The sequence below is a fragment of the Streptomyces sp. MB09-01 genome, assembly GCF_033794505.1.
In the GTDB taxonomy this organism is placed as follows: Bacteria; Actinomycetota; Actinomycetes; order Streptomycetales; family Streptomycetaceae; genus Streptomyces.
The window spans coordinates 1-54,753 of record NZ_JARAYQ010000004.1 but is presented as its reverse complement, the minus strand read 5'-3'; the positions used below and the strand labels follow the sequence as shown (position 1 = coordinate 54,753).

The 54,753-nt window shown below is 72.2% G+C and carries 55 protein-coding genes and 4 pseudogenes (1 of these 59 only partly in view); 31 read left to right on the top strand and 28 right to left on the bottom strand.

Features of this window, described 5'->3' with window-relative positions; genetic code table 11:
• The 3 genes from PV721_RS01830 to PV721_RS01820 all read left to right on the top strand — a co-directional run.
• Positions 1-940: the 3' portion of an ABC transporter ATP-binding protein gene (locus PV721_RS01830; RefSeq protein WP_319720969.1), read on the top strand. It extends 65 nt beyond the left edge of the window; 940 of the gene's 1,005 nt are visible here — the last part of the coding sequence; its start codon lies off the left edge, out of view; it ends in the stop codon at positions 938-940.
• Positions 937-1,806 (top strand): ABC transporter ATP-binding protein, encoded by an 870-nt coding sequence (locus PV721_RS01825; RefSeq protein ID WP_319720968.1) that lies wholly within the window; start codon positions 937-939, stop codon positions 1,804-1,806. The genes PV721_RS01830 and PV721_RS01825 overlap by 4 nt, the downstream gene beginning before the upstream one ends.
• A gap of 159 nt (positions 1,807-1,965) precedes the next feature.
• Entirely contained in the window at positions 1,966-2,805 is an 840-nt protein-coding gene (locus PV721_RS01820) for a class I SAM-dependent methyltransferase (protein ID WP_319720967.1), read from the top strand.
• 22 nt (positions 2,806-2,827) lie between these two features.
• Here PV721_RS01820 and PV721_RS01815 read toward each other — a convergent pair whose 3' ends face one another.
• The 3 genes from PV721_RS01815 to PV721_RS01805 all read right to left on the bottom strand — a co-directional run bounded on the left by PV721_RS01815 (position 2,828) and on the right by PV721_RS01805 (position 4,832).
• On the bottom strand, positions 2,828-2,989 hold the full coding sequence (locus PV721_RS01815; RefSeq protein WP_319720966.1) for a hypothetical protein: 162 nt from the start codon (positions 2,987-2,989) through the stop codon (positions 2,828-2,830).
• 15 nt (positions 2,990-3,004) lie between these two features.
• On the bottom strand, positions 3,005-4,003 hold the full coding sequence (locus tag PV721_RS01810) for an NAD-dependent epimerase/dehydratase family protein (protein ID WP_319720965.1): 999 nt from the start codon (positions 4,001-4,003) through the stop codon (positions 3,005-3,007).
• A gap of 193 nt (positions 4,004-4,196) precedes the next feature.
• Positions 4,197-4,832: a TetR/AcrR family transcriptional regulator gene (locus tag PV721_RS01805; RefSeq protein WP_416371005.1), complete on the bottom strand. Its 636-nt coding sequence runs from the start codon at positions 4,830-4,832 to the stop codon at positions 4,197-4,199.
• Positions 4,833-4,958: 126 nt separating this feature from the next.
• Here PV721_RS01805 and PV721_RS01800 point away from each other — a divergent pair, with 126 nt between their 5' ends.
• The gene (locus PV721_RS01800; protein ID WP_319720963.1) at positions 4,959-5,360 is read left to right on the top strand and encodes a VOC family protein; all 402 of its coding nucleotides are present in this window, start codon (positions 4,959-4,961) and stop codon (positions 5,358-5,360) included.
• A 4-nt stretch (positions 5,361-5,364) separates the two neighbouring features.
• Here the strand turns inward: PV721_RS01800 and PV721_RS01795 are convergent, their stop codons facing one another.
• Entirely contained in the window at positions 5,365-5,871 is a 507-nt protein-coding gene (locus PV721_RS01795; protein ID WP_319720962.1) for a GNAT family N-acetyltransferase, read from the bottom strand.
• 226 nt (positions 5,872-6,097) lie between these two features.
• Here PV721_RS01795 and PV721_RS01790 point away from each other — a divergent pair, with 226 nt between their 5' ends.
• Positions 6,098-7,510, top strand: coding sequence for a L,D-transpeptidase (locus PV721_RS01790; protein WP_319720961.1), 1,413 nt, complete (start codon positions 6,098-6,100; stop codon positions 7,508-7,510).
• Between the two features lie 38 nt (positions 7,511-7,548).
• A complete protein-coding gene (locus tag PV721_RS01785; RefSeq protein ID WP_319720960.1) occupies positions 7,549-8,247 on the top strand; it encodes an HAD-IA family hydrolase in 699 nt (232 codons plus the stop codon).
• Positions 8,248-8,311: 64 nt separating this feature from the next.
• On the opposite strand, the gene PV721_RS01780 is transcribed toward PV721_RS01785, so the two are convergent.
• A complete protein-coding gene (locus PV721_RS01780) occupies positions 8,312-8,857 on the bottom strand; it encodes a hypothetical protein (RefSeq protein WP_319720959.1) in 546 nt (181 codons plus the stop codon).
• A gap of 202 nt (positions 8,858-9,059) precedes the next feature.
• Complete coding sequence (locus tag PV721_RS01775; RefSeq protein ID WP_319720958.1) at positions 9,060-9,413, bottom strand: PRC-barrel domain-containing protein; 354 nt, start codon at positions 9,411-9,413, stop codon at positions 9,060-9,062.
• A 177-nt stretch (positions 9,414-9,590) separates the two neighbouring features.
• Between PV721_RS01775 and PV721_RS01770 the strand changes: the two genes are divergently transcribed.
• The 4 genes from PV721_RS01770 to PV721_RS01755 all read left to right on the top strand — a co-directional run bounded on the left by PV721_RS01770 (position 9,591) and on the right by PV721_RS01755 (position 12,285).
• Complete coding sequence (locus PV721_RS01770; protein ID WP_319720957.1) at positions 9,591-9,830, top strand: hypothetical protein; 240 nt, start codon at positions 9,591-9,593, stop codon at positions 9,828-9,830.
• A gap of 313 nt (positions 9,831-10,143) precedes the next feature.
• The gene (locus PV721_RS01765; RefSeq protein ID WP_319720956.1) at positions 10,144-10,560 is read left to right on the top strand and encodes a DUF5133 domain-containing protein; all 417 of its coding nucleotides are present in this window, start codon (positions 10,144-10,146) and stop codon (positions 10,558-10,560) included.
• 79 nt (positions 10,561-10,639) lie between these two features.
• Entirely contained in the window at positions 10,640-11,632 is a 993-nt protein-coding gene (locus PV721_RS01760) for a Ku protein (RefSeq protein WP_319720955.1), read from the top strand.
• 92 nt (positions 11,633-11,724) lie between these two features.
• A complete protein-coding gene (locus tag PV721_RS01755; RefSeq protein ID WP_319720954.1) occupies positions 11,725-12,285 on the top strand; it encodes a hemerythrin domain-containing protein in 561 nt (186 codons plus the stop codon).
• A 100-nt stretch (positions 12,286-12,385) separates the two neighbouring features.
• Here PV721_RS01755 and PV721_RS01750 read toward each other — a convergent pair whose 3' ends face one another.
• Both PV721_RS01750 and PV721_RS01745 read right to left on the bottom strand, forming a co-directional pair.
• Positions 12,386-13,009: a nucleotidyltransferase family protein gene (locus tag PV721_RS01750; RefSeq protein ID WP_319720953.1), complete on the bottom strand. Its 624-nt coding sequence runs from the start codon at positions 13,007-13,009 to the stop codon at positions 12,386-12,388.
• 76 nt (positions 13,010-13,085) lie between these two features.
• Positions 13,086-13,589 carry an ATP-binding protein gene (locus tag PV721_RS01745; protein ID WP_319720952.1) on the bottom strand — a complete coding sequence of 168 codons (504 nt, stop codon included), beginning with the start codon at positions 13,587-13,589 and terminating at the stop codon, positions 13,086-13,088.
• A gap of 191 nt (positions 13,590-13,780) precedes the next feature.
• Between PV721_RS01745 and PV721_RS01740 the strand changes: the two genes are divergently transcribed.
• The 4 genes from PV721_RS01740 (at position 13,781) to PV721_RS01725 (ending at position 16,916) form a co-directional block, all read left to right on the top strand.
• The gene (locus PV721_RS01740) at positions 13,781-14,740 is read left to right on the top strand and encodes a SigB/SigF/SigG family RNA polymerase sigma factor (RefSeq protein ID WP_319720951.1); all 960 of its coding nucleotides are present in this window, start codon (positions 13,781-13,783) and stop codon (positions 14,738-14,740) included.
• Positions 14,741-14,807: 67 nt separating this feature from the next.
• Positions 14,808-15,056: a BON domain-containing protein gene (locus PV721_RS01735; RefSeq protein WP_319720950.1), complete on the top strand. Its 249-nt coding sequence runs from the start codon at positions 14,808-14,810 to the stop codon at positions 15,054-15,056.
• The gene (locus tag PV721_RS01730; RefSeq protein WP_319720949.1) at positions 15,053-15,772 is read left to right on the top strand and encodes a metallophosphoesterase family protein; all 720 of its coding nucleotides are present in this window, start codon (positions 15,053-15,055) and stop codon (positions 15,770-15,772) included. Before PV721_RS01735 ends, PV721_RS01730 begins: the two co-directional genes overlap by 4 nt.
• Positions 15,773-15,887: 115 nt before the next feature.
• On the top strand, positions 15,888-16,916 hold the full coding sequence (locus PV721_RS01725; RefSeq protein ID WP_319720948.1) for an NAD-dependent epimerase/dehydratase family protein: 1,029 nt from the start codon (positions 15,888-15,890) through the stop codon (positions 16,914-16,916).
• A gap of 25 nt (positions 16,917-16,941) precedes the next feature.
• Here the strand turns inward: PV721_RS01725 and PV721_RS01720 are convergent, their stop codons facing one another.
• Complete coding sequence (locus PV721_RS01720; protein ID WP_319720947.1) at positions 16,942-18,147, bottom strand: FUSC family protein; 1,206 nt, start codon at positions 18,145-18,147, stop codon at positions 16,942-16,944.
• Between the two features lie 305 nt (positions 18,148-18,452).
• Positions 18,453-19,547, bottom strand: a complete 1,095-nt coding sequence (locus PV721_RS01715) for a glutamate--cysteine ligase (protein ID WP_319720946.1) — start codon at positions 19,545-19,547, stop codon at positions 18,453-18,455.
• 203 nt (positions 19,548-19,750) lie between these two features.
• Between PV721_RS01715 and PV721_RS01710 the strand changes: the two genes are divergently transcribed.
• From PV721_RS01710 to PV721_RS01695, 4 genes are all read left to right on the top strand, one after another.
• Positions 19,751-20,479 carry an SOS response-associated peptidase gene (locus PV721_RS01710; protein WP_319720945.1) on the top strand — a complete coding sequence of 243 codons (729 nt, stop codon included), beginning with the start codon at positions 19,751-19,753 and terminating at the stop codon, positions 20,477-20,479.
• A 137-nt stretch (positions 20,480-20,616) separates the two neighbouring features.
• Complete coding sequence (locus PV721_RS01705) at positions 20,617-21,045, top strand: hypothetical protein (protein ID WP_319720944.1); 429 nt, start codon at positions 20,617-20,619, stop codon at positions 21,043-21,045.
• A complete protein-coding gene (locus PV721_RS01700) occupies positions 21,042-21,278 on the top strand; it encodes a helix-turn-helix transcriptional regulator (protein ID WP_416371004.1) in 237 nt (78 codons plus the stop codon). The genes PV721_RS01705 and PV721_RS01700 overlap by 4 nt, the downstream gene beginning before the upstream one ends.
• Positions 21,275-22,249, top strand: coding sequence for an NAD(P)-dependent alcohol dehydrogenase (locus tag PV721_RS01695; RefSeq protein ID WP_319720943.1), 975 nt, complete (start codon positions 21,275-21,277; stop codon positions 22,247-22,249). Before PV721_RS01700 ends, PV721_RS01695 begins: the two co-directional genes overlap by 4 nt.
• Here PV721_RS01695 and PV721_RS01690 read toward each other — a convergent pair.
• Entirely contained in the window at positions 22,244-23,131 is an 888-nt protein-coding gene (locus tag PV721_RS01690; protein ID WP_416371003.1) for an endonuclease/exonuclease/phosphatase family protein, read from the bottom strand. The two genes, PV721_RS01695 and PV721_RS01690, sit on opposite strands and share 6 nt — an antisense overlap.
• 360 nt (positions 23,132-23,491) lie before the next feature.
• Here PV721_RS01690 and PV721_RS01685 point away from each other — a divergent pair, with 360 nt between their 5' ends.
• Positions 23,492-24,379: a hypothetical protein gene (locus tag PV721_RS01685; RefSeq protein ID WP_319720941.1), complete on the top strand. Its 888-nt coding sequence runs from the start codon at positions 23,492-23,494 to the stop codon at positions 24,377-24,379.
• Positions 24,380-24,412: 33 nt separating this feature from the next.
• On the opposite strand, the gene PV721_RS01680 is transcribed toward PV721_RS01685, so the two are convergent.
• The 7 genes and pseudogenes from PV721_RS01680 to PV721_RS01650 form a co-directional block, all read right to left on the bottom strand.
• Entirely contained in the window at positions 24,413-25,051 is a 639-nt protein-coding gene (locus PV721_RS01680; protein ID WP_319720940.1) for a hypothetical protein, read from the bottom strand.
• 146 nt (positions 25,052-25,197) lie between these two features.
• Positions 25,198-27,258, bottom strand: a complete 2,061-nt coding sequence (locus tag PV721_RS01675) for an RICIN domain-containing protein (RefSeq protein ID WP_319720939.1) — start codon at positions 27,256-27,258, stop codon at positions 25,198-25,200.
• Positions 27,259-27,624: 366 nt separating this feature from the next.
• The gene (locus PV721_RS01670) at positions 27,625-29,064 is read right to left on the bottom strand and encodes a DUF6493 family protein (protein ID WP_319720938.1); all 1,440 of its coding nucleotides are present in this window, start codon (positions 29,062-29,064) and stop codon (positions 27,625-27,627) included.
• On the bottom strand, positions 29,061-29,573 hold the full coding sequence (locus tag PV721_RS01665) for a barstar family protein (protein WP_319720937.1): 513 nt from the start codon (positions 29,571-29,573) through the stop codon (positions 29,061-29,063). The genes PV721_RS01670 and PV721_RS01665 overlap by 4 nt, the downstream gene beginning before the upstream one ends.
• Positions 29,574-29,618: 45 nt before the next feature.
• A complete protein-coding gene (locus tag PV721_RS01660) occupies positions 29,619-30,137 on the bottom strand; it encodes a proline dehydrogenase (RefSeq protein WP_319720936.1) in 519 nt (172 codons plus the stop codon).
• A 78-nt stretch (positions 30,138-30,215) separates the two neighbouring features.
• Positions 30,216-30,755 carry an isochorismatase family protein gene (locus PV721_RS01655; RefSeq protein ID WP_319720991.1) on the bottom strand — a complete coding sequence of 180 codons (540 nt, stop codon included), beginning with the start codon at positions 30,753-30,755 and terminating at the stop codon, positions 30,216-30,218.
• Between the two features lie 97 nt (positions 30,756-30,852).
• Positions 30,853-31,143: pseudogene (locus tag PV721_RS01650) on the bottom strand (RNA polymerase subunit sigma-70); the annotation flags it as partial.
• Positions 31,144-31,962: 819 nt separating this feature from the next.
• On the opposite strand from PV721_RS01650, the pseudogene PV721_RS43840 reads away from it, so the two are divergent.
• The 3 genes and pseudogenes from PV721_RS43840 (at position 31,963) to PV721_RS01630 (ending at position 34,405) form a co-directional block, all read left to right on the top strand.
• A pseudogene (locus tag PV721_RS43840) lies at positions 31,963-33,064 on the top strand (DUF6192 family protein).
• A gap of 5 nt (positions 33,065-33,069) precedes the next feature.
• On the top strand, positions 33,070-33,489 hold the full coding sequence (locus PV721_RS01635; protein WP_319720935.1) for a RacP protein: 420 nt from the start codon (positions 33,070-33,072) through the stop codon (positions 33,487-33,489).
• A 68-nt stretch (positions 33,490-33,557) separates the two neighbouring features.
• Positions 33,558-34,405 (top strand): annotated as a pseudogene (locus tag PV721_RS01630) (IS5 family transposase).
• Between the two features lie 38 nt (positions 34,406-34,443).
• Here PV721_RS01630 and PV721_RS01625 read toward each other — a convergent pair.
• Positions 34,444-34,836 (bottom strand): nuclear transport factor 2 family protein, encoded by a 393-nt coding sequence (locus PV721_RS01625; protein WP_319720934.1) that lies wholly within the window; start codon positions 34,834-34,836, stop codon positions 34,444-34,446.
• 167 nt (positions 34,837-35,003) lie between these two features.
• Positions 35,004-35,162, bottom strand: a complete 159-nt coding sequence (locus PV721_RS01620) for a hypothetical protein (RefSeq protein WP_319720933.1) — start codon at positions 35,160-35,162, stop codon at positions 35,004-35,006.
• 355 nt (positions 35,163-35,517) lie between these two features.
• Here PV721_RS01620 and PV721_RS01615 point away from each other — a divergent pair, with 355 nt between their 5' ends.
• Positions 35,518-36,819 carry an alpha/beta hydrolase domain-containing protein gene (locus PV721_RS01615; protein ID WP_319720932.1) on the top strand — a complete coding sequence of 434 codons (1,302 nt, stop codon included), beginning with the start codon at positions 35,518-35,520 and terminating at the stop codon, positions 36,817-36,819.
• Between the two features lie 257 nt (positions 36,820-37,076).
• Here the strand turns inward: PV721_RS01615 and PV721_RS01610 are convergent, their stop codons facing one another.
• Positions 37,077-37,415, bottom strand: coding sequence for a subtilase-type protease inhibitor (locus tag PV721_RS01610; RefSeq protein ID WP_319720931.1), 339 nt, complete (start codon positions 37,413-37,415; stop codon positions 37,077-37,079).
• 511 nt (positions 37,416-37,926) lie between these two features.
• Between PV721_RS01610 and PV721_RS01605 the strand changes: the two genes are divergently transcribed.
• The 3 genes from PV721_RS01605 (at position 37,927) to PV721_RS01595 (ending at position 40,975) form a co-directional block, all read left to right on the top strand.
• Entirely contained in the window at positions 37,927-38,712 is a 786-nt protein-coding gene (locus PV721_RS01605) for an ATP-grasp domain-containing protein (protein ID WP_319720930.1), read from the top strand.
• A gap of 114 nt (positions 38,713-38,826) precedes the next feature.
• On the top strand, positions 38,827-39,741 hold the full coding sequence (locus PV721_RS01600; RefSeq protein WP_319720929.1) for an IS982 family transposase: 915 nt from the start codon (positions 38,827-38,829) through the stop codon (positions 39,739-39,741).
• 709 nt (positions 39,742-40,450) lie between these two features.
• Positions 40,451-40,975 carry a hypothetical protein gene (locus PV721_RS01595; RefSeq protein ID WP_319720928.1) on the top strand — a complete coding sequence of 175 codons (525 nt, stop codon included), beginning with the start codon at positions 40,451-40,453 and terminating at the stop codon, positions 40,973-40,975.
• Positions 40,976-41,414: 439 nt separating this feature from the next.
• Here PV721_RS01595 and PV721_RS01590 read toward each other — a convergent pair whose 3' ends face one another.
• A complete protein-coding gene (locus tag PV721_RS01590) occupies positions 41,415-42,185 on the bottom strand; it encodes a thioredoxin domain-containing protein (protein ID WP_319720927.1) in 771 nt (256 codons plus the stop codon).
• A 229-nt stretch (positions 42,186-42,414) separates the two neighbouring features.
• Here PV721_RS01590 and PV721_RS01585 point away from each other — a divergent pair, with 229 nt between their 5' ends.
• The gene (locus PV721_RS01585) at positions 42,415-43,791 is read left to right on the top strand and encodes a cation:proton antiporter (RefSeq protein WP_319720926.1); all 1,377 of its coding nucleotides are present in this window, start codon (positions 42,415-42,417) and stop codon (positions 43,789-43,791) included.
• Here the strand turns inward: PV721_RS01585 and PV721_RS01580 are convergent.
• The 3 genes from PV721_RS01580 to fusA form a co-directional block, all read right to left on the bottom strand.
• A complete protein-coding gene (locus PV721_RS01580; protein WP_319720925.1) occupies positions 43,730-44,566 on the bottom strand; it encodes a polysaccharide deacetylase family protein in 837 nt (278 codons plus the stop codon). The genes PV721_RS01585 and PV721_RS01580 overlap by 62 nt on opposite strands.
• Before the next feature lie 131 nt (positions 44,567-44,697).
• Positions 44,698-45,243, bottom strand: a complete 546-nt coding sequence (locus tag PV721_RS01575; protein WP_319720924.1) for an FABP family protein — start codon at positions 45,241-45,243, stop codon at positions 44,698-44,700.
• Between the two features lie 146 nt (positions 45,244-45,389).
• Positions 45,390-47,462: an elongation factor G gene (fusA, locus tag PV721_RS01570; RefSeq protein WP_319720923.1), complete on the bottom strand. Its 2,073-nt coding sequence runs from the start codon at positions 47,460-47,462 to the stop codon at positions 45,390-45,392.
• Between the two features lie 441 nt (positions 47,463-47,903).
• On the opposite strand from fusA, the pseudogene PV721_RS01565 reads away from it, so the two are divergent.
• A pseudogene (locus PV721_RS01565) lies at positions 47,904-48,293 on the top strand (MFS transporter); the annotation flags it as partial.
• A gap of 118 nt (positions 48,294-48,411) precedes the next feature.
• Positions 48,412-49,572 (top strand): hypothetical protein, encoded by a 1,161-nt coding sequence (locus PV721_RS01560; protein ID WP_319720922.1) that lies wholly within the window; start codon positions 48,412-48,414, stop codon positions 49,570-49,572.
• On the opposite strand, the gene PV721_RS01555 is transcribed toward PV721_RS01560, so the two are convergent.
• On the bottom strand, positions 49,563-50,918 hold the full coding sequence (locus tag PV721_RS01555) for a sensor histidine kinase (RefSeq protein WP_416371002.1): 1,356 nt from the start codon (positions 50,916-50,918) through the stop codon (positions 49,563-49,565). The genes PV721_RS01560 and PV721_RS01555 overlap by 10 nt on opposite strands.
• Before the next feature lie 94 nt (positions 50,919-51,012).
• Positions 51,013-51,690: a response regulator transcription factor gene (locus PV721_RS01550; protein ID WP_319720920.1), complete on the bottom strand. Its 678-nt coding sequence runs from the start codon at positions 51,688-51,690 to the stop codon at positions 51,013-51,015.
• Between the two features lie 135 nt (positions 51,691-51,825).
• Here PV721_RS01550 and PV721_RS01545 point away from each other — a divergent pair, with 135 nt between their 5' ends.
• Entirely contained in the window at positions 51,826-52,443 is a 618-nt protein-coding gene (locus tag PV721_RS01545; RefSeq protein WP_319720919.1) for a hypothetical protein, read from the top strand.
• Between the two features lie 293 nt (positions 52,444-52,736).
• On the opposite strand, the gene PV721_RS01540 is transcribed toward PV721_RS01545, so the two are convergent.
• A complete protein-coding gene (locus PV721_RS01540; RefSeq protein WP_319720918.1) occupies positions 52,737-53,321 on the bottom strand; it encodes a MarR family winged helix-turn-helix transcriptional regulator in 585 nt (194 codons plus the stop codon).
• Positions 53,322-53,488: 167 nt separating this feature from the next.
• On the opposite strand from PV721_RS01540, the gene PV721_RS01535 reads away from it, so the two are divergent.
• Positions 53,489-54,619: an NADH:flavin oxidoreductase gene (locus PV721_RS01535; protein ID WP_319720917.1), complete on the top strand. Its 1,131-nt coding sequence runs from the start codon at positions 53,489-53,491 to the stop codon at positions 54,617-54,619.
• Positions 54,620-54,753 lie beyond the last annotated feature (134 nt).

Here is a 54,753-nt window from a genome sequence, read left to right as displayed (position 1 = left end):
CGGCGTCGCCCTCCGGGTCTGCGCCGGGGAAGTCGTCGCACTGGTCGGCGAATCCGGCTCGGGGAAGTCCGTCACCGCCCGCGCCGCCCTCGGCCTGTTCCCGGCGGGAGCCGAAGTCGGCGGCCGGGTGCGCGTCGACGGGACCGACCTGGTCGGCGCCGACGCCGCGAGCCTGCGCGACGTACGGACCGACAAGGCGGCGATGATCTACCAGGATCCGCGGGCCGCCATCAACCCGGTCCGCCGGGTCGGAGACTTCCTCACCGAGCCGCTGCGCCTGGTCCACGGCTGGTCCAAGGCCCGGGCCGACGCCCGGGCGGCCGAACTCCTCGGCGCGGTGGGCCTGCCCGACCCCGTCCGGCACCTCGACCAGTACCCGCACGAGCTCTCCGGCGGCATGCTCCAGCGCGTCGTGATCGCCGCCGCCCTCACGGCGGAACCGGGGCTGCTGCTGTGCGACGAGCCGACCACCGCACTCGACGTCAGCACCCAGGCCGAGATCCTCGCCATCCTGGGACGGCTCCAGCGCGAACGCGGCCTCGGCCTCCTCCTGATCACGCACGACATCGAGCTCGCCGCCGCGGTCAGCGACCGGATCTACGTGATGTACGCGGGCCGGATCGTCGAGACCGCGCCCGTGGGGGAACTCTTCACCTCGCCCCGCCACCCCTACACCGCCGGCCTGCTCGGTTCCTCACCGCCCCTCGACGGCCCGCCCCACCGCCTCACCCCCATCCCCGGCGCACCGATGGGCCTGCTGGAGTCCGCTCCCGGCTGCGCCTTCGCGCCCCGGTGCCGCTTCGCCGAGCCCGGCCGCTGCGACCAGTCCCCGCCCCTGCTGCAACGGCACGGCCCGGCCGAGGTCGCGTGCCACCGCACGGCCGAACTGACCGGGGCCCCGCCGGCGCCTTCCCCCGCATCCTGCACGGAGGACAGTTGACCACCGACCCCACCGCCCCCCTCCTCCAGGTGAGCGGCCTGCGCAAGACCTACCGGACCGGCGCCTGCGTGGTCGTCGCGGTCGACGACCTGTCGTTCACCCTCAGGGCGGGCGGGGCCCTCGGCATCGTCGGCGAGTCCGGTTCCGGCAAGACCACCACGGCCCGGATGCTGATCGGCCTCGAACGCCCCGACGCGGGCAGGATCCTCGTCCAGGGCGAGCCGCTGGCCGCGGCCGTACGGGGGAGAGCGGCGCGGCTGGCCCGTGCCAAGGCCGTCCAGATCGTCTTCCAGGACCCGTACCTCTCCCTGGACGCCCGGATCAGCATCGGCGCGACGATCGACGGTGTGCTCCGGCTGCACGGGACCAGCGACCGCGCTGCACGGGCCGACCGGGTCCGGGAGCTGCTGGCCCAGGTCGGCCTCGGCGACCGGGAGGCGGCCGCCCTGCCCCGCCGCCTTTCGGGCGGGCAGCGCCAACGGGCCGCGATCGCCCGGGCGCTGGCGGTCGAACCCGCCGTCCTGGTGCTCGACGAGGCGGTGTCGGCCCTGGACGTCTCCGTACAGGCGCAGGTGCTCAACCTGCTGGCGGACATCCGGCGCGACACCGGCATCGGGCTGGTCTTCGTCAGCCACGACCTGGCCGTCGTCCGCTACGTGTGCGACGAGGCCCTCGTCATGTACCGGGGCCGGACCATGGAGCACCGCCCGGTGTCCGAGCTCCTCACCTCGCCCCGGGACCCCTACACCCGGCTGTTGCTGGCGTCGGTGCCCAGGCCGGGCTGGGACCCCGACTCGATCAGCCGGCGCCGGCGCGGGCTCGACCCGTGCACGGGCGCGGGCCACCGGCCGCCGGCGGCGACGTAGGGCTCCGCGCCGGGCGTCAGTCCGAAGCGCCGTAGCGGGCCCGAACCGTTCGGTGGAGGCGGACGGGGAATCCGTACGGGGGATTTCCGGTGCCGGTCGCCGCGGCGGGCCGGGTTGTGCCCCACCATCGGCGGATCGACCCCGGCCCGGGAGGACCCCATGAGCACCCCGTACGCGTCCGCCGCTCCGTACTACGCCCGCTACCGGCCCCCGTACCCGGCGGAGTTCTACGAGCTGCTCGCGGACCGGTTCGCGCTCGACGGCTCGCAGACCGTACTGGACCTCGGCGCCGGGCCGGGCCCGATCACCCTGGCCCTCGCTCCGCTGGCCGATCAGGTCTACGCCGTCGACCCGGAGCCGGCCATGCTCGCCGAGGGGTCCCGGCTCGCCGAGGAGCGGGGCCTGGCGAACACCTCCTGGCTGGCGGGCGACGCCGCCGGCATCGGCCGGCTCTGTCTGCCCCGCATCGACCTGTGCGTCATCGGCCGGGCCTTCCACCTGATGGACCGGTCCCGGGTGGCGGCCGAGCTGGACGGCGTACTCGCGCCCCGGGGCGGGATCGTCCTCGTCGACTCCGTGGCCCGGCCGGGCGTCCCGCGCCCGCCCTGGGCGGCGGTCGCCGAGGAGGTGTGCGCACGCTTCCTCGGACCCGGCCGCGGCAGGGCGGCCGACTGGGACGACGTGGACCGGTCGGGCGAGGCGGAGGGCACGGTGCGTCCGCGGGGAGCCGAGGGTGCGGAGGGCTCGGAGGACCACCTCGCCAAGTCCCCGTTCTCCCGCGTCGAGACCATCACCTGGGACCAGCGCCTGCGCCACACCGCGGACGAGGTGACCGGCCTCCTCCTCTCCTGCCCCGCCTGCGCCCCGGCCCGCTTCGGCGACCGCAGGGCCGCCTTCGAGTCCGAACTGCGGCAGGCCCTGCTGGACCACGACCCCGTCGGCACCTACGCCCGGACCGTCCGCGTCCGGGCCGTCATCGCGACGAGGCCCCGGCCGTGACCGCAGCTGCTGCCACACCTGTTCAGAGGGCCGGCAGGGGGTCGGCGGTGCCGGGGCAGTGGCCGTGGGACTCGTCGGTCGAGCTCCTGGCCGCCGGCAGGAGCAGCAGCCAGACGTAGCCGATGAGCGGGAGGACGGCCATGAGGACCATCCAGCCCGAGCGGCCGCCGCCGGGCACCGTCACCCGCCGCCGGCCGCCTCAGCCGTCGAGTGCGGGGAGCGCGGCGAGCAGTTCGCGCTCGCGGGCCGTGCTCAGGCCGGCCCGGCGGGAGCGGTCCAGTCCCTCGGCGCGTTCCCACTGCAAGAGGGCCTCCAGCATCTCCACGCGCGGGCGGTGGCGCAGTCCGGCCGCGCCCGCCGCGGCCCCGCTGCGTGCGGAGAAGCCCGCCCACTGGGGATCCGTCATCCACATGGCCATCGACTCGGGACCCATGAACTGCCCGACCCCCTGGTCGAGGAGCCACTGCGGGTCCGCCGTCGCCACCGGTCCGGTGTGGCCGGCCACGCGGCGCGACAGGTCGACCCACTCGTCGAAGGGGACGACGGGTCCGACGGCGTCGAAGGTCCCGGTGGCGCCCCGCTGCGCGAGGTCCAGCAGCCAGCCCGCGAGGTCGCGCACGTCGATCGCCTGGGTCGGCGGTCCGGGGGAGCGGGGGACGAGCATGGGCTGGTCGACCTCGCGGGCGGAGCGGGCCACCCAGTAGCCCGAACGCCCGCTGTGGTCGCCGGGCCCGCCGATCAGACCGGCCCGGGCGACGACGAGCCGGTCTCCGACCGCCGCGCGCGAGGCCGCTTCGCACGCGACCTTGGCCTCGCCGTATGCGTCCCGCTCGGCGTACTGGCCCTCGGTCGGCGCCAGCAGCGCGGCCGACTCGTCGGCGCCGACGGTGGCCTGGTCGGCGTAGGCGCTGACGGAGGAGACGTACGTCCAGTGCCGGGCCCGCCCCGCCAGGGCGCCGAGCGCGCCGCGGACGAAGGCCGGCTGCCAGGACACTTCGATCACGGCGTCCCAGTCGCGGCCGAGGAGTTCGGCGTAGGCGGAGTCCTGCTTCCGGTCCGCCGCCACCAGCCGTGCGCCGGGGACGACGGCCCCGCTCTCGCCGCGCGCCAGGCACGTCACCCCGTGCCCGCGCCCCAGAGCCTGCCGCGTGATCTCACGGCCCAGCCACGCCGTCCCGCCCAGTATCAGAAGATCCATTCCCCCACTTCAGCACTTCCTGCGTGCTCGTGGCCCGGGGTTCGCGCTCGGCGAAGGTGGGAGCGCCGCCCGGGCACCCGGTCGCGGCGGTCGCCCCCGTCGTCGCGGGCGCTCCGACCCCCGAGGGGCAGGAGCGGCTGCGGGAGATCGCCGGCTCCGGCTGCCGGCGCCGGTACGGGAGGCAGATCGGGGACTACGCCCTCGCCCCCGCGGGTGCGGGGCCGTCTCCGAGGGCGGCGGCGAGGAGATCGAAGAGGTGCGCCGCCTCCGGGGCCAGGGCGGCGGAGATCCGGTCGTTCGAGCGCCCCGCAAGGGTGAGCTCCTGGATGCGCCGGAACAGCAGGCGGTGCGCCGAGGCGAGGAGGGCGGCCGCTGCCCGGGGGGCGATGTCCGGGGCCGTGCCGGGGGTGAGGGCGGCCAGGGCCGCCGCGAGCGCCTCTTCGCGCTGCTCGTGGAGTTCGCGCAGCCGGGCGGTGAGCGTGGGGCTCTCCGCGATCATGCGGGCGAACTCGGGACCGGCGAAGCCCGCGACGGGGTCGTGGCCTTCGAGAGCCGCGTGGAACTCCCGCCGCAGGGCCGCCACGACGGGCTCGCCCTCGGCGCGCGCCGTGACGGCGCGGGCCAGGCTCTGCGTGAACTCCTCGTGGTGGTCGAGGGCCATGTCCTCCTTGCGCGCGAAGTAGTTGGTGACCGTCTTCTTGGCGACGCGGGCCGCCGTGGCGATCTCGGCGATGGTCGTCGGCTCGAAGCCCTGCTCGATGAAGAGCCGGGTGGCGTGATCGGAGATCAGCTGTCGCGTCTCCTGCTTCTTGGACTCCCGGAGTCCCATCTCGGTACTCATGTAAAAATCTTACACCCGTCGTAAAAATATCCTTGACCGAACGAACGGGCTCTGCTTAAAGTTACGTCCGTAGTAAAAATCGCTCGGATATAAGATTGCTCTCGAGGAGCCGCCGTGAACGTCACCACCTCCACCCTCTCGCTGACCGTCGCCGACGTGGACGCCTCCCGCGACTTCCTCTGCACCCACCTCGGCTACCAAGTGGCCGTCGCCGCCGACGGCTTCGCCTCCCTGACCCGCGGCGACGCCGCCGTGGACATCGTCCTGCTCCGCCTGGGCAGCGAGATCCTCCCGGCCGACCAGCGCGACCGGCGGGCGGGCGGTCTGATCCTCGCGCTCACGGTCGCCGACATCGGGGCCGAGGAGGCACGGCTGCGGGATGCAGGCGCGCCCATCACCATGCCGCTGCGCGAAGAGCCCTGGGGCGAGCGCCTCTTCCAGATGACCGACCCGAACGGAGTCGTCATCCAGCTCGTCGAGTGGAACACCGGCGCCCTCGCCGACCCCGCGCCGTAGCTCGTCAGACGTCGCGTCGCATGCAGGCGCGGGGCCACAGGTCCAGGCCGTGTTCCGACTCGCGGGCGCGGATCTCCCGCAGGCCCGGGGTGAGCCCGCCCTCGTCGAGCAGCCGGAAACCGCAGCGCGCGTAGTAGGGGGCGTTCCACGGCACTTCGGTGAAGGTGGTGAGCGTCAGGGCGGGCACCCCGTCGCGCGCGGCGAGCCCGGCCAGGTGCTCCAGCAGGGACCGGCCGATCCCGCGGCGCGCGCGGTCCGGGTGTACGGACACCTGCTCGACGTGGAGGTTGCCGTCGACGCGATCGGCGATCAGGTACGCGACCGGGGCATCGGCCGCGTCGACCGAGACCCAGGCCATGCCCGCCCGCTGGTAGCGGCCGAGCTCGCCGAGCGTCAACGGCTCGTCGTCGGCGATCTCCGGCATGCCGATGTCCCGGAAGCAGATCCCGGCGGCCCTCTCGATGTCCCGGAGGGCGGTCAGTTCGTTCACGTGTGCTGCGCGAATGGGCATGGGCGCATTGTCGGTGGGCGGGGTGTCCGAGGGCACCTGGGTATCGGCGCCTCGATGCGAGGCCCGAACCGGTCGGCCCGGCCGGGCGGTTGTGCTCCGTACGAGTTCTCTTGGAAGGCAGTTCGGCCCCGGAGCCGAGTCCATGATCATCATTTTGGCCCTCCATCGGTTTGATACGGCTATGCCACGAATGCGACGGACACGACCGACCAGGACTTGGGGTGCCGTGGCCGCGGTGACGGGGGCCATGCTGGTCGTCGCCGCAGCGCCGGGCCGGGCGCCCGATGCGGACACGACGGAAGGAACCCTCGGCGGTCCGCCGCGGGAGGCAGCGGTCACGCTGCTGGTCGGGAGGGTGCTGGAGGAGGGTCACGAGGCGGGCGAGGAGCAGTGCGCCGTCCGCATGTTCCGGCCCGGACTGTGCAGCGGCTGGCAGGAGCAGCGGGTGCTCGCCACCGCCCGCGGAGTGGGGTCCGTACTGAAGGAGCCCGCCCTGCGCGAGGGCGACGCGGCGCGCGCCGCCCGGCAGGAGGTGCTTCCCACGGACGCCGGCGGGCCGCTCGAGATCGCCCTCGCCGACGCCGGCCGGCTCACCGACGTCACCGTGCAGGACGGGCACGGCCGCCGTCTGGCCGGCGAGCTCGGCCCGCACAGCGAGCGCTGGCTGAACACCGAGCCGCTGCGCGCGGGGGAGACCTACACCGTGCAGGTCGGCGCCCAGGACGCGGGCGGCACCCCGGTCGGCGTGACCATGGCCTTCCGGACCGCACCGCCCGCGGACGGCGGCAGGCTGACGGTCGAGTTCGGTCCCGGCCCCGGCACGTACGGGGCGGGCGAGATCGTGACCGCCTCCCTCAGCAGGCCGGTGCCCGCCGACGACTTCCCGGCCCGCGCCCGCCTGGAGCAGGCGCTGCAGGTGACTTCGGAGCCGCACGTCGAGGGCGCCTGGCACTGGGTGGACGACTCGACCCTGCACTATCGGCCGCGGACGTACTGGCCCGCGCACACCGTGGTCCGCGTGCGCAGCGGTCTCGACGGGGTCGAGGTCGGGGACCACGACTACGGAGGCCCGTCCGAGGACGTGCAGTTCACCATCGCGGACCGGATCGAGGCCGTCACCGACTCCGCCACCCACCGGATGACCGTGCGCCGCAACGGACGGGTCATCAGGACGATCCCGGTGACCACCGGCAAGGCGGGCTTCAGGACCCGCAGCGGCATCAAGGTGGTACTGCGCAAGGAGCCCAAGGTCCGGATGCGCGGGGACACCGTCGGCATCCAGCGCGGCACCAAGGAGTTCTACGACCTGCCCGTCCTCTACGCCACGCGCGTGACCTGGAGCGGCGAGTACATCCACGCCGCCCCCTGGTCGGTCGCGGCGCAGGGCGAGGAGAACGTCAGCCACGGCTGCACGGGCATGAGCACCGAGGACGCCGCCTGGTTCTTCGACACGGTCCGCGAAGGCGACATCGTGGAGGTGGTGAACAGCGGCGGAGCGAAGATGGCCCCCTTCGACAACGGCTTCGGCGACTGGAACATGGACTGGCGGACCTGGCTGGCGGGCAGTGCCCTCGCGGGCGCGGAGGGAGACCGGCAGGCTTCACCGCCCACCCCGTCCCGGCTGCATCCGACGACCTGACCGCGACCGCCCGAACCGGCCTGCCCTACGATCACCACATGATCAAAGGAGTGATGTTCGACTTCTCCGGCACGCTGCTGCGCATCGAGTCGACCGAGGAGTGGCTCGCCGCCGCCCTCGCGGCGACCGGCGTACCGCTGGCCGGCGAGGAGTTCGGCGAGACCGCTCGGCGGCTGACCGAGTACGGCGCACTGCCGGGCGGGCCGGCGCCCCGGCAGGTGCCCGCACACCTCGAAACCCTCTGGAACGAGCGGGACATGAGCGCCGGCCGGCACCGCGCCGCCTACGGCGGACTGGCCGAGGCGGCCGGTCTGCCGGCGCCGGAGCTGCTGCAGGCGCTCTACGACCGTCACATGAGCCCCGCCGCGTGGCGGCCCTACCCGGACACCGCGACGACCCTGCGTGAACTGCGGCGGCGGGGGCTGCCGGTGGCCGTGGTCAGCAACATCGGCTGGGACCTCCGCCCGGTCTTCCGCGCGCACGGACTGGACGAGCTGGTCGACGCCTACGTGCTCTCCTTCGAGCTCGGCACCCAGAAGCCCGACCCGGAGATCTTCCGCGTCGCCTGCGACCGGCTCGGACTGGCACCCGCCGACGTGCTCATGGTCGGCGACGACCGCCACGCGGACGGCGGCGCGCGGGCACTCGGCTGCGCGGTGCACTTCGTGGACCACCTGCCGGTCGACCAGCGCCCCGGGGGCCTGGCGCCGGTCATCGACCTGCTCGGGACCCCGTAGGCCGCGGCCGGGGAAGCGTCGCGGAGGGGATCCGGCACCGGCGGCACCGGGCGTACCGGCCGTCTCAGCCGTTTCCCCGGACGTGCCCGGGCCCGAAGCCATCCACGTTCCACTCCCGAGGCAGTGCCCCGTCGCAGAACACGCAGACGAAGTGCTCCTCCCGCACGATGTTCAGCTCCCGGCAGGCGGGACACCGGCGGAACACCACCTCGTGGGTGAACCCGGGCGGGTGCCCGATCCCGGCGGCGTCCAGCGCGTCCGCGACGGCCGTCCACGAACCGGCGTCCGGGCAGTAGCCCGTGGACTGGTTGCTGACCTCGCGGACCACCCACCGGCCGGACGCCCGGCGGAAGCCGATCTCACCGGCGCCCAGGACAGGTCCCCCGCCGGCGCACGCCACGTGCTCACTGCGGCGCGGGGCAAGGCGCAGGACACCGGCGGTGTCGACGACGAAGGTGAAGGGCTCGGCCAGCTCCTCCGGCGCCAGCGCCGACGCCCATGCGTCGAAGTCCGCCGCCGAGCCGACCCTCCGGCCCTCGCTCTCCGGCCGGACCAGCGCCCGCAGGTCAACCGGCCCCACGTACCGGTAGCTCCGCCCTCGCTCGTCCATGGCCGTCAGCCTAAACCGGCCCGCGGAGCGCTGGCCGGGTGCCGTCCTCGGGGCCGTGCCCGACACCAGGCCCCAGGGCAGGCCCGACGCCGAGGACGGACTCGCCCTGAACCGTGCGCCGGGGGTCGTGCGCGCCCGGATCCACGAACGACGCCCAGTCGCCGCCTACGGGACGCCGCACCCCTGCTGGGGCCTTCGGTCCTCACATGTGGGACTGGCTGTAGTGCCGTGCGAACTGCTCCAAGTAGCTCGCCTCACCACTGTATTTCATCTCGTCGTACTCGGGGGCGTCCTTGATCTGCTCCTTGGTCCGGTTGACGTAGACCGTCCTCTCGGCCGTGTCGATGCGCTGGATGGTGCCGGCCGGGAGCAGTACGTGCTTGCCGAAGATCCAGACACCCGTGTCGACGACGAGATGGGAGGCGCCGACGGCATCGGAGTGCTTGTCGATCTTTCCGATGCTGCCGTCGGTGGCCTCGACCTTGTAACCGACGAGTTCGAGGCCCGGCTGGTGTCCGGAGGTCGGGTGGTAGCCCCAGATCTCTTCCTCGGCCATGGCTCATGCCTCTCCGTGCAGGCTGCCCGCCCGGGGCGGACAGGTCTCACTGTCTCCCCGGCGCCTCCCCGGATACGTCCCGCTCATGCACGGGGAGGCGCCCGGCCTCCGGCCGGAAGTTTCCGGCACCGCCGCGCGGGCAGGCGCCGGGACGGAACAGGAAGGAAGGGGTCTGCCATGGACGACCAGGGCGGCGCGGGAGGAGTCCCGCTGCACGGTCACGACGGCGAAGCCCGGCGCCCCGCACCACGCGCCAGGCCGCGGACGGGCACCCGGACCCGGGACGAGGACCAGGCCGAACGGGAACCCGGGACCACGCGAGCCGCGGACACCGACGAGGCAAGCCGCCTCGACCGGCCGGTCGGCCCGACCGGAGCGGACGAACGGCCGGCCCGCTGGAAGGGGCCCGCCGACTGACGCGCCCTTCACGGAGAGCGCGCCCTTCACGGAGAGCCGGCGAGCCGGAGGCCGGAGGGCCGGCGCGGACGGTTCCGCCTGCGGTGGCGGCTGAAGCTTTGCCTGCGGCAGGTGCACGCCGAGTACGCGAGGGTAAACCCTTCATGACTCCGTTCTGGCCCCCGTCTGCCTTCGGTTGAAGGGATGATCCCGCATGGTTCCTCGTATTCGTCATTCCTCGACCGAAAATCCCTCCGATGTTGCAGAGGGGACGATGACAGGCGGCCGGCGTGCGGTCGGCGATCCGGCGGTGGCCCGGGCGGTGGGGATGATCATGGCAATGACGCCGTGCTCGGCACGGGACGCCCACGTCGTCCTCGTCTCGGCAGCCGCGGCCGCCCACGTCACGGCCGCCGAGCTGGCCGCGGCCGTCGTCGCCGCACCGCAGGGGGCGGCGCTCCCCGCCCCTGTCGAGCGGGCCCTGCGACACGCGGTGGAAGCCGCCCGCAGCCCGGTGTGCCCCGCGTCCGCAGCGGCCGCGCCGGTGGCCATGCGCGCGAACCGGGCCCTGACCGAGAAGGTCCTCGCCCGATTCCGGGCCTGCCGGGCCAGGCTGGGCGCGGAGCCCGGGAGCGAGGACGCGCGCCGGGAGATGGACGACGTGACGTACACCCTGTGCGTGCTGATGGGCCGCCTCCGCGCGCACGACGCCGTCACGGCCGCCCAGGACCGCCTCGACCTGTCCGCATAGGGCTGACACCCGTCGGCATGGGGCTGGCGGGCGCGGGTAGACGTCGTGACCGGGGAGCTCCGGCAAGGCGGTGATCAGCATGGCCCGACCGGTCTGGACGGGAGTTCTGAGCTTCGGGCTGGTGAGCGTCCCCATCGGCATGTACACCGCGACCGACAGCCACACCATCCACTTCCACCAGCTGCAACGCGGCACCTCGGACCGGATCCGCAACCGGCGGGTGAACGAGCGGACCGGCAAGGAAGTGGAGCTCGACGACATCGTCAAGGGCTACGACACCGGCGAGGAGTACGTCCTGGTCGAGCCCGCGGAACTGGACGACATCGCGCCGGGCCGCTCCAAGATCCTGGAGATCAGCGGATTCGTGGACCTGGACGAGATCGACCCGATCTTCTTCGACCGGACCTACTATCTCGGCCCCAAGGGCAAGGAGTACACCAAGGTCTACGCCCTGCTCGAACAGGCCCTCGCCAAGAGCAACCGGGCCGGTGTCGCCACCTTCGTCATGCGCGCCCGCGAGTACCTCGTCGCCCTCAAGTCCGAGGACGGCATCCTGACCCTGCACACGCTCCACTGGGCCGACGAGATCCGCGACCCCCGGGAGGAAGTCCCCGACCTTCCCGCCGCCTCCGGTACGAAGACCGGCGCGAAGGAGATGAAGATGGCGGAGCAGCTCATCTCCGCCCTCGGCATGCACTGGGACCCCGGTGAGTTCCACGACACCTACCAGGAGAAGGTGGCCGCCCTGGTCGAGGCGAAGCGTGCGGGCGAGACCGTGGAGAAGGCCGAACTCCCGGCGGAGGCCACGAATGTGGTCGACCTGACGGAAGCACTGCGCGCCAGCGTCGAACGGGCCCGCGGCGGAGGCAAGGACGCCGGCCGGAAGGCGGGCGGCAAGAAACGCGCCCGGACGCAGACGTCCGACCTGGCATCGCTGACCAAGGCGGAGCTGTACGAAAAGGCGGCGTCGGCGGGGATCCCCGGCCGCTCCGGCATGACCCGCGACGAACTGCTGGAGGCCCTGGGCGGCTCGGGTTCGGGCGCGTACACAGGCACCGGCAAGGCCGCGTAGCGGCGCGGCATGAGCCGTCTCCTTCGGGGCAGGTGCGGACCCGTAAGGCCGGGCGGGGACCGCCCGGACGACCTGGAATCCGGAGGCACATCATGGGACATGGCGGAGACGTCGTGCGGGAACTGACCGCCGACCACGACGAGGTGAAGGACTACTTCGAGCAACTGCGCACCGCCATCGACGGGGACCGCAGGCGCGAGCTGGCCGACCTGCTGACCATCGAGCTCGTCCGGCATTCGGTGGCGGAGGAGGAGTACCTCTACCCGGCCATCCGCGAGCATCTGGACGGGGGTGACCGGATCGCCGACAAGGAGCTCGCGGACCATTCCCGGGCGGAGAAGCTGCTCAAGGAGATCGAGCAACTGGATCCCGAGGGCGCCGAGTTCAGCAGCCGGGTGGACGAACTGCGCATCGAGGTGCTCGCCCACATCAAGGACGAGGAGGAGAACCTCTTCCCGGCCCTGCGGCACAACTGCCCGCAGAGCGACCTGGACGACCTGGGCGACAGCATCCGCCGGGCGAAGAAGCTGGCACCGACCCGCCCGCACCCGGGCAGCCCGTCGACACCGCCGGCGAACAAGCTGATCGCCCCGGGCCTCGGCCTGGTGGACCGCGCCCGGGACCTCGTCACCGGACGAGGCAAGACGACCTAAGCCGCCACGGACGACGGGTGCCGGACCTCGGCACCCGTCGCGGTCCGTGTCCGCGGTCCTGTCAGCGGTCCGTGTCCGCTCTCCGCCCTACGCCGCCGTCTCACCGCCCGTCGCGGGGGGCGATGACGCGGAGTCGCTCCAGGAGGTACAGGAACGCGTCGGCCAGGGGCGCCGCCCGGTGGTCGTCGTCCAGCCGCTGCCAGTCGATCTGCTCCCGCAGCATCCGCGCCATCGGCAGCAGGTCCCCGAAGTCGCAGTAGTGCTCGCACAGGGCCGCGAGTTTGCTGTCCATGAGGTCCGTCGGCGAGAGCACCGGCATCCACACCGAGTCCACCGGCAACAGCACCGCCCGGTCCAGCAGTTCGCTGCTCACCGGGCGCCTGGCCAGCTCGAAGATCAGATCGATCTCCTCCCCTCCCGACCGGCCTTTCACCAGCCAGTCCTCGGGGGCGCGGCGCATCGCGATGTCGCCGTCCTCCAGGGCCTTGATCACGGCCTCGGAATCCTCGGGACGCACGCAGAAGTCGGTGTCGTGCTGGAAGTGGGCCGGCACGCCGTGCGCGAACGCGGCGACGCTGCCGGCGAGTGCGAACGGCTGCCCCGAGGCCTTCAGAAGCGCCGCCACCCGCTTGGTCGTCTCCAGAATGGCCTGCGTGTGGTCCTGCGGTAGCCGGGTTCTGTCCTCGGCCGCAAGATCCAGCTCATCGGAGGGAGGTGCCTTCATGGGACGCGCCTTACCGTTCGGGGGATGGTCAAACCCGCCCGGGGAGCGTCGGCGGCAGCCGGACAGGACCCGGCTGTCAGGGCGGGGGTACCTCCAGCCATACGGTCTTCCCGGAGGCGGCGGGCCGCCAGCCCCAGCTGCGGGACAGGCGGTCCAGCACCATCAGGCCGTGGCCTCCGGGGAGGGCCGGATCGAGGGGAGGATTCAGCACCGGGCGGTGGGGGCTGTCGTCGGTGACTTCGATCAGCAGCCCGTCGGCACCGTGACGCAGAACCAGCTCGCTGGGGCCGCCCGCGTGCAAGCACGCATTGGCGACCACCTCCGAGACCATGAGCAGCACGTCCTCCACCCGCTCCCGGCGCCGCGCCCGCTCGTCGTCCTCCCGCTGCTCCTGGACGGGGGACCTGTCGTCCTCCCCCTGCTCCTGGACGGGGGACCTACTGCCGCCCGGCTGCCGGTCACAGGCCGGGATCCACTGCCAGTCCGCGAGCGCCTCCCGGGTGAAGTCCCGGCAGCGTGTGACGGCCCCGGCCCGGCCGCGCAGCAGCAGCCGACGCGTCTGCTGCTGCGCTCTGGTCATGCACGGCTGCTGCCCACTGCGCCGGTCGTCATGCCTGCGCAGCAGGGTATGCCGCGGTGGGGTACGGCAGTGGGGTATGGCCGGGCAAAAGACGCGGCGGATGGCGAGTCGGCAGCGGATCAAAGGGTATAAACCGGTGTGAAGTCGACTGTACGGTCCGACATCCCCGTCGGAGGCGGAGGCCCCCTCTCATGACTCCGAACACGTCGAAGACGTCGCACACCGCTCATCCCTCGTACGCCGACAGCCGCGCCCCGGTCGATCCGCTGGTCGAGCCCCTGAAGGCCAGCACGGCCGACGCCCGCTCCCTCTCCGTTGTCCTCTTCCGGCGGCTGAGCACCCTGACCGAGGGGACCGCGGAGTACTCGTACGTCCGCAACACCCTCATCGAGCTCAACCTCAGCCTGGTCAAGTTCGCGGCCCGCCGCTTCCGCGGGCGCAGCGAGCCGATGGAGGACATCGTCCAGGTCGGCACGGTGGGCCTGATCAAGGCCATCAACCGGTACGACGTGACGCGCGGGGTGGAGTTCACCTCCTTCGCCCTCCCCACCATCACCGGCGAGATCAAGCGCTTCTTCCGCGACACCAGCTGGGCCGTGAAGGTACCCCGGCGCCTTCAGGAGCTGCGCCAGAGCCTGGCCAGGGCCTCGGACGAGCTGGAGCAGGCCATGGGCCGGCTCCCCACCGAAGCCGAACTGGCCGCCCACCTCGGGATCACCGACACCGAGCTGGCGGAGGGCCGCCAGGCCGCCCAGGCCTACTCCTCCCGCTCCCTCGACGTGTGCGTCCAGGAGGACGCCGACCCCGGCACGGCCCAGCGCGCCCTGGGCCGGGAGGAGCCCGCCTACGAGCGGATCGAGGACCTGGAGGCCCTGAAACCGCTCCTGGAGCGGTTGCCCGCACGCGACCGGGAGATCCTCTCGCTGCGCTTCGGGCAGGAGCTGACGCAGTCCGAGATCGGAGAGCTCCTCGGCATCTCGCAGATGCACGTGTCGCGCCTGCTCAACCGCACCCTGCAGCACCTGCGCAGCGGGCTGCTGACCGATGCTGCGCCGGCCGATCAGCCGGCGTCCGAGCCGTCGCCGGCTCCACCGGACGCCTGCCGGAGCGGAGCCCGGGGCGTACGCCGGGCCACCGCGGCGCCGGGATGACGGGCGCGATACGGCCGCTGATGGCGGGAGACGGCGCGAAGCCGCCCCGGTCAGGGAGGGAGACTCCGTGAAAGAGCCGGTGGAGTACCGGATCGAACACCTGAGGCAGCGGCTCGCCGCGGCCGACATCGCCGAACTGGGCGTCCGCGTCGACCTGCGCGGGGACACCGTCGTCCTGTCCGGCACCGTCTCGACGCCCGAATGCCGGGCCGCGGTGCGGCAGATCGCGGAGGCCGAACTGGCCGGCGTGCCCCTGCTGACCGACGTCGTGGTGGGCCACTCGGACCCCCCGGAGCACGTGGAGGTGCTGAAGTGATCCGCGTGGCCGCGGTCGGGGACATCCACCTCGGGCCGGACAGCCAGGGACTCCTGCGGCCGGCCTTCGAGACGCTGCCCCGCCATGCGGACGTCCTGCTCCTCGCCGGGGACCTCACCCGCCACGGCACCGCCGCCGAAGCCCGCGTGGTCGCGGCCGAGGTCGCCGAACTGCCCGTCCCGGTCGTGGCCGTGCTCGGCAACCACGACTACCAGAGCGACGAACAGGACACGGTGACCCGGGTCCTGGTGGAGGCCGGGGTGAGCGTGCTGGAAGGCGAGGGCGTGGTCCTCGACCTGGACGGGGTCAAGGTGGGGGTGGCGGGGACGAAGGGGTTCTGCGGCGGCTTCGCCGGGCGCAGCGGCAGCGAGTTCGGCGAGCCCGAGATGAAGTCCTTCATCGGCTACACCCGCAGGTGCGCCCAGGGGCTGTTCCGCGCGCTGCGCGATGTGACGGACGCGGGATGCGGCGTACGGATCGCGCTCACGCACTTCTCGCCGGTCTCGGACACCCTGGCCGGGGAGCCGCCGGAGATCTACCCGTTCCTCGGGAGCTACCTGCTCGCCGAGGCGATGGACGAGGCCGGCGCCGACCTCGCCGTGCACGGCCACGCCCACCGGGGCACCGAACACGGCCTGACCGCGGGCGGTGTGCGGGTCCGCAACGTCGCGATGCCGGTGATCGACCGCGCCTTCGCCGTCTACCACCTGGGGTGACCGTGATCCCCGCCGGGGCGCCGGCGCCCCGCCGATCCGCAGGAGCAGTCATGAACACCGCGCACAGCACCCGTAGGCACGAGGGCCGCGCCGGCCGGAAGGGACGGTGGGCGTCATGAGGGTCGTGGTGACCGGTGCGACCGGCAACGCGGGCACCAGCGTGGTCCGGGCCCTGGCACAGGACCGGTCGGTCACGGACGTCCTCGGCGTCGCGCGGCGCCTGCCGGGCCTCCACGTCCCCGGGGTGCGGTGGGCGGCCGCCGACATCGACCCCGGCGGCAGCGACCTGACCGAGCTCTTCGCGGGGGCCGACGCCGTCGTCCACCTCGCCTGGAAGTTCCAGCCCACCCACGATCCGGTGGAGACCTGGAGGACCAACGTCCTGGGCAGCCTCAGGGTCTTCGAGGCCTGTGCCCGCGCGGGAGTCCACGCCCTCGTCCACGCCTCCTCGGTCGGCGCCTACTCGCCCGGCCCCGACGACGGCCGCCCCGTCGACGAATCCTGGCCGACCCACGGCTGGCCGGGCGCCGCGTACACCCGGGAGAAGGCCTACCTCGAGCGCTACCTCGACGGCTACCAGCCGGCCCACCCCTTGCTGCGCGTCGTACGGATGCGGCCCGCCTTCCTGTTCAAGGAAGTGGCGGCGAGCGAACAGCGGCGCATCTTCGCCGGGCCGCTCCTGCCGTGGCGCCTGATCCGCCCCGGTCTCGTCCCGGCCGTACCCGCCGTCAGCGGCCTGCGCTTCCAGGCCCTGCACACGGAGGACGCCGCCGAGGCCTACCGGGCGGCCGTCGTCCGCCCGGTCCGCGGGCCGTTCAACCTGGTGGCCGATCCGGTGCTCGACATGCCTTCCATAGCGCGCCTGCTGAACGCCCGTACGGTGCCGCTGCCCGCCGGGGCCGCCCGCGCCGCGCTCGCCGCCGCCTGGCGGATGTACCTGGTGCCCGCCGCCCCCGGCCTGTTCGACGCCGTCCTGCGGCTGCCGCTCCTCGACGCGGGCCGCGCCCGGGAGGAGCTCGGCTGGATCCCCTCGCGCACCGCCACGCAGGCCGTGGGCGAGTTCCTGACGGGACTCCGGCGAGGGGCGGGCCTGGACACGCCGCCCCTCGCCGGATCGGGCGCCCGGGCGCGGGCGGGTCGGTGAGGGGACCGCGTGGCCCGGCCCCGGCTCAGGCCGGACGGGAGAAGAACCGCCGGGTCAGGCGGTGCAGCCGCGGATAGCGCTCGCGCCGCATGCGGGAGTGCCGGTCGAGCTCCTCGATGAGCCGCTCCGAGCGCTTGTCCACGCCCAGTTCGTCGAGCACCCGGTCCGCCTCGGCGAGCAGCGCCCCGTACAGCTGCCACGCCCCCGGGTGGACACCCGCCTCCTCCTGGAGGAGCACGGCGAGGTGGTCCCGGCTGGCACGGGCCGTCGTCAGCTCCCGGGCCAGTTTCTCCTCGGCCTGTTCGGCGTTGGCGCTGACCTGCGCGGTGATCAGCTCTGCGAAGCTCTCCACGGCGATGGCCAGGTGCGCGTACAGCTCGCGCAGGGCGCCGGCGATGGGCGGCGGGAACAGCGGACCCGACTGGTGCGACTTCGCGAGGTCCGTCAGGGTCCGGCAGGAGACCCGCAGCACCACCGCGCAGATCTCCAGGGTGTCCAGCCCGGTGCGCAGCACCAGACGGAACAGGAGTCCCTCACGCACCCGCGGGTTCAGCCGCAGGCTGTCCTCCGCCTGCCGCAACGAGGCGTCGACCAGCGCGATGTCGTTGTCGAGCCGACGGGCCTCGTGGAGGTGGGCGGCGGCCTTCTCGACCGGCGTGTGCTCGGCGAGCTGGTCGCCGATGTGGCCCAGGAGGGCACGCATGCGCCGGGCGAGGTCAGTGATGGCCTCGCTCGCCGGCCCGATCCACACGGGGGGCACGAACAGGAAGTTGAACAGCAGACCGACCGCCGCGCCGATCAGCGTCTCCAGCACCCGGTCCCAGGCGGTGTCCGTCACGCTGGTCACGCCCAGCACCAGCATCGCGCTGATCGCGACCTCCGGTACGAACTCCCCGGCCTTCACCAGCGGCCCGATGATGAGCGAGACCAGGATGATCAGCCCGAGGCTCCACCAGGTCAGGCCCACGAGCGCGCTGAAGCCGATCGCGAGCAGCACCCCGGCCACGACTGAGTTGACCCGCCGGATTCCGGTGGTCAGCGTGGAGTAGAGGGTGACCTGGACGACGAGCAGTGCGGTGAGCGGAGCCGTCAGGGGGGCGGGCTCGTCGCTCACCCGGAGCGCGACGACGTACGAGATGACGGCGGCCAAGGTCGAGCGGACGGTCTGCACGACCGCGGGTTCCCGGTGACGGCGGACGAGGGCGCGCAGTGGGGCGATGGCTTGTGGCATATTCCGCCCCTTCCCCGCCGGCGGAGAGATCAACGGGGCGTCGACGCGCCTCTTGCGCCGCAGGAGCCGCCGCCGCCCTCCCCGCCCTCGCCGCCGAACCAGTAGTCTCCCGCGGCCAGTGGCCACGAGGCCGCCGTCCGGTTCCGGGGCTCGGCACCGGGGCCTGCGGGGCGCCGGCGGACCTCGGCCTCGTCGTCAGGACGCTCGCGTTCCAGCACGGGAAGGCTCCCTTCAGCGGGGTGGGGGACTGGTTCCATCCTCGGGTCCCGCACCCGATGGCGCACCACGAGAGCGCTGCGCGCCGTTCAGGGAGCGGTGCTCTGGTTGGTGATCAGGTCGATCAGTGCCGGCATGCCGCCCTCCCACAGTGCCCTGCGCTGCCGGTCGGCCGCGGTGCCGTCCCGTAGCAGGCGGTGGACGAGGGAGGTCACCTCGCGGAGGTCCCCGGCCTCGTCCAGCGCCGGCCGGATGTGGCGCACGAGAAGGGCCACGGCCGCGCGGGCATCGAGGCGGGCTCCGTCCGGCCCGACGAGCGGTCCCCCCACGCCGTGGCGGGCGGCCTGCCAGGTCGCGGCCTGCATCATCTCCTGCGTGAAGGAGGGCGCGGGCACCCCGCAGGCGGCCTCGTCGAGGGCGGTGGCGACCAGTGCCCGCACGATGCCCGCGAACATCACGGCGTCGTCGGCCCGCAGCTGCACGTCCGCGCACCTGATCTCGACCGTCGGGTACTTCTCCGAGAGCCTGGCGTGCCAGTACAGCTGGCCCGTGTCCGCGATGACACCCGATTCCACCAGTTCGGCCGCACGCCGGTCGTAGTCGGCGTCGTCACGGAAGACAGGGGTGGGTCCGCTCACCGGCCACCGTCCGAAGACGACGGTGCGCCAGCTCCCGAAGCCGGTGTCGTGACCCTCCCACAGCGGGGAGTTCGCCGACATCGCCAGCACCGTCGGGAGCCATACGCGGATCCGGTTCAGCACGTCGACGCCCTGGGCCCGGTCCGGGATTCCGACATGCACGTGCATGCCCGTGATCAGCTGCTCGTCGACCAGGCGGGCGGCGTGGTTGCGCATCGCCAGGTAGCGGGTCACGGGTGTGACGGGTACCGGTGTGGCCCCCTTGACCGGCGCGGTCCCGCTCAGCGCCGCCTTGCAGCCGGTCGACTCGGCGGCGGAGCCGACGGCGTGCCGCAGGCGCAGCAGGTGGCCGCCGATCTCCCCGAGGTCGGTGCAGACGGGCGTGGCGACCTCGACCTGGGCCTGGAGGAGCTCGGCCTGGACGTCGTCCTCCGCGGAGACCGGATCGAGGCCGGCTGCGACCCGCACCGCGGCGCCGCGGGGGACCGGCAGCCCGGTGTCCGGATCCACCAGCAGATACTCTTCCTCGACCCCGACAGTGATCATCTGTGTGCGTACCCTGCCGTCGTCCGATGCGTGCGAGCAATGTGTGCCTCCGTCTGCCCGCCAGGGCCGTTCCGCAAACCGGCCGCCACCTGCGGCGAGCCGGTGCCGGTCCCGCGCGGATGTCTGCGCTCCGCTTCTGTCGGGGTCCGCGTACCGCGGCGTGTACCCGCCGGGAAGCCGGCTCAGGTGGCAGGGTGGACGGCATGTGCGGCCGTTACGCTTCCACCCGCAGCCCCGAAGACCTGTCCGGCCTCTTCCAGGCGGCGCCCCCGGATCCCGGGCACGTGCTGGAGCCGAGCTGGAACGTCGCCCCCACCGACGCGGTGTGGGCGGTGCTGGAGCGCGCCGACCGCGGGACGGGCCTGCTGGAGCGACGGCTGCGGCCCCTGCGGTGGGGACTGGTGCCGTCGTGGTCGAAGAGCCCGACCGGCGGCGCGAAGATGATCAACGCGCGGGTGGAGACGGTGCACGAGAAGCCGGCCTACCGGCGGGCCTTCGCGAAGCGCCGGTGCCTGCTGCCGGCGGACGGGTTCTACGAGTGGCAGCCCGTTCCGGCCTCCGGCACCGCGAAGGCGTACAAGCAGCCGTACTTCATCCGCCCCGAGGACGGCGAGGTGATGGCGATGGCCGGGCTGTACGAGTTCTGGCGCGACCCCTCCGTGGCCGACGACGACGATCCGGCCGCGTGGTGGGCGACCTGCACCATCATCACCACCGAGGCCACCGACGCGGCCGGCCGCGTGCACCCCCGCATGCCCCTCGCCCTCGCCCCGGCCGACTACGAGGCTTGGCTCGACCCGGCCCACCAGGACCCGGACGAGCTGCGCTCCCTCCTCGCCGCGCCGGCGGGCGGCGTGCTGGACGTCCGCGCGGTGTCGACCGCCGTCAACAACGTCCGCAACAACGGCCCCGAGCTCCTCGACGCGCCGTAGGCCGTCCCGCGGGGCCGGAACACCGTTCGAAGTACGGCCGCAGGCCCTCGCCGCACGGGCATGTATAGAAATCTTGACACCGTGTTGCGCTTGCTTGACACTGCAGGTGTCGGGTTTTCTTTACATGGGGAGTGGCTGTGGCAGTAGAGGAGAAACGCGCGTGGATCATGATCGTGGTGACGGTCGTGTCCTACGGGGCGTACCTGGCCGTGATCCTGGGGCGGGCAGGCGAGATCCCGCTCGCGCAGGTGCCGTACGAGGCCGCGCTGCTGTGGACGGTCGGCGCGGCGATCGTCGCCTCGATCGCCCTGCACGTCACGGTGGCACTGCTCGGGCCGAAGGAGGACAACACCAAGGACCAGCGCGACCGGGAGATCCACCGCTTCGGCGAGTACATCGGACAGTCCTTCGTCGTGATCGGCGGCGTGGCCGGGCTCGTCCTGGCCATGGCCGAGGCGGACCAGTTCTGGATCGCCAACGCCATCTACCTGGGGTTCGTCCTGTCGGCGCTCCTCGGATCCACGGCGAAGATCGCCGCCTACCGGCTGGGCTTCCAGCCGTGGTGAGGCCCACGAAGGTCACCAACACCATCCGTGCCCTGCGCTTCGCCAACGGCGAGATGACGCAGGCCGAGCTCGCCCGCCGCATCGGCGTGACCCGGCAGACCGTCATCGCCATCGAGCAGGGCCGCTACTCGCCCTCCCTCGAGAAGGCCTTCCAGATCGCCCGCGTGTTCGCGGTACCGCTCGACGCGGTGTTCCAGTACTCCGAGACCGAGGCAGAGGAAGACGACTCATGAAGGCCATCGTCCAGGACACTTACGGACCGCCCGCGGTCCTGCGGCTCGAAGAGACCGACCGGCCGGTGCCGGGCCGCGGCGAAGTGCTCATACGGGTCCACGCGGCCGGTGTCGACCAGGGCGTCTGGCACCTGATGGCGGGCATGCCGTACGCGCTGCGCGCCATGGGCTTCGGCCTGCGGGCGCCCAAGGTGCGCGTCCGCGGCATGGACCTCGCGGGGCGGGTGGAGGCCGTCGGCGCGGACGTGAGCCGCTTCCGGCCGGGCGACGAGGTGTACGGCAGCTGCGACGGGTCGTTCGCCGAGTACGCCTGCGCCAAGGAGGACGCGCTCGCACCGAAACCGCGCAACGTCGGCTTCGAACAGGCCGCCGCCGTGCCCGTCTCCGCGTGCACCGCGCTCAAGGCCCTGCGCGACGTCGGACGGGTCGGGGCCGGGCAGTCCGTCCTCGTCCTCGGCGCGTCCGGCGGAGTGGGCACGTACGCCGTGCAGTTGGCCAAGGCGTTCGGCGCCCGCGTCACGGGGGTGTGCAGCGCCGCCAAGGCGGACCTGGTCCGCTCCATCGGCGCCGACGAGGTCGTCGACTACACGGAGCACGACCCCGTCGACGGCAGCCACCGCTACGACCTCGTCCTCGACATCGCCGGCAACCGCCCCGTCTCCCGGCTCCGCCGTGCCCTCACCCCGCGCGGGACCCTCGTCATCGTCGGCGGGGAAGGGGGCGGCCGGTGGATCGGCGGCAACGAGCGGCAACTGGGCGCGCTCCTGATGACCCCGTTCGTGGGCCACCGCCTGCGCACCGTCGCGGCCATGGAGCACCACCACACCGACCTGGAGGTCCTCACGGAGCTCATCGAGGCCGGCTCGGTGACCCCCGTCGTCGACCGGACCTACCCGCTGGCCGAAGTACCCGATGCCATCCGCTACCTGAGGGAGGGCCACGTCCGGGGAAAGATCGTGATCCGGCTATGAGGCGCCGAGCGTGATGCGGGCGGCGACCGGTAGGTGGTCGCTGCCGGTCGCGGGCAGGGTCCGGACCTCGGCCGCCGTCGCCGAACGGGTCAGGATCTGGTCGATCCGGGACACCGGCAGGGCTGCGGGCCAGCTGAAGGCGAGCCCCCGCCGGGGCGCCTGCAGCCGCGAGGTGAGCGGGGCGAGACCGCGGTCGTCCACCGTGCCGTTGAGGTCGCCCAGCAGGATCACCGTGTCCAGCCGCTCGGCGGCGACGGCTGCGCCCAACAGGCCCGCGCTCTCGTCCCGCGGGCCGGAGCTGAAACCGCCCGGCCGGATGCGCACCGAGGGCAGGTGGGCGACGTACACGGCGATCTCGCCGCGAGGCGTGCGCACGCCGGCCCGCAGGCCACGGCTCCAGCCCTCCCCGATCCCGGCCGGCTTGATGTCCAGGCGCCGGACGTCCGTCAGCGGATACCTCGACCAGAGTCCGACCGTGCCCTCGACCGCGTGGTGGGGGAACTCCCCGGCCAGGGCCGCCTCGTAGGCCGGCAGGGCGGCGGGCGTCAGCTCCTCCAGGGCGACGAGGTCCGGCGCGGCCCGGATCAGGCCGGCCGCGGTGCCTGCGGGGTCGGGGTTCTCGTCGCTGACGTTGTGCTGGACCGCCGTGATGTGGTGGGGGCCGCCGTCGGAGGGGAGCAGCAGCCCGCCGAAGAGGACCGCCCACGCGGCGGCGGGCAGCAGCAGGGCCAGCAGCGCGGTGGCCGAGCGGCGCACCAGCGCCGGTACGAGCAGGACCGGAACCGCCAGGCCCAGCCAGGGCAGGAAGGCCTCCAGCAGGCTGCCGAGGCGGCCGACACCGTTGGGCACCGCCCGGTGGAAGACCAGGAGGCCGGCGGCCAGTACGGCGAGTGACGCCGGGACGCGCCCACGCGTCCAGGCCGAGCGGCCCCGCGCGTCCCTGCCCCAGCGCCACCCGGCGCGACGACGCCACCGATTGCCGTGACCCCACCGATTGCCGCGACGCCACCGGTCGTCGCGATGCCACCGGTCACCCCGGCGCGGCCGGTCGCCTTCGCACACACCGCTGTCGGCCCGCTCCACCACTGCCGCCCCGCCCATCCGCCTCGGACCCGTTCCCCGTCCCGCAGCCATGAGCACGACGTTGCCCGGTACGACGCACGGTCCCACCGGCCGGGTTCCCTCCCGCCGGCGGATCGTGCATGGAAGAGTGATCGCGCCACATGACGAGGGGACAGCCGCATGAGTGCAGCAAGGATCGCGATCGTGACGAGCGGCGACGGCGTCGACGAGGACCTGGACCTCCCGCTGATCCTGGCGGCCCTGCGCGCCGCGGGCACGTCCGCGGAAGCCGTGGCCTGGGACGCGGACCCGAAGGAGTGGGACGGCTTCGACCTGGCGGTCATCCGGTCGACCTGGGACTACGTGGAACGGCTCGAGGAGTTCCTGGCGTGGGCCGACGCGACGGCCCGGGTCACCCGCCTGTGGAACCCGGCGCCGCTGGTGCGCTGGAACAGCGACAAGCGCTATCTGCGGGAACTCGCCGGGCAAGGGGTCCCGGTGGTGGCGACCCGCTTCATCGAACCGGGCGGGCACTGCGGGGAGGAGGACTTAGACCGGCCTCACGGAGTGGTGGTCAAGCCCACGGTCTCCTCGGGCGCGCGCGACACCGCACGGTACGAGCCCGGCCGGCGGGCGGACGCCGTGCGCCACGCCCGGCTGCTGCTGGACCAGGGCCGAACGGCGATGGTCCAGCCCTACCTGCGCCTCGTGGAGGAGGGGGAACGCGCCCTGGTCTTCTTCGCCGGCACCTTCAGCCACGCGATCCGCAAGCAGCCGGTGCTGACCGAAGCCGGGGTGACGGACAACTCCCGGGTGCCGCACCCCGGGGCGGCCCCGTACCAGCCCTCCGAGGCGGAGCTCAGAACGGCGCGGGCGGCCCTGGCCGCGGTTCCCGCGCCGGGCGACCTGCTGTTCGCCCGCGTGGACCTGGCGCTGGACGAGGCCAGGGAACCGGTGGTCATGGAGCTGGAACTCATCGAGCCGAACCTGTTCCTACGGATCAACCCACAGGGGCTGGAACGTTTCGTCGAGGCCGTGGAGGCCGAACTCCGGCACACCACGGCCTAGTCGACGGCTCTGCCATCTCAGCCGACGGCTCTGCTATCCCAGCCGACGGCGCGTCCGGCGGCGGCGCAGGAAGAGACCGACGCCAGCCCCGGCGAGGGCGGTCGCCGCCACACCCGCCGTCGTCCACCAGACGGCGTGCCCCTCGGTTTCGGCGGCCGGAACCTGCGCCGTGGACGCGGCCGGGGCGGCGGTCGAGGGCGAAGCGGCCGACGGGGCGCCGGCCGAGGCCTGTCCGGCGGTCGGCGTTCCGGGAGCCGGGACGGAGGGGGTCGGCGCGCCGGTGCCGGGAGCCGGGTCCACCACGGGTACGGCGACTTCGAGGTCGCCGTGGCCGAGGGCCGGGAACCCCACGTCGACGCTGACCTTCCAGGAGCCCGGCGGCAGGGTCTCGGCCGTGGTCCAGCCGGCGGGCGCCGCGGCGGGATCGCGGACCAGGCGCCAGGGCCCCATGGTGCGGGACCCGTCGACGCTGACCGCGTTCACGGTCGCGGCGACCGCCTCGTCGACGGCGTCCCCGTCGTTCTCCCAGGTGATGTCGGCGGTCACGTGGCCCGTCCGCTGCCCGGTCACCACCACCTTCACGGTGTCTCCGTGGGCGTGGGCCGCAACAGGGGTCAGCAGCATGAGGCCGAGTGCGGTCAGGACGGCCGAGAAAGCGATTCGTATGCGCATCGTCGGAGTGCTCCGGTCGAGATGAGGGGAACCGGCGGACGGCCGCACGGGGCGGCCGTCCGCCGGGGCGGGTTCACGGCGTCAGGGCGTCACGGCGCCGGGGCCGCAAGGGGCCCGGGCGCCGTGACATCGTGTCGCGGCAGTGCTCAGCCGACCTTCTGGAGGGTCCAGGCCTGCGCCGCGCGGCCGTCCGCACGCTGGAGGTCGAGCAGCCAGTTCCCGTAGTAGGGGCGGTTGCTGACGGTGAGGGCGAAGCCGCCGCTCGGGTCGGTGACGGTGACCGCGCCACCGCGGGAGGTCAGCTTCCAGGCCTGCGCGCCGTTGCCCTTGTCGCAGGGCTGCTGCGCGACCCACATGCCGGCGGAGGGCGATCCGCCCGGCTGCAGGCACTTGCCGGAGACCGCGGACCGCATGCGGACCTGGCCGTTGCCGGCGTCGTCGAAGAACCACTGCTGCTGGGCGTACCCGTTGGCGCGACCGCCGACGAGCACCGTGCCGTCGGCGGTGCGGCCGCCCCACACCTCGGCGGCCATGCCCGTGCTGCCGTTGCCGAGCGTGTACCGGCTGCCCGGGGCGGTCGTCCCGCCGCCCGCTCCCGGCGTCTTGAAGGACGCGGCCTTGCCGGGTCCGCTGTCACGCCCGGCGCCGTCGCGGACGGAGACGGTGACCGTGTACGACGTGTTGGGCTGGAGGTTGTAGATGCGCAGCGCCTGCGACTGGACCCAGGTCAGGTGCTTGCCGTTCAGCAGCACCTGGTACCAGGAGGCACCGTCGACCTTGGGCCAGCTCACCACGACGGAGTTGGACTGGATCTGGGCCGCCGTCGCGGTCGGGCCGCCGCCGGGCTGCTTCGTCGGCGTGGGCGTCGGCTTCTTCGTCGGGGTCGGAGTCGGGTTCGGGTTCGGACCCGGATCCGTACCGCCCTTCGTGCGCATCAGGAACTGGTTGTCGGCGATGTTCCAGTGCGTGGCCAGGTAGCTTCCGGCCTTGGGGCTGGTGTGGAAGTAGTCGTCGTGGTTGCAGTCCAGGATGTTCTCGGCCGCCTGGTTGGTGCAGATGTTGCGCATCTGCGGGTAGTACGGGGTGTCCGAGTAGCACATGACGTCGTACTCGTCGGTGCAGTGGGCGCCGCGGCTGGTGTTCGGGGCGCTGTTGTTGACCGCGCCCAGGTTGTGCCCGAGCTCGTGCGCCGCGGTGTGGCCGCCCCAGCAGCCGGAGTCCGTACGTCCGTAGGACGGGCCGAAGTTGCTCTGGTTGGCCTGGCCGGGCCGCTCGTCGCCCGCGAAGGTGCCGATGCCGCAGTAGACCTGGGTGTCCGCGAAGATCATGTACTTGCGGTCGCGGCGGTCGAGGCCCTTGGCGGCGAGCGCGTTGTTGGTCGCGCTGAACTCGGCCAGGGCCGAGGCCGGGAGCTCGATGTTGAGCACCGTGGGGGTGCAGTCCGCGGCCGTGACGTAGCGGATGTGGCGTACGCCGCCGGTCTCCTGGGCGCTCGCCGAGTAGATGAGGTCGGCGTCGGCCGCCCACTTGCGGAACGAGGCGACGTACTCGGAGTAGCGGTCCTTGCCGGGGGCGTGGACGTACACGACCTGTACGCGGTTGCCGGTGCTGCCGTCGCCGTCGCACTGGACCGTCTGGCCCGCGGGGCCCGCGGCGACGGCCTGGCTGCCGCCGGTGGCGGCCGGTTCGGGCGCGGTCGCCTTCGTCGCCGCGGCGTCGGCGGCGGGCGCGTCCTGAGGACGCCCGCCACCTTCCTTGGTGGCCGGGTCTTCGGCGGCGGGGCGGGACGGGTCTGCCGCCGGGGCCGTCTCCTTGACGGCGGGCGGGATCTCCTTCGTGATGTCGACGCCCTTCGGCGGGGCGTCGGGGCCGTGGGTGCACAGGCCGGTGTCGGTGCGGTAGACACCGACGCACCGGTCGCCCTTCGGTGCGGCCTGGAGGCCGTCGTAGACCATGCCGCGCGCGTTCTCGTTGGCCGGCGCGGCGGCGATCGGTTCGGGCTCCTGGTCCCGGGCGGGGGCGGCGGCCGGTGCGGCGGCCTCCGCGGCCTGTACGGGCGCTGCCGCCTGGGCGCCGTCACCGATTCCGGAGTAGGCGATGCCTGCGGCGATCACCGCCGCCGTTGCCGTGGCGGCGGTGATGAGTATCAACCTCCGCGGTTTGCGGCGGTGGTCGGCGGCGGCGCGACGTCTGCGTCGTCCCGTCATGGGCACCTCAAATCATGGTCGGAAGACTGGGTGCGCGGAAGCCTGCCAGACGAATGCCGCGGAGAATTCGGACAAACGGGAGTCCGCTTCGAGAAATCATTCCGTTACTTGTCGGTCTGATTTGACGAACAATCAACTTCCAATGCAACAAGGGGAGTTACGCGCGTTGCGCTGCAATGGTCCAGGCCATCCGGAGAGGGTTGTTATCAAATCGAGATATGAAGCGGATGCTTATTGACGGGAATTCAGTCAGGAATTCACCTAATTACTACCTGCCGAATTCCCTCCGTCACGACCCGTGAGGGAGCGTCAGTGCGTGCGCCCCGCCCCGCCGTCGGGGATCGGTGCCACCGCGATGGGGGTGGATCAGGGGCCGGTGAGTGCGGAGGTCAGGCGGCGGGCTTCGGTGACCAGGCGCGACGACCCGGCGCGGGCCGCCGCTGCCGCCACCTCTGCCGGCACGGGGCCCGTGGCCCCGCAGCGCTCCACGCACTCGGCGGCGACGGCCAGCACCTCGCCCGCACCCCGTACCGAAGGCAGGAGGGCCGGCAGCACATCGGCGAGGACGGCCCACACCGTGGCGTACGCGCCCGCCGACGCAGCCGAACGGGCCGCGTCCGCAAGCCGGTTGGGCTTGACCGTGCCCAGCGTCACCATCGAGGCCAGCTCGCGGCCCAGCAGCGGGGCGTCCAGGTCGCCGCGGCCCGCCAGTACGAGCAGGGCCTCCACCGCAGGGCGACGGCTCTCCTGGTACCGCCCGCCCATCCCCGCCGCGATGGCGGAGTGCAGCCCGGGCCCCGCCGGCCCGCCCAGCAGGGCGAGGTGCGGCAGCATCCAGGCGCTGCCGTGATCGCTGGCCGTCGCGGCCAGCGTCACGCCCGGCAGCAGCCATGCGGCCTGGGTGTCCCGGTCCTCGGGCAGGACCGACGCCCGCACGGCATGGCCGGCGTGATGGTGGTAGCACTGGGTGAACCCCTCGTGGGGGCGGCGCAGCCACTGGAACGCATCCGGGAACTCCCACCGCAGGGCCGGCCGTTCGCCGCTCACGAAGGCGACTTGCGGCACGGCCGCGCCGATCCGCGACCAGGCCCGGTGCGCCCCCGGATCGGGCATGACGACCCGGCGGCGCGCCGCGCCCGGTTCACCGTCCGGGCCGAGCCAGGCGGCGAGCCGATCGCCCTCGGCGGTCCCGAGCCGGGAGGCGGCCGCGGCGGCCGCCGGATCGTCCCGCCGTACGCGCAGCAGGGCCTGCCCGAAGTCGGCGGGTCCGGGACGGACGCCCAACCGCCGGTATGCCACGAGCCGTTCCACGAGCTCGGCCGCCTCCAGCGTGCCCGTGTCCCAGGTCGGCGTGGCCAGCAGGAAGGGCAGGGGGCCGCCGGACCGCAGTGCGTACCCGATCTCGCGGACCCGCGCCGCGATCACCATCTCCAGCCCGCCCTGCGCGCACTCCTCGTGCCCGCGCTGCCGGCGTACGGACTCGGGCTTGAGGCTGTACCCCGCCACCCGCCACAGCAGCGCGGCCACCACCACGTCCACCGGGGTGAGCCGGTGCGCCTCGGTGTCCTCCTCGGGATAGCGGTGCCCCAGAGCCGTGGACAGGGCCGCCGCGAGCGCGTTGCGGTCGCGGTGCGCCTGCCGTACCAGCCCGTCGAGGACACGTTCGAACACCGCCACGGTCTCGGCGTGGGAGTCGAGATGGGCAGCCGTCAGCTCGACGGTCTCGGCGAGCCCCGGGGGCGCGGCATCGAGCTGCTGCACAGGCGGAACGGGCGGGAGGAGGTCCTGAGTGGCGGTGAAGATCATGCCCGAACGCTAGGGGCGCCCACTGACATCGCCCTCACGGGAAGCCGTCCCTCTGACGAGACGGTCTCTTCCCAGCACGATCGCACCTGTTCCTGCAGCTCCGGAACGGATGCCGGGTCGCAGGACATGACGACCACGAGTCGGCTCAGGTCGATGCCCTCGGGACGTTTGACGGAGGACCATCGCCGCCCTGCCCGCAGCAGGGTCCCGAAGAGCTGCCGCCGTCCGGCGGCGTCGCCCGACAGCGCCTCGTCCGCGGCTTCGACGATCAGTACGTACTGGTCCGCGGGCAGCCAGTGCAGATCGCGGAGGCAGTCGAAGAGGGCGTTCCAGTTCCACCCGAAGTAGTCGGGCAGCCTCAGTCCGTCGTAGAACTGCTGGAAGACGGCGTCCGTGTCGCGCATCTGCCGGCCGTCGACGCGCGCCACGTACGTCCTGCCGGTCAGCAGCAGACCGACGGGCAGGGCGCCTTGCTCGGGCACGACATGGACCCAGGGCACGGTGTGCACCGCCACCCTCCCTTCGGTCTGGGGACCGGGCCGAGGATACCCGGGTCAGTCGGTCGCGCCGATGGCGCTGCGGGCCGCGAGGCGGAAGTCCTTGACCGCCTGGTAGAGGATTCGCTCCCGTCCGGCGGCGAGGGCGATGTCTTCGGCCTTGCGGGTGGTGTCTCCCGCGCGGGCGCTCTCGGCCATCCGTCGCATGACGTGTGAGAGCTCGCTGGAGGCGACGGTGACGCGTTCCGCGACTTCCGCGAGGGAGGCCGGCCCTTCGAGGATGACGACCTCGACGGCGCGATGGACCTCGCGGGCCAGGGCGACGAAACGGCCTGTCTTCTCGTCGATGTCGGGGAGGTCGGGCTGGTCCGAACGCAGCGCGTCGAGGACGGCGTCCATGGCGATGTCGCGGTCGTGGAGAGCGCTGAGGTAGCGGGCGCATGCGTCGCGGCGGTGCTGGCGGCTCGATTGGGCGTGCTGGGACCGGGCCTGGGCACGGCCGTTGACGATCGCGGCGCCCAGGGTGGTGGCGGAACCGACGGCGGCGCCCAGCAGCGCGGCGAGTCCTGAGTCCATGGGCCCCAGTCTGCCGTTCTCGTTCTCCATCCGGTTCGCCGGGGGTCCGTGCCTTCGCTCCACCACGGGGACGGCTGCCTATTCCGCGGCGAGGGCTTTCAGGTAGGAGGCCGCGGCGTGGACCTCGCCGAACCTCGGGAAGATCCTTCCTACGGCGAACGCGTGCTCGTCCGCCGCGAAGGCGGACATCGCGTCCTCGACGAACTCGACCTCGTAGCCGTGGTCGCTCGCCGTGCGGGCGGTGGACTCCACGCCCATGGTCGTCACCAGCCCGGCCAGGACCAGCCTTTCCACACCCAGGCCGCGCAACTGCTCGTGCAGGGCCGTCCCGTGGAAGGCGCCCACCGTGCGCTTGACGATCTCGATGTCGCCGGGGCGGACGATGCCCTCGACGAAGCCGCTGCCGGGCGGCTGTTCGGCCACGTTCGGACGCTCCACCCGCACCGCCACCACCGGGCGGCCCCCGGCCCGGAACGCCTCGGCCAGTCGCGCGCACCGCGCGGCCACCTCCTCGCCCGTGTGGGGGGCCAGCGGCAGGGCCACGATACGGGGCATCAGGTCGATCAGGACCAGGGCGGTACCGGGGCCGGCACCCGGCTCGGGCTTCGAAGTCTCCATCACCAGGCGATCGTAGAGCCGGTACGGCCGGGACCGCAGCCGTGCGGAGCGCGGGGGCGCCCCGGGCCCCGCGCACCGCACGACCGCTGCCGGCGCCTCAGCCCACCAGAACGCCCAGGTCGATGCGGGCCAGGCGCTCGGGGCCGGTGAGGATGTCGAGCGCGGTGATCCTGCTGTCCTGGACGGTGAACGCCATGACCGAGATCATCCTGCCCTCCGCCATCGCGACGACCCCGGGAACCCCGTTGACCAGCACCGGATGCGCCGCCGCGGCGAACCGCGCGAAGGTGATCGCCTGGGAGGCGACGTCGGCGGCGCCGCGGCGGACCAGGCCGGGGCGCAGCGCACCGCCGTCGGAGCGGGCCACGACATCCGGGTCGACGACGGCGGGCGACCCCCTCGCGCATCTCCAGGTGGAACCACCGTGGCCACGACCGTCATCAGCGCCGCGATCCGGACCGCGGACGTCCCCAACCCCTGGGGCCGCACACCAGGACGAGTCGCCGGCCTGCTTGGCCTCGTCGAATTCGGGGGCGTCCCATTCCATCAATCGTTTGCGTTCGAGGTCCGCCGCCCAGGCTTGCCGGCTGCGAAAGCGCCCGATACCAAGGCCTCCGGAGCGCCCGATCCAGCGGCCTTTCCAGGGGCCGGCGCCTCGCCCCGTGCGCGCCGGCCCCTCAGTACTTGTTTCCGCTCCCCTGATTTGGCTGGCCGGACGGCCTAGTCTGGTGAGGTGTCAGCTGGCGCCGGGCGGGTTGGTGAGCGTCGGTGCCAGGGGTGTGATGAGGTTCTGGCTCCGGGGGCTGGCCGGGGTGCTGTGTTCTGCTCGTCGGCTTGTCGTTCCAGGTCGTGGCGTCGCCAGCAGCGGCTGCGGAAGCGGCTCGCAGCGGTGCGGGATGGTGTCGGTCTGACGGAGTGCACCGTCTGCGGGGTCCGATGGATCGCCGGATTGGACCGGAGGGCTAACGCCCTCTACTGCTCGGGCCGATGCAAGGTGAGGGCCTGGCGGGCCCGGAACGAATCGTTCGGTGAACGGTCGCGGTAACCGCAGCGCGAACGTCCATGCGGTCACGCTTTGTCCAATTCCATTCAGTTCCATGCGGTTTGTTGTGATCAGCGGTTTTACGGCTCGACGCTGTCAGGGACGCGGGCCGCTTCCGTCGTGGTCTTGAGAGCTGCGGCCGGCCCGCTCTGGGTGGTGAAACACATGCCCGCAGATCACAACGAGGTCGGAAGCGTCAGCCAGCGGCGATACGAGCAGATCGTCGCCGAGCTCCGCGAAGTAGTCGAACGACACTCCCAGGAGATGTTCGTCATCGGTGACCGCGCCCTGGAGATCGAGCCCCTGCGTGAGCACGGTGGCAGCTCCGGGGGCGAGAGGGTAGCGACGGTCCGCAATTCCATGATCCGCCTCGCCGAGGACATCGGTCTGGCTCTGTCGACGCTCGAGAACGCGAGGTGGACCGCCTCACGGTGGCCGGCCGAACACCGCAGGCCGGGAGAATCCTTCAGGGTCCACCGGGTGCTGGCCCGGATCGAGGATGAAGAACAGCGGTTCGCGACGATCGCGACGCCGCCCGAGGGGAAGTCCCACTGGTCGGTGGACGACGCGTCCCGACGCGTTGGCCAGAGCGTGATGAGTCCGGTCTCGCCCGAGGAGAAGATCACCGCGATTCACGCGCTGGCCAGGAACGATGACGTCGTCGCGGGACCACCGAGCTCCTGCGCCGCCCCGCGGTGGCAGCGCAGGTCAGCGCCGAGGACAAGGTCCGGGTGGTGGAGGAGCTGACCCGGGACGAGAAGGTGGCCGCGGCGGTGACCACCGGTCTTCTGCGGCGCCCGGCGGTCGCCGCCCAGGTCAGCCGGGAAGACCGGGTCCGGGCCGTCGAAGAACTCACCCGTGACGAGGCGGTGGCCGCCGAGGTCACCACGGGCCTGCTGCGCAGGCCCGATGTCGCATTCAAGGCCATGTCCGATGACACCGCCCGCCACCAGGTCAATCATGCCCAGGTCGAGCGGGGACGTCAGGCCCGCGAGCACTTCGAGAGCACCAGCCCGGTCGCGCCGGCGGTCCGCCGGATCGAGCGGACCATGGAGTTCATCGACCTGTCGCCGCCTGCCACTCGTTCGTCGCGTCCGCCGGCCGCACTGTCCCGGGCCTGCGGGACCGTCAGCTGGGCGAGGACGAGAAGGCGATCGTGCACGAGAACGTGTCGAGGGTGAGGGCGACTTTGGACTGGATCGAGACCGCGGTCGACACCGGCAAGGTCGACGTCGACGGCGAACTCGCCCGTCTCCTGGCCGGCTAATAGCCATGCCCCGCGCCTCACGGCGCCGGGGCCAGGCCGCAGAGCGGCACGCCGACACACTCCGCTTCATCCTCTTCGAGGCAAGGCCCGCGGGCCTTCTCTTCCACCAGCTAACCGCGGCCAGCGAGCTCTCACCCAGCCAAGTACGGGCCGGGCTGGCCAGCCTGCGCGACATCATCGGCGCGAACGGCTGGCCGCCCCTCATTTGGACCAGGGCCGACGGTTACCAGCTCGGAGCCGAACGAGCAGCCCTGGAAGCCTACGAACGGGCCGTGATCAACGAGAAACTCACCGCCTTCCGCCGGTTCATCACCGGCACCGTCCAGCCCCACGCCGCCGCCCACCCGGGCGACAAGTGGGTCAAGCACATCGTCGCCCAGCTCAACTCGATCGAATCCACCCTCGACCTCATCGCAACCGCCTGACCTGCACGGGGGTGGTGGCCCGACGAAGCCGGGCCACCACCCCCGTCAAACTGTCACAGGACATCTTGATGCGAGCTCGCCGCTATCCCTCGGACACCACCGACGCAGAGTGGGCCCTGCTCGAACCCCTCCTGCCCGTCCCGGCCTGTGAAACCGAGACCGGCGGGGCCCCGGAAAAACACCCCAGACGGGAGATCGTCGACGCAATCCGCTACGTCGTCGACACTGGCTGCAAATGGCGAGCCCTCCCGCCGACTACCCGCCATGGCACACAGTCTGGGGCTTCATGGCGAGATGGACCGCCGCCGGCGTGATCGGGGCAGATCCGCGACCACCTGCACGGACGCATCCGCCGTGACATGGGCAAAGGCCCCCGAGCGGTCGCTACCGTCATCGACTCCCAGAGCGTGAAAGCCGCCGAGACCGTCGGCAAGGACTCACGCGGCTACGACGCCGCGAAAAAGAGAATCAACGGCCGCAAAAGACACATCGTGGTCGACACCCGCGGCCTCCCGCTGCTGGTCATGGTCCCCCCGCCGATAGGACCGACCGCGACGCCGCCAAGGAAGTCCTCTTCCGCCTCCGCCTCATGCACCCCGAGATCACCATCGTCTGGCCGACTCCGCCTACGCCGGGCAGCTCGTTGACTGGTCGAAGAAGTACCTCCGCCTCACCATCAAGACGGTCAGCCGGCCCAAGGACGCCACCGGATTCGTCGTCCTGCCCCGCCTGGGTCGTCGAACGAACCCTGGCCTGGCTCATGCACGCCCGCCGCCACGCACGCGACTACGAACGACTCGTACAGCACTCCGAAGCCCTCATCACCTGGGCCGCCATCACCCTCATGACCCGCCGCATCACCCAGCAGAAGAAGACCCCCACAGTCTCCACCGCGAACCTCACCCAAGCCGCCTGAACCCGCATATGACCTTCGGCACGAAAACAGCTTCGTCGTTACGACCAGAACCCGTCGTACGCCTTCTGGTCGGACCACAGCCCCCGTGCTTCGGTGATCTGGCCATCCCGGATGCGGAAGACGATCACGTAGTCCATGTCGAGCTCTTTGCCCTCGCGTGAGGCCGTGGCGTGGAGCAGGGCAACCGTGTGCTCGTCGTTGGCGAGCACGTCTTGGAGTTGGGGGCGGTAGGTGCCGTCTGTCAGCTGGAATTCGCGCTGGAACAGAGCGAACGTGGCATCGCGGCCACGGTATGTTCCCGACAGTTGGTTGTGGCCGCTCATGTGCCACACCACATCGGGGTGGAACACCTTCGCGAGGGCGTCCATGTCGCCTGTTGCAAAGGCATTCATGGCCCGCTTGAACACCTCGATGTTCGGATGATCCGCCATCACAGCCTCCTTGATCCGCTGCGAATGTAGGCGGAGTCCCGCCAGGTGGTGTCAGCCACACCGGGTAAGCCGGCCTCGCCAACCCGATCGGACGCCCAGACCGGACGCATAACGATCTCCGACAGGCCTCGTTCCCCATCCAAACCACACCACTTGTCATGGATGGCTCAGACACAGGTACTGCCAGGCTGCGCCGGATCCCTCCGGCCAGAAGCGGAGAGCCAGCCGATCAGGAAGTTGCCGGTGACGACCAGTTCGTGGTGGGGCTCGTCACCCTCGGCGGGCCCGGTGGACTTCCTGACGGTCCGGCGGGCCAGGGCTGGCACCCGCGTCCCGCTCCTCGGCCGTGACCGGAGCTAGGAAGGCCAGCAGATGGGCCGGCGACCGCGTCCGCGGGACGCCCAGACGGGGGAGGCGGATCGCTCCGTTGGGCGAGGCCGGTAGGCCGAACCGGACGGGGAGTGGTCGGCTGGCTCCAGCGCCAGAGCACCGGATGAGTGTTCCCCGGCGTAGAAGGAGGAGCACCCGATGTTCTGGCAGTGGTTCCGATACAACGGCCCAGTCACGCTTCCGTGGCGGTCACAACCCGACCAGCCGGCCGGTCCTTCCCACCCCCTCCCGCAGCCGGGGCGCTTCCGCCGGAGGCGGCTCGGGCTGTCGGCACTGCTGCTGGCGGCACTCATGCCTGCCCTGCCGGCAACAGGCGCCCAGGCCGTTCCCCGTCACCCCCAGTCGGTCGCTGTCCCCCACGACGCCGCCGACCCCCCGCAGAACGGGACCGAGGATCGGCTCAGCCGTCCGACGACCACGCCCCTCGGGTCGTACGGCGGCATCCGCTACGTCCAGTACGACGGTGTATTCGAAGGCCGGACGTCCACCGGCCGGTTCCGGGTGCCCTACCGAATCAGCGCTCCGGCCGAACCGAACCGCTCCAACGGCACCGTGCTCGTGGAGCCGCCGCACTTCGTGGTGGGCCTCGGCGCGCTCAACGTCTACCTCGGCAAGGACTTCCTGTTCCGCCGTGGATTCGTACACGCCGGCGTCGGCTGGAGCACCCTCGGTAACCGCATCCTCGATCCGTCCGTCCCCGGCACGTTCATCGAGGGAGGAATCGAGGAGGACGGAGCGAGGGTAGACGACGAGATCATCACCGACTTCGCCAAGGCGCTCTCCTCGGGTGGCCGCTCGATGGTCGGAAAAGTGTCCCGGAAGTACGTCACTGGCTTCTCCGACAGCTCGTACCCCATCCTCCGCCTGGTCCATGCCGGCGCCGCTGCGGGCGTGTTCGACCTGGCCGTGCCGATCACCACGGAGGGCTTCGACCCGCAGGCCGACCTGGTCGCCGGCCGCTTCGACGGCAAGATCGTTATCGTGAACTCGGAAGCTGACGACTCCACGAACCTGACCGACCGAGGCGTCGCCCTGAACCGCTACCGCTTCTACGTCGTCGCGGGCAGTCCGCACATTCCGGATCCGCTGGACGCGCCGCTGGACCTGCCGTTCCCGGTGAGGCAGACGACACCGGCCTCCTTCGTACCCGCGCTGCGCGCGCATTTCCTGCAGGGGCACGACTGGGTCCGCAAGGGATCTCCGCCGCCGACGAGCACGCAGCTGCGTACTCAGAACGGCACCGTCGTCCGCGACGCCATCGGCAACGCGATCACCGAGGACCGCACCGGCCGACGGGTGCCTCGGCTGCCGTTTGTCGAACTCGGCGAGGCGCGCTACATCTCCGGCTTTGTCGGCAGCTACGACAACGTGCGCACCGTACAGCAACTCGGCTTCAGCTCCCACGAGGCCTACGCCAAGGCATTCGCCGCCGAGGTCCGCGACTACCAGAAGGCCCGCTACATCCTGCCCGAGGATGCCGCCGACATGCGCCGCCGGGCACAGCTGTGCCCGCCGCTGACGTTCACCGAGACCTACCGCGACCACTACACCGAATTCGTCGCGATCCAGCCCTGCGCGGCCGCGGCACGCTGAGCCCCCGGCCGCGTCCACCCGGCCGGTGACGCACACACCGTCCGTCCGCCCGTCCGTCACCGGTGCTCCATCGCCGGACAGGTACAGCCGCCCTCGTCTGTCCGCCAGGACAGACGAGGGCGGCTGCCGTTTCCGTACCGGGGAAGAGGTGCGGGCTCGCTCAGGCGTAGGTTCCTCCGGTCTGTACTGCGGAGGACTGCCCGGGTGCCTGTTGGCTCCCGGGCCGTCCGTCAGCTCGAACGGTCGGCCGTACAAAGTCAGAACGCGTACACCGGGTTCCCGTTCAGGGTCGCGGACATCATGCACGCGTTGGAGAAGGTGTGTTTCCAGGCGACGCGCCTGCCGTGCAGTACGCCGTCCGCGGTGACCGTAACGGGGTCGAAGTACATGGGGCATGTCCGCGATGTATTCGGTGTTGCCAGCAGGCGGTTGAGTTCGCCGTCGGTGGCGTTGAGGGCGTCGCACGCGGCCCTCGGGGCGGGGTGGGTGCCCTCGGCGGTGTAGGCGCAGCTGAGGGTGGACGCGCGCATGACGGTGTCCGTGGGTGCGCCGGGGCCCTGGGTAACGGTGAAGACCATCGCGGACGGGCTGTGCACACCGGCGGGTTGAGCCTCCGCGAGACCCGTGGTGCCTGCAAGACAGAGGAGACTGAGGGCGGATACTGCGATGATGTGGTGACGCATGACAAGTTTCACCTTCGAGTCAAGGGTGATTGCGGTTCAGTGCCTGCGATCTGACGCTCCCTGAAGACGAGCCTGGCATGTCCGAAGGAGGGTCGCCAACGGGCGGTCGATTTACGGACAGATGATTTGAATACCGGATCACCGGCCGGTGTTCGCCCAGCTGGCGCGGCACATCCCAGGCTTCCGAGCGGCTCGGGGGGCGGGGGGTGCTGCCCCGCCGCGCCATGTGCCTCCCTGGTGACGGCGGTGCGCGGTTCGACGAATCACCTTGCAGGGTGACGGGATGAATGCGGTCAACCCAGGTCTCAGGCGCGGAGCTCCTGACTGATTCCGGTGAAAGACCGCCGACGAGGCCCGTCACCCCGCGGGGCTGGAGTATTCGGGCGCTCGTTCGGTCGACAGCGGGTTCGTTAGGCTCACGGGAATGGAAGCCCGTACCCCGTCTGTCCTCCTCCTGTCCGCTGCCCGCACCTCGACCGCCGAACTCATCGCGCGGGCGGCGGCCTGGCGCGGCTACGACGTGACCGACCGGGCGGCAGGTGTCGAAGGCCGCAAGGTGCACTGGTACGGAGGTCCCCGGGCGGCCGCACGCCATGCCGGCCCGCTGGGCCTGGGGCTGCTCGAACCGGCCGACGACTGGCTGACGCACCTACCGCACCCCCTCGTGCGTCGGTGCGTGCGGCTCACCACCCTCGGCCAGGCCCGGGAGCTGCGGGAGCGGGTTTTCGTGAAGCCGCCCTCGGCCAAGATCGACCTGCTGCCCGCCGCCGTCCACGAGGACGGGACCACTCTGCCCGGCGGGCTCGACGTCTCCACGCCGGTTCTGGTGAGCGGTGTGGTGGAGTTCGCCGCGGAGTACCGGCTGTTCGTCCTTGACGGCGAAGCCGTCACCGGCAGTCGCTACGCCGTACACGGACGCCTCGATCCGGCGCCGCTGGACGCCGAGAGCCGTGCCTTCGCCCGCACGGTCCTCGACGCCACGGCCGCCGGCCTGCCCAGCGCGGTGTGCCTGGACATCGGTCAGCTCGCCGACGGCGACTGGGCGGTGGTCGAGGCCAACATGGCGTGGTTCACCCACTGTTACACCGCTGAACCGGACCGCGTCCTCGATGTGGTGCTCCGTGCCGCCGGCCCGATCGCCGCGGTTGCGGACCGGGACCGACGGCACCTGAGCGGGTATGCGGATCGTCCGGAAGCGGTCCTCCCGTGATCGGAAGAGCGGCGCACATGCGAGCCACGTCGTTCTCGTGGGTGATCGGCCCCCGTCTAGATGATTGATTCCAAGGGGTAGCTGCACGGACGCGAGGGTGCCCACTCTCAGTTTGTGACGACCGAGATAGACACCCTCGCAACTGCACTGTACGTGCGGGTCGATGACCTTTTGAAGGCTTCGCCGCATCTTGCTCCGTGGCGGCCGCGGGTGGGCCTGGAGCCGAAGCTCAGTGACGCGGAACTGGTCACCCTCGCGGTGATGCAGGCCCTGCTGGGCTTCGTCTCCGAGGCCCGCTGGCTGCGCCACGCCCACGCTCGCCTGCGGCATCTCTTCCCGTACCTGCCCCAGCAGCCGGGCTGGAACAAACGCCTGCGACGGGCGTCGGGCCTGGTCAGGCAGGTCCTGCGGGAGCTGGCCGCCGACACCGCCCTGGGGACCGATGACGTGTGGATCGTGGACTCCACACCGGTGGAGTGCGGACGCTCCCGGGAGACCGCGAACCGCTCCGGCCTGGCCGGATGGGCCGAGTACGGCTACTGCGCCAGCCACTCACGGTTCTTCTGGGGGCTGCGCCTGCACCTGGTCTGCACCCTGCACGGCCTGCCCATTGCCTTCGCGCTGACCGGAGCCAAAGCCGTCGAACGCGAAGTACTGCTGGACATCTTCCACATCGAACCGGGCCTGCTCGCCAACCGGCCACCACCGACACTGCTGGCGGACAGGAACTACTACGGCCGTGCCTTCGAGAGGGACCTCGCCGACCTGGGCGTCCGGCTGCTGCGGCCGGCCCGCAAGGGTGAACCCGAGCGGGCCGGAGCCGAGCTGTTCAAACCGCTGCGCCAGCTGATCGAGTCGGTAAACCAGACCCTCAAGGGACAACTCGACCTCGAACGGCACGGCGGCCGCACTCCGGCCGGGGTCACCGTCCGGGTCCTGCAACGACTCCTCGCCCTGACCGCCGCGATATGGCACAACCACAAGACCGGTGGACCAGTCATCCGATCACTGACCGCCTACGACCATTAAGGCCTTGGAATCAATCATCTAGCCGATTGCTGCTGGAAGGTCTGCAGAGCGGGCTGCGGAGGCCAGGGGTGAGCCGAGGGTGGCGGCGACTTCCGCAGCGATCGCGTCCGGACCTGCTGCTGTCGGTCGCCTCGGGGCCAGCCCGAGCCAGCTGCTGCCGAATAGGGCAAGGGCATCGCCCACGTCCTCGTCCTCCTCGTTCTCCGCCCGGACGGTTCGACGCAGCGCCCGAGGACCGGCTGGACCGAGAGGCGACCCGACACGTCGAGGACGCCCGCCCGGGAAAGCCCCGGACGTCGTACGCCGCCGACTGGAACGCGTGGCTCAGGTTTTGCGCCGAGGCCGGCCTGCCGCCGGCCGCTCCGGCACCCTGGTGGCGTTCGTCGAGTAGTGCTGGCACCAGCCGTCGCGGCGGCCGCGACCCGGCCGGCAGGCTCACCGCACCCAACACGATCGAGCGCCGCCTCTCCGGCGTCTCCGTCGCCGCCGGCCGACAGCTCAATCTGTAGCTGCAGGAAGACATCGCCGAAGGTGGACTCGGTAACTACGAGAAAGCGGCTCTGGCCGCAGTTCCGTGAAACCTGCCATGACGTGGGTGATCGCAGCGACGGAGTCAAACTTCTGGACCGCACACACCTCGGCCTTCAGGGGGAGATGGATCGTTCGCAGAGTTGATCCAGGTCCGGGGCTGCCCAGACACAGTGAGGGCATGACAACCCACACGGCGCACATGAATACGGCGGCGACGGAACGGCCGGTTCCCCGGTGGGCAGCCGCTACAGCCCATGCGATGCCTTTGGTCGCACTGCCTGTCTGCCTATGGCGTCTGCCTATCGCCTTCGGCTACGGCATGGGCGGAGAGGTCCTGCCACCCTCACCCTGGAACATTCCCTACGTCGTCGGACTCAGCGTCCTGTCCGAGGCATTCGCACTGCTCAGCTTCGGCTTGGTCCGCCGGTGGGGAGAGGTTGTGCCCGCCTGGATCCCCAAGATCGGCGGCAGACGCATACCCCCCTTCGCAGCGATCCTCCCCGCGACAGTCGGTGGCCTCTTCTTCACCGCCCTGATGGTCCATTGGGTGTTCGGGGCCTTCCGCCTCGGCGGTGCTGACGGCTTCCCGTACGCCGAAGGTTGGGACGTGCTGGCGATGACGGTGAGCGGTCTGTTCACCCTGTGGGGTCCCCTGCTGCTGGCCCTGACGTTCGCGTATCACCGCCGCCGTCGCCCTCGCTGAGCTGGTACCCACGCGCTTCACGGAGCTCCGGCCAGAGCCTTGAAAGCGGCCAGAGCGGCTTCTCTTCCTCACTTGTTCCGGTTTGGGATGAAGTGGAGAGGGTGGGGAGTCCGAGCATGTTCTAGGGGCCGCCGACTTCGGTCGGCGGTCCCCAGTGATCTGTGAGGGTCAGGCCTCGTCCATGCCTGGGGCCGTGCGTGGCACCGGCCGCAGACGACAACGAACACGTGCCAGAGGCAGCGCAGCGAGCCCACTCGGCACACCGCCCGGGTCACCTCGCCGATCAGGCGTCGGTTGTCAGTCCTACGATGCCAGGTGTCCGCGTCAGACGAAGGAGACGCGGAACCGCGCCCGATCGGCGGGACGCAACAGGACGGTACCGTCGTCCGCCAGGTCGGCGACGCCCGAGCGCTGGCAGACGCCGAGGAAATCCCGCAGGTCAAGAAGTGAGAAGTCGGCACGGATTGCGGCCGGCAGGGACGCGTACATCTGCTCGGGTGTCAACGTCCCGGCGACCACGTCCGGGTGTCTTGAGGTGCTGGTAGAGACGGCTGCGGTCGGTGTAGAGCGCACGACTGCCCGCCTTCACCAGGGCCCCGTTGATCTCCATGGTCGGGGTGCTCTCGGCGGGTGAGTCGCCGAGAGCCTCGTCCGAGGCCTCGACGAACTCCCGGTACTTCGTCTCCTGCACGGCCGCGTCGAACTCCGGGCCGCGCAGCCCTTCGACCAGGACGGCCAGCGCCAGCAGCCGGTCCCTCGTGAAACCCCCGGACTTCCGTACGTGGGCCTGGTGGCTGTAGAGCACGTGGTGGTACTCGGCGAACTTGTTCCGGTCCACGGCGGCGCGCAGCGCGTTCGCGGCGAACTTCGACCCCGGGCCGAGGAAGGACCCCAGGGTGAACTGCAGTTGCAGTGCGTCGTTGCGGGCCGCCCGCTTCAGGTACGGGCCGGTGCCCTCCGTCTCGAACTCGGCGCAGGCCGGGCAGCTCATGTCCTCGTACACCCGGACCGCCAGGGGAGCGCCCGGGTCACCGAGCACGATCGTGGTGCCGTCGGCGGCCACCGACTCCCTGGCCACGGGCAGGTTCGCGCTCGCCGACACGTCGAGCGGATCGTCGTTCGCGCCGCGCTTGCGGCAGGCGCCGACGGACGCCGACGCCGTGATGGCGGCGGCCGCGACCAGGAAGCCGCGTCTGGTTCCGACCTGCATGAATGTCCCTCCCCGGGTTCGAACAGGGAGACAGTACGCGGGCCCGCGGGCCCGAACCGCACCGGGCTCACGTCGACTCCGGGACGGCGGAGGCGATTCAATGGGACCGCGCCGAACCGGCCCGCTCCGCACCCTCGTCGAGCGCGTCGGCCGAACAGCTCCACCCCGCACCGACGTGTCACCGAGCAGAACGACGTCCACCCCGCGGAACGAGTGGAAGTGATCCGGCATGACAGCGATCGACACCATCCGGCTGCTGGCGGCCCTCGCCGTGATCTGCGCAGCCGCACACGGATGCGGCTTCCTCTTCGGAGCCCTGCGCCAGCCGCCGGTCATCGGGGAGGTCGTCGGAGGCATCCTGCTGGGCCCCTCGCTCCTCGGGCTCGTCGCCCCCGCGGCCAGAGCCGCGCTGTTCCCCGCCTCCGGGGCGGTGACCAGCGCCCTGGACGCCATCTACCAGCTCGGCCAGCTGCTCCTGATGTTCCTGGCCGGCGCGGAGCTGCGCATCCGGGCGGGCGGCCGGGAACGCCGCACCGGGGCGATCGTGGCGGCCGCCGGTCTCGTGGTGCCCTTCGCAGCGGGCGCGGGCATCGCGGCACTGGTCCCCTCCTCCTTCGCGGGACCGGCGGGCACCACCGTGACGACCGCCCTCGTCGTGGGGCTCGCGATGGCGGTCGCGGCCATTCCGGTCATCTCCCGGATCATGATGGACCTGAAGATCATGGACACCGCCTTCGGCAGGATCGTCCTGATGGTCGCCGTGATCGAGGACGTCATCCTCTACGTGGTCCTCGCCGTGGTCCTCGGCCTCGCCCGTTCGGGCACCGGCCACCCGGTGGGCCTGTGGGACCTGGCCGGCACCACCACGGCCCTGCCGACGGCCGTCTACTTCACGGTCGTCAGCCTGCTCTTCTTCGCCGCGAGCCTGACCTGGGGAGCCCGGCTCTTCCGCCGGCTGGCCGGCCACCGCGCGAACATCGTCGCCCGGCAGAGCCCGGTGGCCTTCCGGCTGATCTTCTTGTGCGCCATGGTGCTGCTGTGCCTGGGGCTCGGCATCAACGCCGTGTTCGGTGCGCTGATGGCGGGCATCTGCGCCGCCCGCGGCGATCACGCGGCCGAGGACGACACCTCCCCGGGCGCCGGGCGGGAAACGGCGGTCTGGGCCGCCATCCGCCAGTTCTCGATGGCCTTCTTCATTCCGGTCTTCTTCGTCCTGGTCGGTATGCGCCTGGACCTGGTGCGCGCCTTCGACCCGTTGTTCTTCCTGTGGTTCCTGACGCTCGCTTGCGGCGTCAAGACGGCCAGCATCTGGGCGGCGGCCCGCCTGGCGGGGGAGGAGCGGGTGTTCGCCTCGTCCCTCGCCGTCGCCCTCAACGCCCGCGGCACGATCGGCATCGTCCTGGCGGGCGTCACCCGCCAGGCAGAACTCATCAACGACCGGTTCTTCGTGGTCCTGGTCCTCGTCTCCTTCGTGACCTGCCAGATCGCGGGCTTCCGGCTGGCGAGGGCGGTGGACGGGCTCCGGGAGCCGGCCGGCCCGACCCCTACCGGGCCCCCGCGGCAGCGGGAGAAGCCGGCGGGCTCAGGAACTCGCGCAGGTCGATGACCTCGTAGCCGTCGGCCCGGGCCGCATCGATGATCCGCGGGAGGGCGTCGGCGTCGAGGACGACGCCGTCGCCGGTGCTGCCGACGTGCATCTGGATGATCGCTCCGGGAGTGAGGGCGTCGACGGCCCGCTCGACCGCCTCGTCCACGGTCATGCCACCCTTCGGGCCGAGGTAGCCGTTGGTGTCGGCGGTGAACTCGATCGCCGCGTATCCCAGGTCGTTGACGTCGGCGACGGACTGCCGGGTGGTGGAGCTGTAGGGGAAACGGAAGAACGGCAGCGGCTCGGCCCCGGACGCCGCCCGGATCGCCGCGTCCGCGCGGCGCACCTCCTCGGCGCGCTCCGCCGTACCGATCTCGTCGAAGTAGGGGTGGCTGTACGAGTGGTTGCCGAGGCCGTGCGCGGCGCCCATGGCGCGGACCGCCGCGGGGTGGGCCTCGGCGAACTCCCCCGTCGGGAAGAAGGTGGCGGGCAGCTTCCGCCGCCGCAGTTCGGCCAGTACGGCATCGAGACCGGCCTCGTCCCACGCGGCGTTGAAGGTGAGCGCCACGACCTTGCGCGAGATGGGCAGCCGGCGGATCTCACTGCCGAGGAGCGAGGCCGGCGGGCGCGGACCGGCGGGTGGAGCACCGGCGGTCGGTTCGCCCGCGGCCGGTGTGTCCGCCGTCGGTTCGCCCGCGGCCCGCGCGGTGGGCTGCGCCACCGCGGCGCCGGAGCAGGGTACGAACCCTGCGGCCAGCAGCGCCGCCAGCGCGGTGCGTCGTCCGACCTCCACCACCCTCACTCCCTCCGGTGCGGCGCCGCCGTCACGGGGCCTCCCACGACTATGCGACGGCGCCGACGGGAGGACCCGCAGCCCGTGCCGGGCACCCGGGTGATCTCCACCGCGGCGACCGGCCGGCGGGCCTACGACGGGGGGCGCCGGCGCAGGTGCGTCGTGAGGTGGTGCTGCAGGGGCTGGCCCACCGCCGCCATGTCGTGAACGACCGTCATCTCCCCGCCGTCGACGGTGTAGCGGCGCCGCGTGCCCGTGACCTCCTTGGCCAGCGGGGTCAGCGACACGTCCTTGGTCTCGATCTCGATCTCCGCACCGGACAGCCGTCCGACGTACGTCTCGACGATGCCGGTGGGGTGCGCGAGCACGACCTCCAGGGAGGCGTCGGGCGTCACCCGCCACCAGCCCGCCTCACGTCCCGCCGGCCGGACCGGGGCCCCGGAGTCGTCGATCAGCCACGCGCGCGCCTCGTAGCGCAGGAAAGGGCGGCCGTCGTGGCTGAAGGTGATCTCCTGCTCGTAACGGAAGTCCTTCTCCAGCGTCGGGTATTCGCCCTGGCCCCGGCCGTGCCAGCGTCCCAGCAGGGGCAGCACGGGCCGCAGCTGCGGGTGCGGCTCCGGGCCCTCGCCCAGGACGTGGCTGTCGGGATAGGGATTGTCCTGCACCGGCTCGAACATGTTCACCTTGTCTGTCTGCGGGGACCCGAGGGGTCCCCGCAGACTAGCGCGACCGCACCGGCCCGCCCCGCCCCCGCAGAACGCGGGCGGGGCAGGCCCGGACGGCCGGTACGGGCCGGCCCGCAACGGCGCGGCGCGCCGCGCGGTCAGCGGGCCGGCAGGGCTGCGGCGACCGAGGCCGGTACCGGCGCGAGACCGGCCGGCCGGGTGGTGAAGGTGCCCCGGCCCTGGGTGCGGCCGCGCAGCCGCGACGCGTAGCCGAAGAGCTCGGCCAGCGGCACGGACGCCGTGATCACCGCGGTCCCGGACTGCGCGGTGGAGCCCGAGACCCGGCCGCGGCGGGCCGCCAGGTCACCCAGCACGCCCCCCACCCCCTCCTCGGGAACGGTCACCGTCACCTCGACGACCGGCTCCAGCAGTTCCACCGTGCTCAGGCGCAGCGCCTCGCGCAGCGCGAACCTGCCCGCCGCCCGGAACGCCATCTCCGAGGAGTCCTTGGAGTGGGTCGCCCCGTCGGTGAGCGTGACCCGCAGCCCCGTCACCGGATGGCCGCCGAGCGGGCCCTCGGCGAGGGCGTCCCGGCAGCCGGCCTCCACGGCGCGCGCGTACTCCTGCGGCACGCGCCCGCCGACGACGGCCGACCGGAATTCGAAGGCCTCCTCCTCCAACGGCTCGACATCGAGGACGACGTGTGCGAACTGGCCCGCGCCACCGTCCTGTTTGACGTGCCGGTAGACCAGGCCCGTCACTCCGCGCACGACGGTCTCCCGGTAGGAGACCTGCGGCCGGCCGACGACGACCTCCACCCCGTGGCCGCTGCGGATCTTCTCCACCGCAACCTCCAGGTGCAGTTCACCCATCCCCGACAGCACGGTCTGCCCGGTCTCCGCGTCGGACCGCACCACCAGCGAGGGGTCCTCCTCGGCGAGCCGCGCCAAGGCCGCCGAAAGCCGCCCGGTGTCGGTGCTGCGACGGGCCTCGACCGCGACCGACACCACCGGAGCTGCCACCGAGGGCGGTTCGAGGATCAGCGGAGCACCCGGCGCGCACAGGGTCGTGCCCGCCCGGGCGGCCTTCAACCCGATCACGGCGACGATGTCACCGGCGACCGCCTCCTCCCGTTCCTCGTGCCGGTCCGCCTGGACCCGCAGGATCCGGCCGACCCGCTCCGTACGGCCCGTGGCCGCGTCCAGCACGGTCGCGCCCTTGCGCAAGGTGCCGGCGTACACCCGCAGACAGGTCAGCCGACCCGTCGCGGTCGCCGTCACCTTGAAGGCGAGGGCCGTGAACGGCCCCGCCGGATCGGGCGCGCGCTCCTGCTCCGCGCCGTCCGCCATCCCCCGTACGGGCGGCATGTCCGCGGGCGAGGGCAGGTACGCGAGGACCGCGTCCAGCAGCGGCTCGACCCCGCGGTTGCGGTACGCCGAGCCGCACAGCACGACCACGCCGTCCCCGTGCAGGGTCAGCTCCCGCAGGGCGCGGGCCAGCGTCCGCTCGGTCAGCGCCGACGTGGCACAGAACTCCTCCAGCGCGTCGGCGTGCAGCTCCGCCACCGTTTCCTCCAGGAGCCGGCGCCGCCGGTCCGCCTCCTCGCGCAGCGGCTCGGGGACCGGCCCCGACTCGTACGCGTCGGAGCCGGCGTGCCAGTGCAGCGCGCGCATCCCCAGCAGGTCGACGACACCGGTGAACGCGTCCTCCCGGCCGATGGGCAGCTGCACCACGAGAGGTACGGCGCCCAGCCGTTGGCGGATCGACGCGACCGCCGTGTCGAGGTCGGCGCCGGCCCGGTCCAGCTTGTTGACGAACGCGATCCGCGGCACACCGTGCCGGTCGGCCTGCCGCCACACCGACTCGCTCTGCGGTTCGACCCCGGCGACGGCGTCGAACACCGCGACCGCCCCGTCGAGCACCCGCAGGGAACGCTCGACCTCGTCGGAGAAGTCGACGTGCCCCGGAGTGTCGATCAAGTTGATCCGATGTCCGTCCCAGGTGCAGCTCACGGCCGCGGCGAAGATGGTGATGCCGCGGTCGCGCTCCTGGGGGTCGTAGTCGGTGACGGTCGTTCCGGCGTGGACCTCGCCCCGCTTGTGGGTGGCACCGGTCGCGAACAGGATGCGCTCGGTGATCGTGGTCTTGCCGGCGTCGACGTGGGCGAGGATGCCCAGATTGCGGACGGCGGAGGGGGAAGTGGTGGTGAGGGGTCGCCCGTTGGCGCGCATGGCCCAGGCCTTTCGAGTGAGGAGAGAAAGGGGCGGCGCGATTCCCGGACGCGATCCCCATCCCCCCGCACACGGCCACGGCGTCGTCGCCGCCCCGCGCCCGGAAGAGGCCCGGGCAGGCGGCGGCGTACGAGAAGCGGAACGCTGGAAGCGGACGGAACGTGAAGGGATCTAGAAGTGCGTCACGGGCATACGGTGACGGCCGCGCAGCCGGCACCGCGCGCTGCGAGACACCGGGATCACGTCGTACCGGGACGGGGGAGCGAAAACGGCGGTGCGGTGCGTGCACATGGCCGGGCTCCCCTTCTCTTCACTCGGTATGAGGCGCGCGGTGCCCTGTCGGCAGCGCGCACGGCGAGTCTAGATCGCGGCCCGGGCCGGGGCACCGCATTTTCCGCCCCCGCCAACGCCGTTGGCCCGGGCTGCGGTACGGTCCGCGGCATGCTCGCCGGAACGCGTACCCCGGCACCCCGGGGCCGGAGCCGCCGGCTCGTTCCGCCCGCCGCTCTGTCCATCCATCTCGCCATCGGCCAGGCGTACGTCTGGAGCGTCTTCAAGCCGCCCCTGGAGACCTCCCCCGGAGTCTCCGGCACCGCGTCCGCCGTGCCGTTCCCACTGGCGATCGTCACGCTCGGACTGTCGGCGGCCTTCGGCGGCACCCTCGTCGGCATGGCCACGGGCATCGCCATCATGGGCTTCGATGGTGGCGCACTGATCGCCGCGCCCTGGTCGGCGTACCTGCTGGACACCTTCGGGACGGACAGCACCGGCATTTCGAAGACGTTCCTGGTCATGGGAGTCGGGTACGGAGCCTTCCTGACCCTCGGCTTGCCGGCAGTTGTTCACGGGCTGAGATCACCCCGCTCGCGGCGACGCTCCACGCACCCGATGGCTGAAAATGGCCCGCGGAGCCCGGCGCGGCGTGCGCGGGGAAGGGAGGGGCACGGACGTGTGGTGGAGCAGAGGCGAACGCCGGCGGCGCGAGGAGGAGGCGCGGGCGGCCGCCCACATGGTGACCCTCTTCCGGAACCCTCCCCAGGAGCACTGGGACAGGCTCGCGGTGGCGGCCACGGATCCGGACGAAAACATTCGCTGGGCGGCCGGCGAGGCGGTCTCCGAAGCGGGTCACGCCGTCGCCGCGCACGCCGACCGGTTCGCCGCCTTCGTCGCCCGTCCACCGTCCGGTGCCGAAGGCGGGGACGAGTACCGAGTCCTGCTGGCCCTGGCCGGACTCGGAGACCGGCGCGCCGCACCCCGGCTGAGCTCAGCGTTCGAGCGTGAATCCCTCCCGTCCCCGCTGGACCGCCGGCACGCACCGACCCTGGCCGAGCTTCCCCCGGCGACCCTGGTCCCGGCGCTCCGCAGCGCACTGCGCGGCAAACAGGGGGCGGGCTACCGCCAGACCGCCATCGACGTCCTCACCCTCTGGGGCGCCGAAGCCGCTCCGGCGACACCCGAGCTGATCGCCCATCTGGACACCCCGCTCGCCCGGGACGCGGTGCGGGCGCTCGGCCGGATCGGACCGGCCGCCGCGCCCGCCGCCGACCTGCTCGCCGACTTCGCCCTCGGCCGCCGCCGCCCGCAGGGACCGGGAACCAGCCGGGGCGCGGCCCCCTGGCACGGCCGGCAGACGGCCGCCTGGGCGCACTGGCGCGTCACCGGGGACGACGCGATCGCCCTCGCCGTCTGCGGCGCCGCCGTCCGGGCCGGAGCCGGCCGGCCCGTCCTCGCCCACCTCGCCGACCTCGGGCCCGCCGCGGCCCCGTACGTCGACGCGGTACGGGTCCTGCTGGATTCCCCCGGCGCCTGGACCCGAGCGGGGGCTGCCCACGCCTGGTGGCGGATCACCGGGGACAGCGCCGAGGCCGTGCCCGCACTGCTGAGCGCCGTCGAACCGGCCCGGGCCTGCCATCCGGCCTTCCCGACGCTCACGGCCACACGCCATCTGGGGGCTATCGGCGCTCCGGCCGCGGCGGCCGAAACCGTGCTCGCCGAGATGCTCGCCGTCGAGCGGCGCACCACGGGAGTCTTCTCGTGGAGCCGCGTCCTGGAGGACGAGCAAGTACGCCGGGCCCTGTCCGAGGCGCTGGAACGGATCCGTCAGAGCTGACGCGTCACCGGCAGCCGCAGCACCAGCCGCGCGCCCCGCGCGGAGTCCTCGGCCGTCAGCGTGCCGCCGTGATGGGTGCTCAGATCGCGCGCGATCGCCAGGCCCAGACCCGCTCCGCCGTGGTCGCGGCTGCGCGAGTCGTCGAGCCGGGCGAAGCGCTCGAAGATCCGCTCCCGGTCCGCAACGGGGATGCCGGGGCCGTCGTCGACGACCTCCAGTACCGCGCCGCGTGCGGTGGTGCGCAGGGTGACGTCGATGCTCCGGTCGGCGTAGCGCTGTGCGTTGTCGACGAGGTTGGTGACGACCCGGCCGAGCCACAGTGCGCTCGCGGTGACCTCGACGTCCGCTTCGAGGTCCGCCCGTACGGGGACCCGATCGCCGAGGCGGCCCTCCACCACCTCGCGCACGAGGGCGGTCAGGTCCAGCGGGACGGCCGCCACGGGCTGGGCCGCGTCGATGCGCGCGAGCAGCAGCAGATCGGCCGCGAGGTGCTGGAGCCGTTCGATGTCCTCCAGGGCTCCGCCGATCAGCTCGGGCCACAGCTCCGGGTCCCGGACGGCCAGGGCCACCTCCAGCTGCGTGCGCAGGACGGTGATGGGACTGCGCAGTTCGTGCGAGGCGTCCGCGATGAACTGCCGTTGGCGGATGCCGGAGGCCTCCAGCCGGTCCAGGGTGGCGTTCATCGTCTCCGCCAGGCGGGCGACCTCGTCCCGGGTGGCCGGGACCAGCACCCTGCGGTGCAGGTCGCGGTCGGAGATCGCGGCGACCTCGGCGCGGATCTCCTCCACCGGCCTCAGCGCATGACCGGTGACCCGCCACGTCACCAGGGCGACGGTGGCCAGCAGCAGGGGCATGCCGATGACGAGGGCGGCGGTCGTGGTGTCGTCGGCCGCGTCCGCGTCCCGCAGCGAGGCGCCGGCGTAGACGGTGGCCGGACCGTCGGGGGTGTCCGTGATGACCTGGACGACCCGCTGACGGTGTTCGCCGCCGAACGGTCGGACCTTCCACGTGTGGACGCGGGGCCCCGGCAGGCCGGGGGAGGCCGGCGGCAACGGAGGCACGTCCAGCAGGTTCGGGCTGGCGAACAGCACCCGCCCGTCGGCGCTCACCACCTGGACGAACTCGACGCCGCGGGCGGGCGCGCGCAGGCGCCCCAGCTTCCCGGTGGCGGCGAGCTGGGCCACCGTCTCGGCCTGCCGCCGGGCGTCGTTCTCCGCGTTGCGCATCAGATTGCCTTCGAGCAGCCCGAGGAGGGCGAACGAGGCGAGTGACAGCGCCGCGGCCACCACCACGCTGGCCCCCACGGTGGCCCGGGCCCGTACGGTGGTGGGCCACAGCCTCCGCAGCGCGGGCCACCGGCTCAGGGCCGCGCCCGCGAGCGCGCGCAGGGCGGCGCCCACCCGGCGGCGGAGGAGGGGAAGCGGGCGCGCGCCGGGTCGCTCAGCCACCGTCGACCGCCAGCCGGTACCCGGCGCCCCGTACGGTCTCCAGCGCGGCGCGGCCGAACGGAGCGTCGATCTTGCGGCGTACGGCGCTGACGTGGACCTCGACGACGTTGGGATCGCCGTCGAAGGCGCTGTCCCACACCTGTTCCAGTATGTCCCGCTTGGGCACCACCTCCCCGGAACGCCGGGCGAGGTACTCCAGCACCGCGAACTCCCGTGCGGTCAGCCGGATCTCCGTGCCGCCACGGGAACAGGAGTGCCGGGCCGGGTCGAGCACCAGGTCGCCGAAGCGCATCACCTGCGGGCGCCTGCGGCCCGTACGCCGGCCGAGCGCGCGCAGCCGGGCGACCAGGACGAGGTAGGAGAACGGCTTGGACAGGAAGTCGTCGGCGCCGGTGTCCAGGGCCTCCGCCTCGTCGTACTCCCCGTCCTTCGCCGTGAGCATCAGGATCCCCGACTCGTTGCCGGCGGCGCGCAGCTTCGAGCAGACCCGGTAGCCGTTCAGCCCGGGCAGCATGATGTCGAGCACGATCAGGTCGTAGTCGTGCTCGGTGGCCATCCACAGGCCCTGGGGCCCGTCGTGGGCCACGTCCACCGAGAACCCCTCCGACTGGAGCCCCCGCTGCAGGGCCACGGCCAGCCGTCGTTCGTCCTCCACCACCAGTACGCGCATGCCGGACAGGATCTCAGGCCCCGCCCGCTCCTGGCTGAAGAGGTCTTCAGGTGGCTTCAGCGGGGCTTCAGCATCCGCTCAGCATGCTCGGGAACGAGCCGGGCGCGGTGCCCGGTTGTCCTGAGGAGCGCCTGTATGTCTGATTCTGTCCCGTCGTCCGAGCAGCCCGAGAACGCGCCGGAGGCCGGAGTCCGCAAGCGAGCGGCTCTGGGCCGCCTGGTGCCGCGCACCAAGACCGCCCGCTGGGTGGCGGCGGGCGCGGCCGTGGTGGTCGTCGGCGGGGGAGTCGCGGTGGCCGCCGTGGCCGACCATGACCACCACGGGGACCGGGGCCCGCGCGTCGTCCGGGCCGAGCCCGGCGAGAAGGGCGGGTTCAAGCGCGGCCCGGAGGGCGTGCCGCCACACGTGTTCAAGGGCGGCCGCGGCGGTCCGGAGGTTTCCGAGCGGCGCGCGGAGCTCGCCGGCCCCGACGCGCCGGACGCCCCCGGTGTTCCCGGTGTTCCCGGTGGAAAGGGAGGGCTGCACAAGGCTGCCCCGGCGCCCCTGCCCTCCCTGGCCATCGGCGAGGCGGCCGACAAAGCCGTCGCGGCCGTGACGGGCGGGAAGGTCGAGAGCCTGCGCGTGATCGCGCAGGAGGGCGGCGGCAGCGCCTGGCTGGCCGTGGTCCTCGGACCGGACGGCGTCCGTCACGCGGTCACCGTCTCCGGCGCGGACGGCACGATCACCAGCAACACCGTCATCGGCGGCCGGTAGCCGACGTTGAGCAGCTGGTCGAGGAGAACCCTGCCGCGGTCCTGGAGCAGGCCGAAGCTACCGAGGCGGAGATCATCGAGGCTCAGCGGCGCGTAGAAGCCGCGTAGAAGCCGCGTAGGAGGTCCGCAGGGCTGTGGGAGCCGAGGCCTGACCCGTGCCGCAGGCACGAGACCCCCGCACGCAGGGCGTGCGGGGGTCTCGTGCTGCCTCCTGCCCGCGTGCAGATGACTGCGGATCGCCGGCGGCCCACTCGGTGTGCAGGAGGCCGTCCCGGTAGAGGACTTCGGACGCTCTTACGGGGCGGGAGGCGGGGGTGCCTGCGGGGCCGGGGCAGGGGCAGGGGCAGGGTCAGGCGTCGCGGATTCGTGCGGGACCGGCGGGTGGCATGCGGCGAGGGTGTCGTCCTCCTCCGTGCGCGGCCAGTACCGTCCCTCGAGGGCCTCGGCGCTGCGGTTGAGCCGGATCAGGACGTCCTCCAGCTCCCGTACTTCCTCAGGGGACCAGTTGGCGACCACCCTGGCCAGGCAGGACCGGTTGACCTCACGGTCTTCGGCGAGCCGGCGCCCGCCTTCAACGGTGATGCACAGCTTGCGGGCCATGCCGCCGTCCGGGTCCGCGACGCGCTCGGCCAGTCCGCAGCGCAGCAGCGCGGCCGTCTGGCGGTTCACGGTCGAGGTGTCGAGCCCGAAGGCCTCCGCCAACTGTCCGATGGACATGGGGCCTTGTGTGTCGATCCGGCTGAGCAACAGGTACGCCGACCGCTCCAGGCGTTCGGGGTCGCGCTCGCGCCGGGCAAGCACCTGGTGCCGCGAGAGCAGCATCAGCTCCCGCTCCAGTTTCTCCAGCACTGCGCCTCCCGCTCCTTCCGGCGGCTCCATTATCGCGGACCTGTGGACCCGGGGGCCCGGCGGCCCCCTGCGCGGCTCGGCCTGCGGGTGGCACCGCGCCTCGGCCGGACACCGCAATATGCATGATACATAGCATGTGTAGTATGCACTTCTCGTTGTCACCCTGACGAGCCACAGCCTCAACCCGGAGGACCCGCATGACCGTCACCTCGTCCACCGCCTCCCGCGCGGCCGAGATCCTGTCCCGGCCCGTCAAGCTGAACGGCCTGACCGTTCCCAACCGCATCGCGATGGCGCCGATGACGCGGATGTTCTCCCCCGGCGGCGTGCCCGGCGAGGACGTGCAGGCGTACTACGCCAGCCGGGCCGCCGCGGGTGTGGGCCTGATCGTCACCGAGGGCACCTACGTCGGCCACGACTCCGCCGGGCAGAGCGACCGGGTGCCGCGGTTCCACGGCGAGGACCAGCTGGCGGGGTGGGCGAAGGTCGCCGCGGCCGTGCACGAGGCGGGCGGCACGATCGTGCCTCAGCTGTGGCACATAGGCATGGTGCGCAAGCAGGGCGAGGCGCCGTATGCCGACGCCCCCGCCGTCGGCCCCTCCGGCATCCGCGTCGACGGCACCGAGGGGACCGGCAAGGCGATGACCCGCGCCGACCTCGACGACGTCATCGGCGCGTTCGCGGACGCCGCCGCGGAGGCCGAGCGGATCGGCTTCGACGGCGTCGAACTGCACGGCGCCCACGGCTACCTGCTCGACCAGTTCCTGTGGGAGCGGACCAACCGCCGCACCGACGCCTACGGCGGTGACGCGGTGGCCCGTACGAAGTTCGCCGCGGAGATCGTGGCCGCGGTCCGCGAGCGCGTCCCCGCCGACTTCCCGGTGATCTTCCGCTACTCGCAGTGGAAGCAGGAGGCCTACGACGCACGGCTCGCGCAGACCCCGGAGGAGCTGGAGGCGATCCTGGCCCCGCTGGCGGCGGCGGGCGTCGACGCGTTCCACGCCTCCACCCGGCGTTACTGGCTCCCGGAGTTCGAGGGCTCGGACCTGAACCTGGCCGGCTGGACGAAGAAGCTCACCGGCCGGCCGGCCATCACCGTCGGCTCGGTCGGCCTCGACGGCGACTTCATCCGCGCCTTCGCCGGCGAGGGCGCGGCGCTCGGCGACATCGACAACCTCCTGGACCGCATGGAACGCGACGAGTTCGACATGGTCGCCGTCGGCCGGGCGCTGCTCCAGGACCCCCAGTGGGCGGCGAAGGTCCTCGGCAACCGCTTCGACGAGCTGCAGCCGTACGACCCGGCGGCGCTCAAGTCGCTCAGCCGCTAGCCGGAGGCCGGTAGCGATACTCAGAGCCGTGGCTCGCTGCGGCATCCTGGTTCCTTCCGCCAGGCGCGGACGGTGAGGGTGGCGGGGTGCAGCGAGCCACGGCTCTGAGTATCGCTACCGGCCTCCGGCTAGCG

What these genes read in the sequence shown, in the direction of transcription:
- PV721_RS01635 (WP_319720935.1), top strand. Translation starts at nt 33,070, where the DNA reads ATGCCCCGCGCCTCACGGCGCCGGGGCCAGGCCGCAGAGCGGCACGCC.
- PV721_RS01675 (WP_319720939.1), bottom strand. Translation starts at nt 27,258, where the DNA reads ATGACGGGACGACGCAGACGTCGCGCCGCCGCCGACCACCGCCGCAAA.
- PV721_RS01535 (WP_319720917.1), top strand. Translation starts at nt 53,489, where the DNA reads ATGACCGTCACCTCGTCCACCGCCTCCCGCGCGGCCGAGATCCTGTCC.
- PV721_RS01820 (WP_319720967.1), top strand. Translation starts at nt 1,966, where the DNA reads ATGAGCACCCCGTACGCGTCCGCCGCTCCGTACTACGCCCGCTACCGG.
- PV721_RS01810 (WP_319720965.1), bottom strand. Translation starts at nt 4,003, where the DNA reads ATGGATCTTCTGATACTGGGCGGGACGGCGTGGCTGGGCCGTGAGATC.
- fusA (WP_319720923.1), bottom strand. Translation starts at nt 47,462, where the DNA reads ATGCGCGCCAACGGGCGACCCCTCACCACCACTTCCCCCTCCGCCGTC.
- PV721_RS01615 (WP_319720932.1), top strand. Translation starts at nt 35,518, where the DNA reads ATGCCTGCCCTGCCGGCAACAGGCGCCCAGGCCGTTCCCCGTCACCCC.
- PV721_RS01540 (WP_319720918.1), bottom strand. Translation starts at nt 53,321, where the DNA reads ATGGAGCCGCCGGAAGGAGCGGGAGGCGCAGTGCTGGAGAAACTGGAG.
- PV721_RS01740 (WP_319720951.1), top strand. Translation starts at nt 13,781, where the DNA reads ATGACTCCGAACACGTCGAAGACGTCGCACACCGCTCATCCCTCGTAC.
- PV721_RS01750 (WP_319720953.1), bottom strand. Translation starts at nt 13,009, where the DNA reads ATGAAGGCACCTCCCTCCGATGAGCTGGATCTTGCGGCCGAGGACAGA.
- PV721_RS01785 (WP_319720960.1), top strand. Translation starts at nt 7,549, where the DNA reads ATGATCAAAGGAGTGATGTTCGACTTCTCCGGCACGCTGCTGCGCATC.
- PV721_RS01715 (WP_319720946.1), bottom strand. Translation starts at nt 19,547, where the DNA reads ATGATCACTGTCGGGGTCGAGGAAGAGTATCTGCTGGTGGATCCGGAC.
- PV721_RS01765 (WP_319720956.1), top strand. Translation starts at nt 10,144, where the DNA reads ATGGCAATGACGCCGTGCTCGGCACGGGACGCCCACGTCGTCCTCGTC.
- PV721_RS01595 (WP_319720928.1), top strand. Translation starts at nt 40,451, where the DNA reads ATGACAACCCACACGGCGCACATGAATACGGCGGCGACGGAACGGCCG.
- PV721_RS01670 (WP_319720938.1), bottom strand. Translation starts at nt 29,064, where the DNA reads ATGATCTTCACCGCCACTCAGGACCTCCTCCCGCCCGTTCCGCCTGTG.
- PV721_RS01545 (WP_319720919.1), top strand. Translation starts at nt 51,826, where the DNA reads ATGTCTGATTCTGTCCCGTCGTCCGAGCAGCCCGAGAACGCGCCGGAG.
- PV721_RS01710 (WP_319720945.1), top strand. Translation starts at nt 19,751, where the DNA reads ATGTGCGGCCGTTACGCTTCCACCCGCAGCCCCGAAGACCTGTCCGGC.
- PV721_RS01605 (WP_319720930.1), top strand. Translation starts at nt 37,927, where the DNA reads ATGGAAGCCCGTACCCCGTCTGTCCTCCTCCTGTCCGCTGCCCGCACC.
- PV721_RS01725 (WP_319720948.1), top strand. Translation starts at nt 15,888, where the DNA reads ATGAGGGTCGTGGTGACCGGTGCGACCGGCAACGCGGGCACCAGCGTG.
- PV721_RS01720 (WP_319720947.1), bottom strand. Translation starts at nt 18,147, where the DNA reads ATGCCACAAGCCATCGCCCCACTGCGCGCCCTCGTCCGCCGTCACCGG.
- PV721_RS01770 (WP_319720957.1), top strand. Translation starts at nt 9,591, where the DNA reads ATGGACGACCAGGGCGGCGCGGGAGGAGTCCCGCTGCACGGTCACGAC.
- PV721_RS01655 (WP_319720991.1), bottom strand. Translation starts at nt 30,755, where the DNA reads ATGGAGACTTCGAAGCCCGAGCCGGGTGCCGGCCCCGGTACCGCCCTG.
- PV721_RS01760 (WP_319720955.1), top strand. Translation starts at nt 10,640, where the DNA reads ATGGCCCGACCGGTCTGGACGGGAGTTCTGAGCTTCGGGCTGGTGAGC.
- PV721_RS01585 (WP_319720926.1), top strand. Translation starts at nt 42,415, where the DNA reads ATGACAGCGATCGACACCATCCGGCTGCTGGCGGCCCTCGCCGTGATC.
- PV721_RS01550 (WP_319720920.1), bottom strand. Translation starts at nt 51,690, where the DNA reads ATGCGCGTACTGGTGGTGGAGGACGAACGACGGCTGGCCGTGGCCCTG.
- PV721_RS01755 (WP_319720954.1), top strand. Translation starts at nt 11,725, where the DNA reads ATGGGACATGGCGGAGACGTCGTGCGGGAACTGACCGCCGACCACGAC.
- PV721_RS01680 (WP_319720940.1), bottom strand. Translation starts at nt 25,051, where the DNA reads ATGCGCATACGAATCGCTTTCTCGGCCGTCCTGACCGCACTCGGCCTC.
- PV721_RS01685 (WP_319720941.1), top strand. Translation starts at nt 23,492, where the DNA reads ATGAGTGCAGCAAGGATCGCGATCGTGACGAGCGGCGACGGCGTCGAC.
- PV721_RS01660 (WP_319720936.1), bottom strand. Translation starts at nt 30,137, where the DNA reads ATGGACTCAGGACTCGCCGCGCTGCTGGGCGCCGCCGTCGGTTCCGCC.
- PV721_RS01695 (WP_319720943.1), top strand. Translation starts at nt 21,275, where the DNA reads ATGAAGGCCATCGTCCAGGACACTTACGGACCGCCCGCGGTCCTGCGG.
- PV721_RS01780 (WP_319720959.1), bottom strand. Translation starts at nt 8,857, where the DNA reads ATGGACGAGCGAGGGCGGAGCTACCGGTACGTGGGGCCGGTTGACCTG.
- PV721_RS01805 (WP_416371005.1), bottom strand. Translation starts at nt 4,832, where the DNA reads ATGGGACTCCGGGAGTCCAAGAAGCAGGAGACGCGACAGCTGATCTCC.
- PV721_RS01775 (WP_319720958.1), bottom strand. Translation starts at nt 9,413, where the DNA reads ATGGCCGAGGAAGAGATCTGGGGCTACCACCCGACCTCCGGACACCAG.
- PV721_RS01590 (WP_319720927.1), bottom strand. Translation starts at nt 42,185, where the DNA reads ATGCAGGTCGGAACCAGACGCGGCTTCCTGGTCGCGGCCGCCGCCATC.
- PV721_RS01575 (WP_319720924.1), bottom strand. Translation starts at nt 45,243, where the DNA reads ATGTTCGAGCCGGTGCAGGACAATCCCTATCCCGACAGCCACGTCCTG.
- PV721_RS01625 (WP_319720934.1), bottom strand. Translation starts at nt 34,836, where the DNA reads ATGGCGGATCATCCGAACATCGAGGTGTTCAAGCGGGCCATGAATGCC.
- PV721_RS01795 (WP_319720962.1), bottom strand. Translation starts at nt 5,871, where the DNA reads ATGCCCATTCGCGCAGCACACGTGAACGAACTGACCGCCCTCCGGGAC.
- PV721_RS01745 (WP_319720952.1), bottom strand. Translation starts at nt 13,589, where the DNA reads ATGACCAGAGCGCAGCAGCAGACGCGTCGGCTGCTGCTGCGCGGCCGG.